The sequence below is a fragment of the Adlercreutzia sp. ZJ176 genome (assembly GCF_011038975.1).
Lineage (GTDB): Bacteria > Actinomycetota > Coriobacteriia > Coriobacteriales > Eggerthellaceae > CAAEEV01.
In genome coordinates, this window is sequence record NZ_JAAKEC010000006.1 from 57,672 (window position 1) to 113,394 (window position 55,723).

The following is a 55,723-nucleotide window of genomic DNA, read 5'->3' on the forward strand; positions in this document are numbered from 1 at the left end:
GTTGAACTGTGGGTATCAAACAGTACAAGCCGACAAGCCCCGGCCGACGCTTCCAGACGGTCTCCGACTTCGCGGAGATCACCACGTCGAAGCCGGAGAAGTCGCTGCTTGCGCCGAAGCCTAAGAAGGCCGGGCGCAACAACTACGGCCGCATCACCACCCGTCATCAGGGTGGCGGCAACAAGCAGCGCTACCGCATCATCGACTTCAAGCGCAACAAGGACGGCGTGCCTGCCAAGGTCGCCACGATCGAGTACGATCCGAACCGCTCGGCTCGCATCGCCCTTCTGCACTACGTCGACGGCGAGAAGCGCTACATCATCCACCCCAAGGGCCTCAAGGTAGGCGACATGGTGGTAAGCGGCCCTGAGGCCGACATCAAGCCCGGCAACGCCCTGCCGCTCGCCAACATCCCCGTCGGCACGCTCGTCCACAACGTCGAGCTGCAGCCGGGTCGCGGCGCGGCGATCGCCCGCTCTGCTGGCACCAGCATTCAGCTCATGGGCAAGGAAGGCAAGTACGCCATCCTGCGCATGCCCTCCTCCGAGATGCGCCGCGTGCTCCTCACGTGCCGCGCCACCATCGGCGAGGTCGGCAACGCTGAGCACTCCAACATCAAGATCGGCAAGGCCGGCCGCAAGCGCTGGATGGGCGTTCGTCCCACCGTCCGCGGCACCGTCATGAACCCGGTCGACCATCCGCATGGCGGCGGCGAGGGCAAGAACAAGTCCGCTGGCCGTCATCCGGTCACGCCGTGGGGCGTTCCCACCAAGGGCCATCGCACCCGCAACCCCAAGAAGGCGTCGAGCCGCTTGATCATTCGCCGTCGCAAGAAGTAGCGCGTGACACTTTAAGGAGTAATAGTGAGCAGAAGTTTGAAAAAGGGTCCTTTCGTAGAACCGCGCCTTCTGGGTCGCATCGAGGCTATGAACGCGGCTGGCGAAAAGAACGTCATCAAGACCTGGTCCCGTGCCAGCACCATCTTCCCCGAGATGGTCGGCCACACCATCGCCGTTCACGATGGTCGCAAGCACGTGCCGGTATACATCACCGAGTCCATGGTTGGCCACAAGCTGGGCGAGTTCGCCCCGACCCGCACGTTCAAGGGTCATTCGGCCGACAAGGGCAAGAAGCGATAGGATAGGGGTGAACAATGGAAGTTAAGGCAGTATCCCGCTACGTTCGCGTCTCCCCTCGCAAGGCTCGCGTCGTTGTCGACCTGGTTCGCGGCAAGTCCGTCGAGCAGGCTCGTGAGATTCTGGCATTTACCAACCGCGCCATCGCGGAGACCGTCGAGAAGACGCTCAACTCCGCCGTGGCCAACGCTGAGCACAACAACCACCTGCGCGCCGACACGCTCGTCGTGAAGGCCGCCTACGTGGACGAGGGTCCGACGCTGAAGCGCATCCGCCCGCGTGCCAAAGGCTCTGCGTCGCGCATCAACAAGCGCACCAGCCACATCACCATCATCGTTGCACCGCGAGAGGAGGCATAAAGTCCATGGGTCAGAAAGTCAGCCCTACTGGGTTCCGCCTGGGCATCACCGAGGATTGGCGCAGCCGTTGGTACGCCGACAAGAACTACGCCGCTACCCTCGAGAACGACCTTGCCATTCGCAAGTTCCTGGACACCTACCTTGCCCGTGCCGCTGTCTCCAAGGTTGAGATCGAGCGCGCTGGCGACAAGATCAAGGTCATCATCACCACGGCCCGCCCGGGTGTGGTCATCGGCAAGAAGGGCGCCGAGATCGACGCCCTGCGCAAGAAGCTCGAGAAGGTCGCCTCCGGCCCCGTCTCCGTCGAGGTCGTCGAGATCAAGCGTCCCGAGCTCGATGCCGTGCTGATCGCCCAGTCCGTGGCCGAGCAGCTCGAGGGCCGCGTCGCCTTCCGCCGCGCCATGCGCAAGGCCGTCCAGTCCGCCCGCAAGTCCGGCGCCAAGGGCATCCGCATCCAGTGCTCCGGCCGCCTCGGCGGCGCCGAGATGAGCCGCCGCGAGTGGTACCGCGAGGGTCGCGTGCCGCTGCACACCCTGCGCGCCAAGATCGACTACGGCTTCGCCACCGCCGCCACCACCATGGGCTCCATCGGCGTCCAGGTGTGGGTCTACCACGGCGACGTGCTCCCCGGCCAGAAGGCTCCGCAGCCGGCTCTCGAGGGAAGCTCCCGCCCGAGCCGCCGTCGCAACGATCGTAACGAGAGGGGGCACAAGTAATGCTCGTACCTAAGCGCGTCAAGCACCGCAAGGTGCAGCGTGGTTCCATGAAGGGCAAGGCCAAGGGCGGCACGCGCCTGAACCACGGTTCTTACGGTATCCAGGCTCTTGAGGCCCACTGGATCACCAACCGCCAGATCGAGGCAGCTCGTATCGCCATGACCCGCTACATGAAGCGTGGCGGCAAGGTGTGGATCACGATCTTCCCCGACAAGCCGATCACCTCGAAGCCCGCTGAGACCCGCATGGGTTCCGGCAAGGGCAACCCCGAGGGCTGGGTAGCTGTCGTCAAGCCGGGTCGCATCATGTTCGAGATCGACGGCGTTGACGAGGAGACGGCCAAGGAGGCTTTGCGCCTCGCCATCAACAAGCTGCCCATCAAGTGCAAGATTGTCACTCGCGAGACGGAAGGGCAGGAATAAATGAAAGCAGCAGAGATTCGTGAACTTTCTGCCGAAGACCTGCAGGCGAAGTTGAAGGAGGCGCGTGCTGAGCTGTTCAACCTGCGCTTCCAGATGGCCACGAGCCAGCTTGACAACACCGCCCGCGTTAAGCAGGTTAAGAAGGACATCGCGCGCATCCAGACCGAGATGCGTGCTCGTGAGCTGAGCGCGTAGCTTAAGGGAAGGTGTGAGAAATGACTGAAGAGCGCAATTTGCGTAAGGTCCGTCAGGGCGTCGTGGTCAGCGACACCAATGACAAGACCATCGTGGTAGCCGTCGAGCAGCGCAAACCGCATCCGGTGTACGGCAAGATGATGACCACCACGAAGAAGTTCCATGCCCATGACGAGAACAACGAAGCCGGCGTTGGCGACATCGTTCAGATCATGGAGACGCGCCCGCTGTCCAAGATGAAGCGCTGGCGCCTCGTGAAGATCGTCGAGAAGGCCAAATAGCGCGTGTGCGTTGCATGCAGCTATCTTTTTAGGAAAGTTAGGTAAAGCATATGATTCAGATGCAATCCATGCTCGCGGTGGCCGACAACTCCGGCGCTCGCAAGGTGCAGTGCATCAAGGTCCTCGGCGGCTCGAAGCGCCGCTATGCGGGCCTCGGTGATGTGATCATCTGCAGCGTGAAAGAGGCTATGCCCAACGGTAACGTGAAGAAGGGCGAGGTCGTCCGCTGCGTGATCGTGCGCGTGAAGAAGGAAGTCCGTCGCGCTGACGGCTCCTACATCCGCTTCGACCAGAACGCCGCCGTTCTGATCAACAACGACGGCTCTCCGCGCGGCACCCGTATCTTCGGGCCCGTCGCCCGCGAGCTCCGCGACAAGAAGTACATGAAGATCGTGTCTCTGGCACCGGAAACGCTCTAAGGGAGGTGTCAGTCATGAAAATGCATGTGAAGAAGGGCGATACCGTCAAGATCCTGTGCGGCAAGGACAAGGGCAAGCAGGGCAAGATCCTGCGCTCGATCCCGCAGAAGCAGCGCGTGGTCGTCGAGGGCGCCAACATGATGAAGAAGGCCATGCGCCCGACTCAGGCGAACCCGCAGGGCGGCATCTCCACCATGGAGGCCCCCATCCACGTCTCCAACGTGATGCTGGTGTGCCCGCACTGCAACCAGGCGTCCCGCGTCTCGAAGCGCGTGAACGAGGCCGGCAAGAAGGTCCGCGTCTGCAAGAAGTGCAACAAGGACATCGACTAGCTTTGTTCCGCCGTTGCTGACGCAACGGCGGAACAGCTCGACGCTGCGGCTTTCCCCAGCACCCCACCTTGTCGCGCTGACGAAAGCTCGTGTACGAAGTACACTTCGCCTTCGCCATCACGCCAATCTGGGGCACTGGGAAAACCCTCGCTGACGTTACGAACGTTCAGCGAGGGTTTCGCTGTAGTAACGAGGTTGATTTGAGCGCATGGGTTGACCGGGGAGGGGCTTTCGGGTAAAGTCTCTTCTTCGGGCGCCCATGCGCTCTATGGCCCTGGGATACCAGGGACGCGGGGTCGGAAATCCCGCGTTTAATTCATCGACGGAAAGGTTTCACCTATGGCTCCTCGTTTGAAGGAAAAGTATCAGAATGAGATCGTCGCCAAGCTCGAGAGCGAGCTCGGCATCGCCAACGTCAACCAGGTTCCGCGTCTCGAGAAGATCGTCGTGAACATGGGCGTGGGCGCTGCCGCCGGCGACTCCAAGCTGCTCGACGCCGCCATGAACGACATGCGCATCATCACCGGCCAGCAGCCCTGCGTCACCCGCGCCAAGAAGTCCATCGCCGGCTTCCATGTGCGCGAGGGCCAGGCCATCGGCTGCAAGGTCACCCTGCGCGGCGACCGCATGTGGGAGTTCCTCGACCGCCTGCTGGCGACCGCCCTTCCCCGCGTGCGCGACTTCCGCGGCATCTCGCCGAAGAGCTTCGACGGCCGCGGCAACTACACGCTCGGCATCACCGAGCAGCTGATCTTCCCCGAGATCGACTACGACAAGATTGATCGCACCCGCGGCATGGACATCACGTTCGTGACCACGGCTGACGACAACGAGAGCGCCTTCGCGCTGCTTTCCGCGCTGGGCTTCCCGTTCAAGAGCAAGTAAACCGAACAGCCGCCTCGCAAGGGGCGGCTTGTTTGCGTAACCTCAGGCAACAAGACCTGAAGCATGGGGTTTCGGGTCTTTAAGCAAGAAAGAAGGAATGCATGGCTAAGAAATCGATGATCGCCAAAGCCAAGCGCGAGCCGAAGTTCTCCACGCGTCAGCACAACCGCTGCACGCGTTGCGGGCGTCCCCGTGCTTACTATCGCAAGTTCGGCCTGTGCCGCATCTGCTTGCGTGAATTGGCCAACAAAGGCGAGCTGCCCGGCGTGACCAAGTCTTCCTGGTAAGAGCTGGCACACGTTTAGGGTGTGTCGACGTGAAAGGCGGAGGCGCTAAGGGCGCCGACGAACCGAACGCTCGGCTCATCACGAATCAAAGGAGAAAACAAACATGACAATGACCGATCCCATCGCAGATATGCTTACGCGCGTGCGTAATGCCCAGTCTGCCGGCAAGGAAACGGTGTCCATGCCCTCGAGCAAGAAGCTCATCGAGATTGCTCGCATCATGGACCAGGAGGGCTACATCCGCGGTTACGAGGTGATCGACGGCGAGCCCCGCGCGACGCTTGAGATCACGCTGAAGTACGGCCCGAAGAAGGCCAAGACCATCCGCGGCATCAAGCGCATCTCCAAGCCCGGCCTGCGCATCTACGCCGGCAAGGACGAGCTGCCCCGCGTGCTCGGCGGCCTCGGCACGGCTATCATCTCGACGAGTCACGGCGTCATGACCGACCGCGATGCCCGCAAGAAGGGCGTCGGCGGCGAGGTCATCGCTTACATCTGGTAGGAAAGGGAGGTATTGCATTATGTCTCGTATCGGCAAGATGCCCGTCACCGTTCCTGCTGGCGTTGACGTGACCATCGACGGCACCACGGTGACCGTCAAGGGCCCCAAGGGTGAGCTCACGCGCACCTTTCAGCCCTGCATGACCATCACGCAGGAAGGCAGCGAGATCATCGTCTCCCGTCCTGACGACACCCGTGAGTCCAAGAGCTTCCACGGCCTGACCCGCACCCTCATCCACAACATGGTCGAGGGCGTGTCCGCCGGCTTCACCAAGAAGCTGCAGCTCGTGGGCGTCGGCTACCGCGCCGCGCTCAAGGGCAAGGACCTCGAGATGCAGCTCGGCTTCTCGCACCCCGTCCTGGTGGAGGCCCCCGAGGGCATCACCTTCGAGGTTCCCAGCCAGACCGAGATCGTCGTCTCCGGCCCCTCCAAGGAGCAGGTCGGCCAGGTCGCCGCGAACATCCGCAAATGGCGCAAGCCGGAGCCCTACAAGGGCAAGGGCATCCGCTACGAGGGCGAGCATGTTCGTCGCAAGGTTGGCAAGGCTGGCAAGGACTAAGCGTCCGCTCGGTATCTGATTGAAGGGATTATCAATGAATAAGCTTCAGAAAAAGCAGGCCGGGTTGGCACGTCGCCATCGTCGCGTTCGCGCGAAGATCTCTGGCACGGCGGCTCGTCCTCGTCTGTGCGTTACGCGCAGCAACAACAACATCTACGTGCAGTTCGTCGATGACGTTGCCCACACGACCATCTGCGGCGTCTCCACGCTCGGCCCTGAGTTCAAGGCCACGGGCAAGCGGGGCAGCAACGTCGAGGGCGCTTCCGCTCTCGGCGAGATCGCCGGCAAGCTGGCACTGGAAAACGGCGTGACGGAAGTTGTGTTCGACCGTGGCGGCCACCTGTATCACGGACGCGTCAAGGCTCTGGCCGAGGCTGCCCGTGAAGCTGGTTTGAAATTCTAGAAGGGGTTTTAGCTTATGGCTCGTAAACAACAGCAGGAGAACGCCGTTCCTGAGCTCCAGGAGCGCGTCGTCAGCATCAACCGCGTTTCCAAGACCGTCAAGGGCGGCCGCCGCATGCAGCTCACGGCCCTCGTGGTCGTCGGCGACGGCAAGGGCCGCGTCGGCGTGGGCATGGGCAAGTCCGCCGAGGTTCCCACCGCCATCAAGAAGGGCGTCGAGGACGCGAAGAAGAACATGTTCTCGGTCCCGCTGACCGAGGGCGGCACCATTCCCCATGAGGTGCTCGGCGAGTACGGCGCCGGCCGCGTGCTGCTGAAGCCGGCCGTTCCCGGTACCGGCGTCATCACCGGCGGCTCCGTCCGCGCGCTGCTCGAGCTTGCCGGCGTGAAGAACGTCATCGGCAAGTCCCTCGGCACCGACAACGCCATGAACATCGTGAAGGCTGCCGCCGAGGGCCTCAAGTCCCTCGAGAGCCCGGCTGAGGTTGCCGCTCGTCGCGACAAGTCCGTCGGCGAGATCTTTGGCTGGAAGGAGCAGAAGTAATGTCTGACGCGAAGAAGACCCTGCGCATCACGCAGGTGAAGAGCGCCATCGGTCGCAAGGCCGACCAGGGCAAGACGCTCAAGGCTCTCGGCCTCGGCAAGATCGGCCGCACGGTGGAGCAGGTGGACAACGAGTCCGTCCGCGGCATGATCTTCAAAGTTAAGCACCTCATCGAGGTCGAGGAGATCTAAGCAGAGCTTATTCTGCATGAGGTATAATGCTTTTCGGCGCGCCTTTTCGCGAGGTGCGCCGTTGGCATAGTATTTGGAAGTTTGCTGGCGGCGAGCTGCCAGCATCGGGGGAGGGAAGTAACGTGCTCCCCCGAAGCGTAATAAGGAGATTGACTCAATGGAACTCAAGGATCTGAAGCCTGCTGAGGGCTCTAAGAAGAACCGCAAGCGCGTGGGCCGCGGCCCCGCGTCCGGCCATGGCAAGACGGCCGGCCGCGGCATGAACGGCCAGAAGTCCCGTGCCGGCGGCGGCAAGGGCCCGGGCTTCGAGGGCGGCCAGACGCCGCTCGCGCGTCGTCTGCCGAAGCTCCCCGGTTTCCGCAACTTCAACCGCGTGGAGTACCTGCCGGTGAACGTGAGCCGCCTCGAGGCGAAGTACGAGGCCGGCGAGGTCGTCGACGGCGAGTCCCTGTGCGCCAAGGGCATCATCAAGCATGCCGACGCGCTCGTGAAGGTGCTCGGCGACGGCGAGATCACCAAGGCCCTCACGGTCAAGGTCGATAAGGTTTCTGCTTCCGCCAAGGCGAAGATCGAAGCAGCCGGAGGAAAGGTCGAAGAGCCTTGCTAAGCTCGATCATAGACGCATTCAAGGTACCGGAGCTGCGCAAGAAGATCCTCTTCACGCTGGCGATCCTCGCGCTCTACCGCTTCGGCGCCTACGTGCCGGTCCCGGGCATCCCGTTCCATGACTTCGCCACGGCCTTCGCCGACACCGGCGTCGCCATGACGATGCTCGACCTGTTCACCGGCGGTGCGTTGTCGAACTTCTCGGTGTTCTCGCTGGGCATCATGCCCTACATCACCGCATCGATCATCATGCAGCTGATGCAGGGCGTCATCCCCGCCGTGGGTCGCTGGGCGCGTGAGGGTGACTCCGGTCGCCGCAAGATCACGCAGGTCACGCGCTACCTCACGCTGGGCCTGGGCCTCATCAACGCCATCGGCTACTTGCTGCTGTTCAAGTCGCCGGCCTACGGCGTGGTGTTCTCGACCGAGGTCCCCGAGATCGTCACCGACGTCGTCATCGTGTTCACGCTGGTCGCCGGCACCGCCTTCATCATGTGGATGGGCGAGCTCATCACCCAGCGCGGCATCGGCAACGGCATGTCGCTCATCATCTTCGTGAGCATCGTGTCCCGCGTGCCCTCCGCCATCTTCTCGTCCGTGAACCTCACGAGCGATCTGGGCATGGGCATCGCGCTCACCATCCTGATCCTGGCCGTGGTGCTCGTGTGCATCCCGCTGATCATCTACGTGGAGCGCGCGCAGCGCCGCATCCCGGTGAACTACGCCAAGCGCGTCCAGGGCCGCAAGATGATGGGTGGCCAGTCCACCTACATCCCGCTCAAGGTGAACGCTGCGGGCGTCATCCCGATCATCTTCGCGAGCTGCATCATCTACTTCCCGGCGCAGCTGGCGGCCATCTTCAACGTGGATTGGCTGACGACGTTCGCGAACTGGTGCTCCACCGGCGTGGTGAACTGGATCCTCACGCTCGTGCTCATCGTCTTCTTCGCGTACTTCTACACCTCCATGGTGTTCAACCCCGAGGAGACGGCTGACAACATCCGCAAGCAGGGCGGCTTCATCCCGGGCGTGCGCCCGGGCTCGGCCACCGTCACCTACATCAAGAACGTGATCCACCGCATCACGCTGCCGGGCGGCCTGTTCATCGCCTTCATCGCCGTGGTGCCCACGATCATCTTCTACTTCACGGGCAACCAGCTCATCCAGTCGTTCGGCGGCACCTCGATCCTCATCATGATCGGCGTCGCGCTCGACACCATGAGCAAGGTTGAGAGCCAGCTGAAGCAGCACAACTACGAGGGCTTCTTCAAGTAGGGAAATCACGTACGTTGGCTGGAGAGAGGACCCGTCTCGCAAGGGGCGGGTCCTCTCTTTTGCTAGAATAGAGCTACCAATCTGTCCACCATCGAAAGGATCGACTGAAATGAACATTGTGTTGCTGGGTGCACCGGGTGCCGGCAAGGGCACGCAGGCGGCGAAGCTCGTCGAAGAGGAGGGCCTGTGCCACATCTCCACGGGTGACATTCTGCGCGCGGCGGTGAAGAACCAGACGCCTTTGGGCGTGAAGGCCAAGGGCTACATGGACGCCGGCGATCTGGTGCCGGACGACCTGATCATCGACCTCATGAAGGAGCGCATTCAGCAGCCTGACACCGAGAAGGGCGTCATCCTCGACGGTTTCCCGCGCACGACCACCCAGGCCGTGGCGCTCGACACCATGCTCGCCGAGCTCGGCCGCCCGCTCGACGCGGCGCTGCTGATCGACGTGGAGGCCGAGGTCATTGTGAGCCGCCTCTGCTCGCGCCGCATGTGCAAGGAGTGCGGGCACATCGGCACCGCCTCCGACGCGGCGTGCCCGAAGTGCGGCGGCGAGATGTACCAGCGCGATGACGACAACGAGGTCACGGTGCGCAACCGCCTCGACGTGTACGAGAAGTCCACGAGCCCGCTCATCGACTACTACCGCGGCTGCGAGCTGCTCGTCACCATCGACGGCGACCGCGACCCGCAGGTGGTCTACGCCGACGTCAAGGAGGCCTTGGGGCTCTAGGCTCCGCCTGCCCTGACGGGCTGGGCTATGCCGAAGACGCGATCCCGCGCCAGCGTGCCTGGCGCGGGATTTTTTCGTATAATGGTGAGCTGACATGCCTACCATTCGCCAGAACATCTCGTATGCCTACAAGCGCTCGGTCAAGCCCTACCGCGCGTCGATCACCCACATCGTGCGCTCGGTGGCGGCGCTCTTCCTCGTGGCGCTGCTGCTCGAGGTGTTCGTCTTCAACTACAACTACTTCGCCACCCTGTCGAACAAGCCGATCAACCTGAAGGACCAGATCGAGCTTGCGAAGGGCGACGACGGGCTGTTCCGCCTGACGGCGGTCGACCACGTGATGGAGTTCAAGAACCTCAACACCGAGGTGCGCAACATCCGCATCGACTTCGACGAGCACCAGCCGGCTCAGAACCTGCGCGTGAAGGTCCAGTTCACCGATGACGCGCACCACACCTACTTCGACTCCACCGAGTACACCGTCGGCGTGCCCGAGGTGGACGTCTCCACGTGCGTCACCGAGAGCGAGTACATCAACCTCAACACCTCAGGCTACGTGAACAACCTGCGCATCGAGGTCGTCGGCGACGAGGTGAGCTACCCCATCAAGCTCTGGACGGTCTCGCTCAACGCGCACCATCCCTTCACCTTCAGCGGCGCGCGCTTCACTGCGGCGTTCGGCCTGCTTCTGCTGTGCTTCATGTTCCGCCCGCGCTCGTCGATCTACCGCATCAACATCGTGGAGAACCCGCGTCGCTCGAAGGCGGGCGTCATCGGGATGGTCGTCGTCGAGATGGCGCTCGTGAGCTCGCTTCTGTTCTTCGGGTCGAACCTCGTGGGCGTGGCCACGTCGAGCTACAACTTCGGCTCGTGGGACGGCACCTCGGTGGTGAACACCTTCGAGGTGGGGGGCGACAACGCCCAGCAGTACGCCGAGCTCGCGCGCGCCATGGCCAAGGGCCAGCTCTACCTCGACGAGGAGCCGCCCCAGTGGCTGCAGGACATGCCCGACCCCTATGACAAGGGCGCTCGCGACGAGGCGCAGAAGGAGACGGGCGAGGCGTACCTGTTCGACGTGGCCTACTACGACGGGCATTACTACGTGTACTTCGGCGTGGTGCCGGTGCTTCTGTTCTACCTGCCGTTCTACCTGGTCACGGGTGCGAACTTCCCCACGGCCATCGGCGTGCTCATAGCGGCCCTCGCCTTCATCCTCGGCTGCTCGGCGCTGCTCGATCGCTTCGCGCGCTACCACTTCAAGCGCGTGAGCCTGGGGCTCTACCTGCTGCTGCAGATCCCGCTCGTGTTCTGCTGCGGCATCCTCTACCTGGTGAAGTTCCCCACGTTCTACTCGCTGCCCATCATGTGCGGGCTGGCGTTCTCGGTGTGGGGGCTGTACTGCTGGATGCGCGGGCGCCTCTCGAAGCACGCGTGCGCGTGGTATCTGGCCGGGTCGCTCTGCATGGCGCTCGTGGCGGGGTGCCGCCCGCAGCTGCTCGTGCTCTCGCTTCTGGCGTTCCCGCTGTTCTGGCGCACCTACATCACGAAGCGCCGCCTGCTCACCCCGGCGGGCGCGCGCGAGTTCGCCTGCCTCGTCGCGCCGTATTTGGTGGTGGCCGCGGGCATCATGGGCTACAACTACGCGCGCTTCGGGTCCTTCACGGACTTCGGCGCCAACTACAACCTCACGGTGAACGACATGACGAAGCGCGGCATGAACGTCGGCCGCCTCGCGCCCGCGTTCTTCACCTACTTCCTGCAGCCGCCCAACCTGACCGGCACGTTCCCGTTCATCCAGGCGGTCGACTTCAACACCACCTACATGGGGCAGACCATCAAGGAGGTCACCTTCGGCGGCATCTTCGCGTGCCTGCCCGTGCTGTGGATCCTGCCGTTCGCGCGCCGCATCCTCGATCTGCGCCGCCGCGCGCGCTCCACGCGCACCATCATGGGCGTCATCATGGTGCTGCTCGCCTCGGGCGTGCTCGTGGCCCTGCTCGACGCGGAGATGGCGGGCATCCTGCAGCGCTACTACGCCGACTTCAGCTTCATGTTCCTGGCGGCGGTGGTGCTTCTGGCGTTCATCGTGAACGAGAACATGGAGGCGGGCTCGACCGCGCACGTGATCGCCATGAAGGTGCTGCTCGTGCTGGTCACGCTCAGCGTGCTCTACAGCGCCCTCCTGTGCTTCGTCCCCGAGACGGGTTGGTACTCGGACATCTACCCGTGGGCCTATCAGGGTATAATCGAAACAGCTCAGTTTTGGACCTAAGGAAGGAATCACGACATGAAACTGATCATCGCGAAATCGTATGAGGACATGAGCCGCCGCGCCGCCGACGTGCTGGCTGCGCGCGTGAAGGAGCAGCCGAGCTGCGTGCTGGGCCTGGCCACGGGCTCAACCCCCATCGGGCTGTACGCCGAGCTGGTGCGCGACTGCAAGGCGGGCGAGATCAGCTTCGCCGACGTGGAGACGTACAACCTCGACGAGTACCGCGGCCTTTCCGGCGACCATGACCAGAGCTACCGCTACTTCATGAACGACAACCTGTTCGACCACGTGGACATCGACAAGGCGCGCACGCACGTGCCCGACGGCGCCTGCGCGGACGCCGAGGAGGCGTGCGCCGCGTACGAGGCGGCCATCGACGCGGCCGGCGGCGTGGACATCCAGCTTCTGGGCCTCGGGCACAACGGGCACATCGGCTTCAACGAGCCGTGCGACGAGTTCCCGAAGGCCACGCACTGCGTGCAGCTCACCGAGAGCACCATCAACGCGAACAGCCGTCTGTTCAACTCCGTTGACGAGGTGCCGCGCGAAGCGTATACCATGGGCATCGGCACCATCATGAAGGCCCGTGAGATCCTCGTGGTGGCCAACGGCGAGGGCAAGGCCGACATCGTGCGCCGCGCGTTCTTCGGCCCCGTGACGCCTGAGGTCCCCGCGTCCATCCTGCAGTTCCACCCCAACGTGACGGTGATCGTCGACGAGGAGGCGGGAGCGCTCTGCAAGTAGGTCCCGAGAAAGGACGTACCATGATAATCAAGAACGGCTTGGCGTTTGACGGCGAGGGGTTCGTCGCGCGTGACGTGCATGTCTCAGGCGGCGTGTTCGTCGCCGCGGACGCGGCCGCGGGCGCTGGCGCCGGGGTTGCGGCTGTCGCGGGCGACGTCATCGACGCGGCCGGCTGCTACGTGATCCCCGGCTTGGTGGACCTGCACTTCCACGGCGCCGCGGGCGGCGACGTGTCAGACGGCGACGAGGCCGGGCTGCACGCGATGGGCGCCTACGAGGCGTCGCGCGGCATCGGCGCCATGTGCCCGGCCACCATGACGCTCTCTGAGGAGATCCTCACGCACGCGCTGGGCGTCGCGGCGGCCTTCGAGCCGGCGGACGACGAGGCCGAGCTCGCGGGCGTCAACATGGAAGGCCCCTTCATCTCGCCCTCGAAGGTGGGGGCGCAGAACCCCGAGTACGTGCACGTCCCCGACGCGGCGATGTTCCGCCGCCTCCAGGAGGTCTCCGGCGGCCTCATCAAGCTGGTCGACATCGCGCCCGAGGAGCCGGGTGCGATGGAGTTCGTCGAGGAGCTCGGGGATGAGGTGCGCGTCTCGCTCGCGCACACCTGCACCGACTACGATACGGCCGCGCTCGCCTTCGAGAAGGGCGCGCGGCACCTCACGCACCTGTACAACGCCATGAACTCCATGCACCACCGCAAGCCCGGCCCCATCCCCGCGGCGGCCGAGCGCGACGACGTGACGGCTGAGATCATCGCCGACGGCGTGCACATCCACCCGGCCATGGTGCGCCTGGCGTTCAACCTGTTCGGCGACGATCGCATGATCCTGATCTCGGACACGCTGCGCGCCGCGGGCATGCCCGACGGGGTGTACGACCTCGGCGGCCAGGACGTCACGGTGGAGGGCTTTGAGGCGCGCATCGACAACGGCGCGCTCGCCGGCTCGGTGAGCGACCTTATGCGCTGCCTCTACGTCGCGGTGCACGACATGGAGATACCGCTCGTGAGCGCTGTGAAGGCCGCTGCGGCCAACCCGGCGCGCGCCTTGGGGCTGGAGGGCCGCTATGGCACCCTGGCCGCAGGGGCGGTCGCCAACGCCGTCCTGCTCGACCAGGAGACGCTCGAGGTGAAGCAGGTCATCCTCCGCGGCAAGGCGCTGTAGGACGACCGCGGGAACAGCAGAAAGACTCCTTGAACAAAGAGAGGACCCTCTGGAAGGAGGGTCCTCTCTTTTCCTGCGGGTGCTTTCAGCCCCGTGCGGGTGTTTCGGTCCTTACAGCTCCGGGAGGGAGGCGGCGGCCACGGACTGGCCGACGCGGCGCATCATCTCGTCGGGCAGCGTCACGTTCACCTTCGCCGCCAGCTCGGGGTGCTCCTCGCCCAGCACGCGGTTGCACTCGCTGATGATGAGGTCGCCGCCGACCCCCGAGGTCACGCGGCCCAGGATCAGCAGCGTGTCGATCTCGTAGAAGGCGCTGTACAGCACGAGGGTGTGCGCCAGGTACACGCCGATGGAGCGGAAGATGTCGAGCGCGCCGGCATGCCCCTCGTTGGCCAGGCCCTGGACCACCTTGAGCTTCTCGGCGGGGGAGAGCGCGGGGTCGAGCTCGATGCCCGCGGCCGGCGCCAGCTTGATCACGCAGTCTTGGCTGAAGTACTTGCAGCCCACGCCGAAGTCGCCTGACCACTCGTCCTGCATCGCGGTGGGCGCCAGGTCGACCGGCGCGAAGGCCAGCTCGTTGATCCAGCCGAGCACGTTGCCCTCGGCGTTCACGTAGCCCACGGCCTCGGACGTGCCCATGGCGATGCCGAGGATGTTGCCCTTGCCGGTGGACATGTAGCCCGCCAGCGCCGTCACGTCGCCGTCGTTGGCCACCACGAGCGGCACGTCGCCGATCTCGGCGGCAGCGCGCGTGTAGATGCTCTTGACCTCCTCGCGACGCTCGCGCGGCACCTTGATGAACAGCGACGCCACCATGGGCTGGTTGTTCACGTAGTCGCCCGCGGAGGACACGCCGATGGCGTCGACGCGCGGCATCTTGGAGGCGGCCGTCTTGAAGGCGGTCACGATCTCGTTGAAGTGGTAGGTGGGGTCCTCGGTGACCTTGGGGAACCACACGACCTCCTCGGAGTACACCGACTCGCCGTCGATGACGGCAGACACCTTGCGGTCTGAGCCGCCCGCGTCGAAGCCGATGCGGCAGCCCTCGGTGTGCCCGCCGATGGCCTTGGGGGCCTCGTTGGCGGCGGGGAAGTCAGCCTCGGACACCGCCACGACCTCGAGGTCCTTCTCGTAGAGGTCGTCCACGAAGCCGTGGTCGAAGGCGCGCTCACCCTGCGGGCTGTACATGGCGGCGATCTTCTTGGCGATGTCGTCGCAGCCGCAGACGTAGACCTTGAAGCCGCCGATGCTCCACAGCGAGAACTTGATGAGGCGCTCGACGTAGCGCAGGTCGGCCTCGGCGAACGCGCCGCCGCGGATCGCGCTCTCGCGCACGGAGATCAGGCCGTCCTCGCGCTCGACGGCCACCTTGATGGGGTGCGTGGCGCCCTTGAGGTACTCGCGCATCCACACGCCGAAGGGAACGTAGTCGCCATCCAAGACGGGCACGTTCTCGATGGAGTACTCGATGCCCAGGTAGTTGCTCATGTTCTTCCTTTCTCGAAGAATCGTCTGCGGGGTGGGGTGGGGAAGGCCGGCCCTCGCGAGGGAGGCTAGCCTTCCAAGATCTCGGTCAGGATGCGCTCGGTCATGGCCAGGGCGCGCGGCACGTGGAAGGGGCCCTTGAACGTGGAGCCCTTCGTGGAGGGCATGGTGGGCTTGCCGTCGCGGCGCAGGTAGCCGTACCACTCGCCGTACTCCGGGTCGGCGAAGTGCTCGCGCGCGTAGTCGAGCGTCTTGAGGAACCACGCGAGGAAGTACGGGTCGCGCGTGTCGCGGTAGGCCTTCGACGCGGCGATCATGATTTCGTTGTGGGGCCACCACAGCTTCATGTCGTGCTCGTACGCCTCGGGCGGCAGGCCCTTGGCGTCGATGAAGTACAGCAGCCCGCCGAACTCCTCGTCCCAGCCGGCCTCGATGGCCAGGCGGAAGATGTCCTCGGCCGTGGCGTGCAGCTCCTCGTCTCCGCGGTAGTTCGCCTCGTCCATCATGAACCAGCTGCACTCGATGTCGTGCCCGGGGTTCACCACGCGCCCCGCCGTGTACCACAGCTCGGGCTCGCCCTGGGTGTTCACGCTCTCGAGCGTGCAGCCGAGCTCGGGGCGGTAGTGGAAGTTCACGATGCGGTCGGTGCACTCGCGCGCGTGCCGGTCGTACTCGTCGGCGTGGGCCGGGTCGACCCGGCGCATGATGCCGATGATGTTGAGGAAGATCATCGGGTCGCCGAGCGCGTAGCCCGAGCGCGTGGCCGCGATGGTCTTGGGGCCGAGCCCCGCGGGATCCTCGATGAGGCCGTTGTTCAGCTCGTAGATCAGCCGGTAGGCGCGCCGCGCGCGCTCGAGGTGCGCACGCTCGCCCGTGACGCCGTAGTACTCGGCGTTGGCGATGCAGTAGAAGCCCTCGGAGAAGCAGTAGCGGCGCTGGCGCAGAGGCGCGCCCTCGGCCGTCACCGTGAAGTACAGACGTCCGCCGGCGTCATGGTTGATGCAGTGGTCCTCCAGAAAGTCGATGCTGCTCTTGGCGGCGGCGAGCCAGTCGGCCTGCGCGGTGTCGAGCCACGCGGGCGCTTCCTCGCCGTACAGGTGGGCGAGGTAGGAGAACGTCCAGCCGCAGCGCCCCTGCATCCACACGCTCTTGTCGGTGGAGTAGACCGCGCCCGTGCGGTCGAGGCAGGTGTACACGCCGCCGTTCTCGGCGTCCATGCCGTGCTCAAGCCAGAAGTTGACGCTGGCGTTCAGCTCCGCGCGAATCCACTCGCGAGCCTCCGCGAGCCTCTCGGTGTTCTCAGCAGTCAATGACCCTCCTCACGTCGAATGCGTTGCCTGGTCTGCGGCGCGCCGTGGCGCGCCGGCGGTTTCAGCTCGTGTCTCTAGTAGGCGGTGCGCACGGGCGCATCGGGGTCCATCATGCCCTCCCGCTTGAGGATGGCCACGATGCCCTCCACGTCGTCGCCCTTGAGCGGCTGGACGGGCTCACGCATCTGGTTGGTGTTGAACACGCCCATCTGCCACAGCGCCGTCTTGAAGGCGCCCACGCCCGCGCCGAAGCCCACGGTGGCCTTCACGTGACGCGTGACGAACATGAGGCGCGCCAGGTGGTCCTGGAGCTCCTTCACGCGCTCCCAGTCGCCCTCCTTCGCGGCGCGCCACTGCTCCACGTAGCTGTAGGGGTCGACGTTCGCGAGCCCCGGCACCGCGCCGTCGGCGCCGCCCAGATACGCGCCGTCGACGACGACCTCGTGCCCGGTGAGCAGCTGGAGGGGGTGTCCCGCGTCCTCGTTCTCGAGCATGAGCCAGCGGAAGCTGACGTCGTCGCCCGAGGAGTCCTTCACGCCCTGCAGCACGCCGTCGCACCCCAGGCGCACCAGCATGCTCGGGTCGAGCTTGGTGTGCACGCACACGGGCAGGTCGTAGGCGAACAGCGGCAGGTCGGTGTGCTCGCGGATGGCGCGGAAGTGGCGCTCCGTCTCCTTCGGGCCGCCGAGCGCGTAGAAGGGCGCCGTGGCCACGAGCCCGTCAACGCCGAAGCCGGCGGCGCGCTTGGCCTGGTCCACGACGCGCATGGTCTCCATGTCGACGATGCCGGCCAGCACGGGGACGCGCCCGTTGACGATGGCGACGGCCTCCTGCAGCACGTGGTAGCGCTGCGCGTCGGTCAGAAACGCCACCTCGCCGCTCGAGCCGAGGAAGAACAGGCCGTCGACGCCCGCGTCGATCATGCGGTTGACCGAGCGGTTGAAAGCATCCAGGTCGAGTGACTTCTTGTTGGTGAGCGGAATGATGACAGGGGGTATGACGCCCCGGATCTTTGAGGTTTCCATAGCATACCTTCTCTTCGAAGTTTAGGTCCCGGCGAGACAAACTATAGCGACAAACTATAGAGGGTTCAGGTGGTGGGGTCAAGGAAAAAAAGGAGGCCCCCAACGCAGTCGGAAGCCTCCTTTCTCGTCGTCATGGCGAAGGGTCTACTTCTTGCCCAGATCGGGGTGGAGCAGCGACGGGGCGGCGCCCAGAAGCAGGCGCGTGTAGTCGTCCTTCGGGTTGTTGAAGACCTGCTCGGACGTGCCCACCTCGACCGCGAGCCCGCCGTTCATCACGATGATGCGGTCGGAGATGTAGCGCACGGTCTGGATGTCATGGCTGATGAACACCATGGCCAGCCCCAGCTCCTTCTTGAGGTCCATGAGCAGGTTCAGGATCTGCGCGCGCACGGACACGTCGAGGGCGCTGGTGGGCTCGTCGGCGATGATGGCGTCGGGCTTGAGCGACAGGGCGCGGGCGATGGCCACGCGCTGGCGCTGGCCGCCGGACATCTGGCCGGGCAGCGCCTCGAGCACGCTCTCAGGCAGGCCGACCATGCCGATGAGCTCGTGGACGCGCGCCTCGCGCTCGGCGGGGGTGCCCACCTTGTGCAGGTTCATCGGGTCCATGAGCTGGTCATGGACGGTCATGCGGGCGTTCAGGGCCGTCGCCGGGTCCTGGAACACCACCGAGATCACGCGGCCGATGGTGCGGCGGTCGGCCGCGGTGCGGTGCGTGACGTCCTTGCCCTTGAAGAACACGCGGCCCTCGGTGGGCTTCTGCAGGCCGCACATCACGTTCGCCGTGGTGGACTTGCCGCAGCCGGACTCGCCGACGATGCCGATGGTCTCGCCGGGCATGAGCTTGAGCGTGAGGCCGCGCACGGCATGGACCTTGTTGGGGTGCAAGATGGAGCCCGTGCGGGTCTTGAAGGTCACCTTCACGTCGTCAAGGAAGATGATGGGAGTCTGCTCGTCGGAAGCCTTCGTCTCGACGGCCTCGGCTTTGATCTCCTCGGTCATTACTCGACACCTCCCTTCACGTAGGGCTCGATGCCGAGGCGCATGAGCTCGCTGTCAGGCAGCTCGGCATAGTAGTGGTCGGTCTGATGGTAGCGCTTGAGCATCGGGCGGATCTGGGAGACCTTGTCGGGATGGCTCGAGCGCGGGGTGAAGCGATCGCCCTCGGGGAAGTCCTTCGGAGAGGGGACCGAGCCCGGGACCTGGTGCAGGCGATCGCCGCCGGCCTCGATGGAGAGCACCGAGCCCAGAAGGCCGCGGGTGTACTCGTGGATGGGGTTGGTGAGGATGTCCTTCACCGGGCCCTGCTCCACGACCTGGCCGGCGTACATGACGGTGATGGAGTTCGCCACCTCGGCGACGAGCGCGAGGTCATGGCTCACGAACACCATGGCGAAGCCGAGCTCGTGCTGCAGGCGGTTGAGCAGGTCGACGACCTGCTTCTGCACCGTCACGTCGAGGGCGGTGGTGGGCTCGTCGGCGATGACGAGCTTCGGGTCGCGCGTGAGCGCCATGGCGATGAGCACGCGCTGGCGCTGGCCGCCGGAGAGCTCATGCGGGTAGGAGCCGAGCGTGCGCTTCGGGTCGAGGCCCACGAGCTCGAGCAGGTCCTCGGCCGTGCGGGTGCCGCCGCGGGAGGTGAGCTGCTTCATCTGCGTCCTGATGAGCATGGACGGGTTGAGCGAGGACAGCGCGTCCTGGTAGACCATGGAGATCTCCTTGCCGCGCAGCTCGTTGATCTCCTTCTGCGTCATGCTGAGCAGGTTCTTGCCGTCGTAGAGGATCTCGCCGGAGATCTCGGCCTTGGGGTCGAGCAGGCCCATGATGGCCAGCGAGGTGATGGACTTGCCGCAGCCGGACTCGCCCACGAGTCCCATCGACTGGCGCGGGCGCACCACGAAGCTCACGTGGTCCACCACGTTCACGTCGCCGTGGCGCGGGAACTTGATGCAGAGGTCCTTGACCTCGAGGATGGGCGGCACGTCGGTGCGCGCCTCGAAGCGGTCGTTGCGGATGCCCTCCATCTCCTTCAGGCGGGCGAGGCGCTTCCCGAGCATGTCAGCCTGAGCGGCGTAGGCGAGCTTCGGGTCGGCGACCAGGCGGTCGGCCTCGCGGTCGGTCTTGAGGTCGGCCTCGGTGAGCTTCACGGCGCTCTTGGGGGCGGCCATGGCGTCGGTGATGCCCTCGGACACGATGTTCAGGCAGAGCACCGTGACCATGATGGCGATGCCGGGGAACAGCGCCTGCCACCAGCGGCCGGCCAGCACGCCGTTGCGCGCGTCAGCGAGGATGTTGCCCCAGGTGGGCGTCGGCTCGGGGATGCCCGCCGAGATGAACGACAGGGACGCCTCGAACACGATGGCGTCAGCCACGAGCACGATGGTGAACACGAGCACGGGCGCGATGCAGTTGCGCACCACGTGCTTGACGAGGATCCAGGGCGCGTGCGCGCCGGACACGATGGCCGCGCGGACGTAGTCCTGGTTGTACTCGCTCATGACGTTCGCCCTCACGATGCGCGCGATCTGCGGGATGTACAGAAAGCCGATCGCGAAGATGAGCGAGGGCACGCTGTTGCCGAACACCACGATGAAGGTGGCGGCCAGGGCGATGCCCGGGAACGACATGATGATGTCGAGGATGCGCATGATGACGTTGGAGATGTGCGGGCGCACCACGGCGGCGATGGCGCCGATGACGGAGCCCACCACGAGCGCGAACGTCGTGGCGCCCAAGCCGATGGCCAGCGAGTACTTCGCGCCGCACATGATGCGCGACAGGACGTCGCGGCCCTTGTCGTCGGTGCCGAAGAGGAAGTCGGCGTTGGGTGGCGTGCGGGCCGTGTAGATGGCCAGCGGGTCGTAGGGCGCGATGAAGTCGGCCAGCAGCGCCATGAGGATGATGAGGATGAGGATCACGAGCGAGATGCGCGCGCCGATGGTCATGGCCTTCCAGCGGCGGAAGCGGACCTTGCCAGCGTTGGCCTCGAGTTTCTTGGTGAGGTTTCCACGAAGTTGTACCATAGCGCTACACCGTCCTGATTCGCGGATCGATCAGGATGTAGAGCATGTCGACGATCACGTTCACGACGATGAACGTGATGGCGACCACGAGGACGACACCCTGTACCAACATGACGTAGTTCGATGTGACGCCCGAGAGGATGGCCATGCCCATGCCGGGCAGGGCGAAGATGACCTCGAGGACCACGGCGCCGCCGATCATGTAGCCGAACTTGAGGCCGAGCACGGTGACGGGCGTGATGAGGGCGTTGCGCAGCACGTTGCGGGCGACGACGGTGCCGTAGGGGATGCCGAAGCCGCGCGCGGTGCGCACGTAGTCCTTGTCAAGCTCCTCGACCATCGAGGTGCGGATGATGCGCGTCATCTGGCCGGTCAGGGGAACCGCGAGCGCGACGCCGGGCATGGCCATGCGGGCGAGCCATCCGGCGGGGTCCTCGAAGAGCGGGGGAAGCGGACCCGATGCGGGCAGCAGGTGCAAGGTGGATGAGAACAGAAGGATGAACAGCACCGAAAGCCAGAACGACGGCGTCGCGATGCACGCGATCGAGAACACGCGGATTACCTGGTCAGGCCAGCGGTCGCGGTACAGGGCCGAGACGACGCCCAGGATGGCCGAGAGGATGATCGCGATGATGAAGCCGAAGAAGCCCAGCTGCAGCGTGACGGGCAGGGCCTGCGCGATGCGGTCTGCCACCGACTGGCTCGCCGCGCCGTAGGTGCCCAGGTCGCCCTGGAAGAAGCCGGCCATGTAGCGGCCGTATTGCACGATGGTCGGGTCGTTGAGGCCGTGTGACTCGCGGTAGGCCTCAAGCTGCTCCGGCGCCGCGTTCTCGCCGAGCGCCGAGTAGGCCTGGTCGATGGGCGAGAGCGACATGAGGAAGAACACGAGGACGGTGACACCAAATATCATGATCGGTAGCCAGATGAGGCGGTTGCCGATCAATCGTAAGAGATTGTTCACTGAATCCCCCTTTCGTTTCGGCTCTGACGAGCCCTCTTTCCTGTAGACGGCCTTTCTGAAAGAGCTCCCCTGATCCGACGTCTCAATAGAAATAGCCATCTTCCATTATAAGGGGACAAACCGTGTTTTTTTCGGGAAAGTAAAGGGCAAGTCAACCGGAGCGCAGGTTGCATCTCCGCCGACGCCGAGCGGTTATCAGGCCGTCACGCAGGCGGTGCGTTCCCGGGTCATCCCGAGTGGAGCATGCCAGCTCATCTTAGGCGAACATCCCTCTTTATGTCATCCTGAGCGAGCGAAGCGAGTCGAAGGATCTGGTCCCGAGTGCAATGCGTCGCATGTGCAATCCACGTGCAGCCAGATCCTTCGACTCCGCGCCCTGCGGGCGCTCCGCTCAGGATGACACGGGGGAGGGCGCCCCCTCCCTACCGCACCGCTGCGCTGCGGCGCCTCGCCGGGTGCCCCCTCCTTGCCGTCCGCTGCGGCGCGTGGCGGCTAGTCGTCGGCGAGCTGCTTCTCACACACGTGCCACCAGCTGTTGCCCGCGCCGCGCGCGTGCTCGCAGCCGACGCAGGGCCGCGTGCAGAACTCCGCGCTGCGCATGTCCTCGGTGAGGAGGTCGGCGCCCGCGTACGGCGTGCGCGGGGTGTCGGCGCACGCCTGCTCCATGCCGCGGATGAACAGGGCGGCCATCTGCCTCATGCCCTTGGCGGTGGGGTGCGTGCCGTCAATGGCGTCGTAGTCGAAGCCGAACGCGGCCATGTCGACCAGGTAGCAGCCCGCGCGCGCCGCCGCGGCGGCGCGGATGGCGTCGTTGTACTCGTCGACGCACATGCCGCGGAAGTAGCGCGGCGAGGTGGGGCGGCGCGCCCCGGCCACGCGCCCCGGCAAAAGCGTGGACACCCAGATGCGGGCCTCGGGCCACTTCTCCCGCATCTGGTCGATCATGCGGCCGTACGACGCGGCGAAGTTCGCGACGGTGCCCTCGGGCGCCATGCCGGCCACGCGGCCGTGGTAGGGGCAGGCGGCGGCGAGCTGCGGCGGCGCGGACGGCGTGGCTGCGGCGATCTGCGCGTCGCCCGACCCCCAGCCGTAGTCGTTGATGCCGATGTGCACGATGATGTCGTCGGGGACCCGCCCGTCGCGCGCAAGCGCCGCGATGCGCTCCGCGCTCGCGCCGACGGGGAACTCCGTGCCCTCGACCACGCAGCCCGACCAGGCCGCGTTGGCCAAAAGCTCCCCTTCGAAATGGTCTATGACCTGGCCCCACCAGGTGTCGGCGACGGAGTCGACACCGGTCGCCGCGCGCCGTTCGCCCTCGTAGAACACGAGCCAGCCCTCAGGCAGCGCGCCTTCGAACGAGCTGATGGAGTCGCCGTAAACGGAGAAAAGACGCGTCATGGTGAATCAGTCTCCTGTCCTTTGAGTGCCTTGCCCTGCCTGCACCTTGCCGTACCCGGTGAGAAGCCGCCCGCGGCCAGCGCCTCGCGCCCGATGCGCCGCCCGACCGCCGCCTCGCGTCCGATGCGCCGCCCGACCGCCGCCGCCCGACCGCCGCTCCGCGCGGGGCTTGCGCGGCGTGCGGGAACCGCATACCTGCCATCTTACTGGAAGCACGCGCGCTTGTGTTGCCGCAACGTAAAAAGAAGCCCGCCTCGGGTGAGGCGGGCTTCCGATGCGCTTGCAGGCGCTGCGTCAAGCGAGGGCGTGCCTACTTGAGCGAAGCGTTCTGGAAGTACAGACCGGTGGTCGGGCTGGGCTCGAAGCCGTCGATCTTCTCGTCCCACCAGCCGGTGGTAACCTGCTTGTGGAACAGCGGGTACAGCGGCACTTCCTCGGAGATGAGGTCGAAGCACTTGTTCCACGCGTCCTGGCGGGCAGCCTCGTCGGTGGCCTTGCGGGCGTCCATGAGGTAGCCGTTGAACTCCTCGCACTTGCCGTCGCCGCACTTGGCCCAGCAGGAACGACCCTGGGCCCAGTCGGTGTTCTGGCCGTAGAACCAGGACAGGTGCACGTCAGCGTTGGTGCCGAAGCAGCTCACGTCGCCGGGGGCCAGGAACACGTCGAAGGGCAGGACCTCGTTGGTCGGCGAGGGGGCCATCGTCGGGTAGGGGGCAGCCTGGACGTCGAGCGTGCAGTCGATGCCCACGGCGAGCAGGTCCTGCTGGATCTGGTTGGAGATGCTCTTGATCCAGTTGTCGATGACGAGCAGGGTGACCTTCATGCTCTCCTGGCCGGCTTCCTTGAGCAGGGCCTTGGCCTTCTCCGGGTCATAGGTGTAGACCGTGGAGGCCTTGTGGTAGGCCGGGTTGGACTCGGGCAGGTAGGACGTGATCTTGTCAGCGGTGCCGCCGAGCTGGTTGGAGATGATCTTGTCGTAGTCGATGGCATAGAAGAACGCCTGGCGCACGCGCTTGTCGTTGAAAGGCGCCTTCTGCGTGTTGAACATGAGGAAGCCGATGCCGTAGCTGGGAACGCTCTCGACGGTGACGCCGGCGTTGACGAGCTGGTCGACGTTGTCGAACGGGATGTTCTCGCCGGCAACCGCGGTGCCCTCCTGCAGGGCGGTGACGCGGGCGGTGTTGTCAACGCGGACGAGCCACTCCATGGCATCGGCCTTGGCCGGGGCGGCGCCGTTGTAGTTCGGGTTCGGGGTGAAGTTCAGCGCGCCGCCGTCCTCGCCGTCGCACTTGCCCCACATCCACGCGCCGGAGCCGGTGGCCGGGGTCTTCATGGGCTCGGTGGTGATCTCGGAGGCCGGGAACACGCGGACCAGCGACAGGCGCTCCTTGAGCAGGTTGGCGCTGTCGATGAACTCGTAGCCGAGCTTGAAGGTGACGGTGGCGTCGTCCTTGGCCTCGGCGGACTCGATGAAGGACAGCATGTCGGCGTAGGTGGCGTTGGCCTTGTTGGCCTCGACGCAGGCGACGACGTCAGCAGCGGTCACGGCGTTGCCGTCGCTGTACTTGGCGCCCTCGCGCAGCTTCACCTCGTACTCGGTCTTGGAGACCTCGGTGGGCTCGCCGGCGGCCAGGGCGGCGTTCACCTTGCCAGTGAAGTAGTCGAGCTCGTAGAGGCCCTCGAGGCAGTGCTGGATGGCGGGGAGCATCAGAGCGGAGCTCGCGCCGACGGGGTTGTAGTTCGAGTTCTTGTAGCTGCAGGCAGCCGTGATGGTACCACCACCCTGGGCTTCGGCCGCGCTGCTCTCAGCGGGCTTCTTCTCCTCGCCGCCGCCGCCGCAGCCGCTCAGGGTGAGCGCCGCGAGGGCACCGGTCGCCGCCGTGCCTGCCAAGAAACCACGGCGAGTCAGATTAACCTGTTCCATAATTCCCTCCAACTTGTGAGTCGGCGGGGCGCCAGCCCCGCATCGCATGCACGGGCTAATGGGTTCGCGCGCGCGATAACTATATTATGGGCGAAAACCGCTGCAAAATAAAGCAGAGCGGCGAAATAATGTTCGCCGCCGCCCACTTGTCGCCCCGCGGGGTGGCGCAAGCGCGGCGGAAAGGCGGTAGACGGGGCGTCGTTCCCGCTGCTGGCGCGCGGGTTTTCGGCGGGGCCCGGCCCTTCGCGCCCCGCTCCGCCCGCCCCGCCTTCGCCGCCGCTCGCCCCGCGCGGGCCGTGCGGGGCGTCCCACTTACCGAATACGCGCCTTCTGCGGGTCCCTTTTGCCCGTCCGCGCCGCGCACGCCTCGCGCGTGACTGGTATCATGGAGCGCGTATTTCTGTTCGTCGAGGAAGCCCAAGCCGCATCCGGCCCTCTCGGCCTCGCCGACCCGGTCGCCCGGCTTTTCCCGATAGGCACAGGTCCCCCTTCGAAGGAGAGGTAAATGACGAGAGAACTCAAGTCGATGGACGGCAACAACGCGGCGGCGTACGTCTCCTACGCGTTCACCGAGGTTGCTGGCATCTATCCCATCACGCCTTCCAGCCCCATGGCCGACTACGTCGACCAGTGGGCGGCGCAGGGCAAGAAGAACATCTTCGGCACCACCGTCAAGGTGTGCGAGATGCAGTCCGAGGGGGGCGCCGCGGGCGCGGTGCACGGGTCGTTGGCGGCGGGTGCCTTCACCACCACCTACACGGCTTCCCAGGGCCTGCTCCTCATGATCCCCAACATGTACAAGATCGCGGCCGAGCAGCTGCCGAGCGTGTTCCACGTGAGCGCGCGCACGGTGGCCACGCACGCGCTCAACATCTTCGGCGACCACTCCGACGTCATGGCGTGCCGCCAGACGGGCTTCGCGATGCTCGCCGAGACCAACGTCCAGGAGGTCATGGACCTGTCCGCCGTGGCGCACCTTGCCGCCATCAAGGGCAAGGTCCCCTTCATCAACTTCTTCGACGGCTTCCGCACCTCCCACGAGATCCAGAAGATCGCCGTGTGGGACTACGATGACCTGGCCGAGATGTGCGACATGGACGCGGTGCGCGCCTTCCGCGAGCACGCGCTGAACCCCGAGCGCCCGGCCATGCGCGGCTCCCACGAGAACGGCGACATCTTCTTCCAGCACCGCGAGGCGTGCAACTCAACGTACGACGCGCTGCCCGCCGTGGTGGAGGACTACATGCACCAGGTGAACGCCAAGCTCGGCACCGACTACGAGCTGTTCAACTACTACGGCGCGCCCGACGCCGAGCGCGTGATCGTGGCCATGGGCTCCATCTGCGACGTGGCCGAGGAGGTCATCGACTACCTCACCGCCCAGGGCGAGAAGGTGGGCCTCGTGAAGGTGCGCCTGTACCGCCCGTTCGTGACCGACAAGTTCGTGGCCGCGCTGCCTTCCACGGTGAAGAAGATCGCCGTTCTGGACCGCACCAAGGAGCCCGGCAGCGTGGGCGAGCCGCTCTACATGGACGTGGTGAACGCGCTGGCCGTGGAGGGCGTCAGCGGCCTTGCCGTGGTGGGCGGCCGCTACGGCCTCGGCAGCAAGGACACCCCGCCGGCGAGCGTGTTCGCCGTGTACGCCGAGCTCGCCCAGGACGCGCCGCGCCGCGAGTTCACCATCGGCATCGTCGACGACGTGACCAACCTGTCGCTCCCGGAGGTTCCCTCGCCGAACACCGCGGCTCCCGGCACCATCGAGTGCAAGTTCTGGGGCCTCGGCGGCGACGGCACGGTGGGCGCCAACAAGAACTCCATCAAGATCATCGGCGACCACACCGACAAGTACGTGCAGGCGTACTTCCAGTACGACTCGAAGAAGACCGGCGGCGTGACCATCTCGCACCTGCGCTTCGGCGACGCCCCCATCAAGAGCCCCTACTACGTGAACAAGGCCGACTTCGTGGCGTGCCACAACCCGTCCTACATCACGAAGAACTTCCCCATCGTGAAGGACGTGAAGCCGGGCGGCATCTTCCTCATCAACTGCCAGTGGACGCCTGAGGAGCTCGAGCATCACCTGAGCGCCGAGGCGAAGCGCTACATCGCCGCCAACGACGTCAAGCTCTACACCATCAACGCCATCGACCTGGCCATCGAGATCGGCATGGGCAAGCGCACCAACACCATCCTGCAGTCCGCGTTCTTCACGCTCGCGGGCGTCATGCCGCAGGAGGACGCCATCCGCTACATGAAGGACGCGGCCACGAAGTCCTACCTGAAGAAGGGCCAGGACGTGGTCGACATGAACCACCGCGCGATCGACGCCGGCGCCACCGCCGCCGTGCGCGTCGAGGTGCCGGCCGCCTGGGCTGACGCCGCTGACGCGGGCGAGGCCCCCGCGCTGTCGGGCCGCCCGGAGCTCGTGCGCATGGTCACCGAGATCATGGAGCCGGTGGGCCGCATGAACGGCGACGCGCTGCCGGTGTCGGCGTTCATGGACCACGTGGACGGCCAGTTCGAGCAGGGCGCGGCCGCCTACGAGAAGCGCGGCGTGGCCGTGACGGTGCCCACGTGGGACGCCTCCACCTGCATCCAGTGCAACCAGTGCTCCTTCGTCTGCCCGCACGCCACCATCCGCCCGTTCGCGCTGACCGACGACGAGGCCGCCAGCGCTCCCGAGGCCGCCAAGCTCGTGGCCGCCAAGGGCAAGGCGGCGAAGGGCCTCACGTACACGCTCGCCATCTCGCCGCTCGACTGCATGGGCTGCGGCGTGTGCATCGGCGTGTGCCCCACCGACTCGCTCGTCATGGTGCCCGTCGAGGGCGAGCTGCCCCAGCAGGAGGCCTTCGACTACTGTGTGGCGAACGTCTCCGACAAGCCGGAGCTCGCGGACGCGAGCCTCAAGGGCAGCCAGTTCAAGCAGCCGCTGCTCGAGTTCTCCGGCTCCTGCGCGGGCTGCGCCGAGACGTCGTACGCGCGCCTGGTCACGCAGCTGTTCGGCGACCGCATGTTCGTGGCCAACGCCACTGGCTGCTCGTCGATCTGGGGCGGCCCGGCGGCCACCTCGCCCTACACGGTGAACAAGGACGGGCACGGCCCGGCGTGGAGCAACTCGCTGTTCGAGGACAATGCCGAGCACGGGCTGGGCATGCTGCTCGGGCACGAGGCCGTGCGCACGCGCCTTACGGCGAAGCTGCGCGACATGGCCGCTGCCGAGGCGACGCCCGAAGCCACGCGCGAGCTCATCGTGGCGTACCTGGACACGCTCGAGGACGGCGCGGCCAACGCCGCAGCTGCCCGTGCGCTCATCCCGGCGCTTGAGGCCGCGGCTGAGGCGGGCTGCCCCACGGCGCCTGAGATCCTCGCGGACAAGGAGTACCTGGCGAAGAAGAGCGTCTGGATCTTCGGCGGCGACGGCTGGGCGTACGACATCGGCTACGGCGGACTCGACCACGTGCTGGCGTCGGGCGAGGACGTGAACGTGTTCGTGTTCGACACCGAGGTGTACTCCAACACCGGCGGCCAGGCGTCCAAGGCGTCCAACATCGGCCAGGTGGCGCAGTTCGCCGCCTCCGGCAAGGACATCAAGAAGAAGAGCCTCGCCGAGATCGCCATGGCCTACGGGTACGTGTACGTGGCGCAGGTCGCCATGGGCGCGAAGCCGGCCCAGACGCTCAAGGCCATCCAGGAGGCCGAGGCTTACCCGGGCCCGTCGCTCATCATCGGCTACTCGCCGTGCGAGATGCACTCCATCAAGGGCGGCATGAAGAACTGCCAGGAGGAGATGAAGCGCGCGGTTGAGTGCGGCTACTGGAACCTGTACCGCTTCAACCCGGCGGCGCCCGCGGGCAAGAAGTTCACGCTCGACTCCAAGGAGCCGGCCGGCGGCTACCGCGAGTTCCTCATGAACGAGGCGCGCTACAGCCGCCTGACGCGCGAGTTCCCCGAGCGCGCGCAGGAGCTCTTCGAGCGCAACGAGAAGGCCGCCGTGGAGCGCTACGAGCACCTGGTGAAGCTCAAGGACCTCTACGCCGACGCGTAAGAGGCTGCTATAATGAGGGCGTTCCGGCGTTCGCGCTTTTAGCCGCGTAAGTGCTTGAAGAAGGAGGCGATGCCGCATGGCATCGCCTCCTTTTGGTTGGGCGCTTGAAGGCGATGACGATTGCTGAATGATGGAGCGCTCGCATGTCGAAGACTGTTCCTAGCGCGCAGGGCGAAAGCAGAGCCGTGCGAGAAAGCGGCTGCTCTGCAGACGTGCGTCCCTACGGCTTCTCGGGCAAGGAGCAACTTGCGGTCGACCTTTTGCTCAAGGGGCTGACCTCTGCCCAGTCTGCCCAGCAAATGGGGGTGAAGCCTTCCACGGTGCGCGCCTATCTGCAACGTGCTTACAAGAAGGCGGGCGTGGCCAACGCGGATGAGATGGTGGCGCTGATTGAACGTGACGGGCGTGCTTGTGGCGTTGCCTCGCCGGACGCTGGCTGTGCTGGCGAGGCGAGCTTTGCGCGCGGCCTTTCGGGTGAAACGCCTCGGCGCGCGGTGCTCCTCGCGCCTGCCGTCTTGCAGTCAACGCTTCTGATCTCGACGCTTCTCCTCCTTCTGCCGGGTGATGTCCTGTGGCGAACATGGAACAGGGGGTGGGAGCTGGTATGCGGCGCGACGGGTGCGATGGGCGTGTTTGGCGCTGCGCTCTTGCTGTTGATTCGTTTTCGCGATGGCGGCGTCCCTCTTCTTCGCCGCAATGTGAAGGCTGTTCGTTCCGAGGGTTTTGCTCGACATGGCGTGATGATGCTGGGCTTTGCGACGGCTCTGCTCATGCTCGGCGTGGGGGCGTGCGTCGACCGCTTCGTCACGCATGGTATCGACGGCGGTCCTGCAGGCTCGCTCGCATTCTTCGCGGCGTCGTTTTTGTACGTGCTGTGCCTTTGCGCGTGGGTTGCGCTGTTCTGGCTTGCGGGTTGTGAGAAGCCGAACCGCGCAGGCTCTCAAGATGCGAACTCCATCCGCCTTAGCGCCGAACGCCGCGGGGGAGAGGCACTGTGGAAGGTTTTCCCCTTGACGGGCGTGACAACGCTGGCATACCTGCTGACTCGTCCCTACCTGGGGTCTGTCGTGTGGTCGGCTTCGGTGGTGCTGGTCGCTTGTGCGGTTGTGGCCCTGTCGTTTTGCAGCGCTCCATACCTTGCTTGGCGGTACGGTGGGGAAGAGGGAGGCGCGGTCTTGCGTGCATGTAAGGCTACGTGGAAAGGCATGCCCTCATCTGCGCCCTCGCGCCCTTCTTCGTCCTCGGCTTTTCTCTCGCACGCCCCAGGTGTCTCTATTCCACGCCTGATGCTTGTCGGATGTGCGTGGGGCCTTGCGTGGGAGGAGCTGTGGCGCAGCTTGAGCGCGTTTTCCGTCGTGGGTATGATAATTCCGTTTGTTGTTGGCTCTCTTTTCATGCTGGGAGTGCTCTTCGCCTTGTCTTGGGGGCGTCGGGGGTGGGGCTATTCTGCTGTTGCGGTTTGCGCCTGCTTGGCCTCGCTCATCCAAGGGTCGGCGTTTTCCCTGTTTGCGGCTGCTTTCGTGGGATTGTTCGTTCTGCTTGAAAGCGAACTAGGGCCCGGCTTGCTCGTCTTGCGCGAGCTGTGCTGGTGTTGCGTTTCCTTTTCCCTCGGCGGCCTGGCGGGTCTCGTTTGCATCGGGGTGGTGAGCGACGTGCTCTTCGTCGTGGGCTTCGTGCAGGCAGGGCCGTTGAATCCGCTGTGGTCGCTGGTGTCGTTTTCGCTCGGGACGTTCTGTCTCTCTGCCCTTGCCGCATTCGGGTTGCTGCTCGCATCTGCCCGAAACGGAAGGCGCATGCGCGCGCTGCTCGAGGAGGACTGGGAGCGGTCTGCGGGTCGGCGCGTGCGGGACTTCCTCGAGCGGCGGGGTCTGAATGACACGCAGGTTGAGGTGGCGCTGCTCGTTGCGTGCGGCGCCACGACAGCGCAAATATCAGAGGCCCTGAGCTATTCGCGCGGCACGATTAATTCGTCGCGTGCCGCGGCGTATCGCTTGCTGAGGATCAACAGCCGCTCTCAGCTCGTTGCGCTTCTCGAGCGCGAGCTGGCCTTGTGAGGGCCGTCTGGGATCTCGGGCTGCAAAGTCCCAGATCAAGCCGTGTAGTCAGGTTTCTTCTCGATTTGCATATCGCCTGACTACAGACGCTTTCGCGTAGCTTGGCTAACCTTTCCGCCAGAGAGCCGCGCGTCAAGCGACGAGCGCTCTGCCATAGACACCCGAGGGAGAGGAGGCGCTGGTGGCTTTGACCAGAAGCGAGAAAAGGACAGCCGTCCTCGCCGTTGTCGTGGTTCTTGCCGTCGGCGTCTTCTGGATGGGCTTTTCCGTTGTGGAGGGGATCAACCTGAGGCGGCAGATTGCGTCGTTTGACGATTTCAAGCGTCAGCATGCGATGGTCTTTCGGCAGGGGGATGTCGTTCGGTGCGATTCTGGGGAAGACGAGTCGCTCGTCGACGATGCCGGGTGGGCGTACCAAGCGGGCTTCGATTGGGACGGAACCATGAACTTCACGGTTGAGGAATCATGGCTGTTCGACGAGATGGCAGATGCCTGCTCGATGATCGGGGTCGAGCCCGACGGGGTGGGGCGAGAAGAGCGGGCCGGCGTCTTGCTCGTCAAGGTGAGAGTGGAGAACATCGACGCCAGGCCCAGCAGCGATCGTGGCTTCAATATCTCGGTGCTACGGGGGCCGAGCGAAATCAGCTTCTTCAGCGGCGCCGTGGAGGAAAACGGCGAGAAAGGCTATTACTATTTTGACCTTGCCCCCGGCGAGTCAGGGGTCTACTACGTCGGATACGAGGCTTTCCCGGAGGCAGCCTCCGAGGAGCCCTGCCTCCATGTGGGGACTCATGCTGACGAGGTAGAGAAGATGACCGTCGTCTGCGATCCCCATGACGAGAGGTCGGGTGAGCGCTCGTGATCACGCTGCTACGCGTCGAGCTTTGCAAGGCGCTGCGAAGCAAGTGGTTCGCGCTCGCGTTGGGCGCAGGCTCTGCCATAGCCTTGGCGGCCGCGCTCTGGATTTGCGGGGACTACCTGGTTGGGCGGGATGGGATCGCGGCTATGGACTACTACTTCAATCCTTCGGTGCGCAGCAGCTTCCGGTTCTGGATGAGCGTCGAGTACGACTACCCGCTGCCGCCGTTGTTCTACCAGCTTGCGCCGCTTTTAGCGGTTGCGCCTTTCGCCTGGTCGATGCGGACCGAGATGCTGTCCGGCTACGTGGGCCACATGTTCACGCGCGTCCCCCGGTTTCGCTACGTACTCGCCAAGGGCGTCGCGACGTTCGTCTCAGGAGGCCTCGTCGCCGCTGTTCCCCAGGTGCTGAACTTCGCTGTCGTTTCCGCTTTCGTGCCCGCCATCACACCTGACATCCGCGATGAGATGTACCTGGGCATTTCGGCGGAGAGCCTCTGGTCGTATCAGTTCTACAACGAGCCGTTTTTGTACGTGGCGCTGTTCTGCCTGCTGGGGTTCGTCCTATGCGGCCTGTGGGCGCTGCTCGTGATGTCTTTGTCTCATGTGGTGGAGAATCGCATTGTTCTGCTGACGCTTCCCTACCTCGCGCTCGTAGTGGTCCAGTTCGTCAACGAGAACATCTTCACAGCGGTGTTCGGCGGCGTTCATGCGTTCCAATTCGGCTTGTTGGGGAATCTTCGGGCGGTGTCACGGCCCTACGGTCAAGACGGATGGGTCATTCTGGCGCTTGCGCTCTGCCTGCTCGTGTCATCGCTCGTGCTTATGCGTGCTTGCGCGAAGAGGGATCTCCTATGAGGTACCTCTGCTACTTGGCTTGCGACGTGCGTGAGGGCTGCCTGTGCTTATGGCGCTGGTACGTGGCAGCGGCGCTGCTGTTCTTGCTGCTGATAGGGGCGCTTCGGCTCATGACGGGAGTTCCCTTCTCTGAGCTGGCGCTTGGCGACTATCTGGTGAGCTTTGCTTCGGGGGTGAGGGAGCAGGTCTACTCTGCCGAGGAGCCGTTTCGCTTTCCTGCCAGGTGGGCGGCGGTTTTCATGCTCGTCTCCTGCATGACCCTGTGGTTTCCCTGTCGCAGCAGGGCGAAGATGGGCGCCCACCTCATGGTCGTGGGCGGCAGCAGGCGTGCATGGTGGCTTGCCCAGTGCACGTGGGTGGTGATCGCGGTGCTGCTGTTTTGGCTGACGGCTTTCGCTGTCGCTTTGGCTTGGACGCTGGTTTCGAGCGGGGACCTGTCTCTCGGCATCCATGAGCGCTTGCCGGAGGTGCTGCAGATGCGCATTACGGGCGAGCCTTTCGACGAGGCGGCCTTGAGCGCGTTTCTGTTCGCGGGCGTTCCTTGCGCCACGTGCTCGCTGTGCCTTCTGCAGCTGGCCGTCTCTTTTGCGGCGGGGCCGCTTGCCGGCTACGCGACCACGGTCTCGGTGCTCCTGCTCTCGGCGTTTTGCATGCGCCCTTGGCTTATCGGAAACGCGATGATGGCAGCTCGATGCTCCGACTTGGTCTTTGCGGGCGTCTCTGTTGCGGATGGCCTTGTCATGAGCTTGGTCGTCTTGCTGCTCGCGGTGGTCGTGGGAGGCGCGTTGTTCTGTCGTGGCGATCTGCTGGATAGGGGAGATCTTCATGATTGACGTGCATGACGCAACGAAGCGAATCAAGGGGGCGACGGTTCTCGACTGCGTGAACATGACGGTGCCTGCAGGTGCGATTGTCGGCCTTGCGGGCGTGAACGGCTCGGGGAAGACGATGCTTTTGCGCGCCTTGGCGGGGCTCATCAAGCTTGACGAGGGGTTTGTCGAGATAGAGGGAAAGCGATTGCGCGAAGACGTCGATTTTCCGCCGAGCATCGGGCTTCTCATAGAGAATCCGGCGTTTTTGGATTCTCGCACGGGACGCGAGAACCTGCGTATCATCGCGCTGGTGGGGTCAAGCTCGCAGGCGTGGTCTTCGCGCGCGAAGGAGCAGGCTGACGATGCGGCGGTTCAGGCGCTCGAGCTCGTGGGCCTTGATCCTGATGATAAGCGCAAGTTTCGCAAGTACTCGCTTGGCATGAAACAGCGCCTTGGACTGGCGGCTGCCGTCATGGGATGGCCGCGCCTCGTGCTGCTCGATGAGCCGACTAACGCCCTCGACAGGGCGGGCGTGGCGCGGTTCGAGGACATCATGGGCATGCTGCGCGAGCGCGGCTCGACGGTTGTGCTCGCGAGCCACGACGCGTCGCTGCTTGAGCGCCACGCTGACGTGGTGTACCTCATTGAGAGCGGAAGAATCGCCGATGCTGACATCATGCCGAGGAAAGGGGCGAGCCATGCGTGAAAGGAGCCTTGCGGCGAAGGTGGCGTGCGCTGTCGTCATGGCGATTCTCACAGCGGCGTATGGCGTGCGCGTATGGTACGTGAACGCCTATCCGTTCGAACAGCCTGCCCCCGTTGAGCATTATGGCATGGGGGAGTGGGTTGACCTTGACGGCACGTACCTCATCGCGCCCTATCAGAGCCCCGAGGACTATGAGGTGAAGGTCGACAAAGCAGAGCTCATGTCTCCTCGCGAATACGTCGAGCGGTACGGCGCAAAGGGCGCCGAGCTTCCACCGGAGGGTGAGGAGGGGACGGTGGTGAGCCTTGAGGTGGAGATAAGCCATAAGGGCGATGGCGAGGTGGGCATCGTCCTCTTCGAGCAGCGCCTCATCCCCGAGCGTCGCAACATCGCCTATCGCTATGATCCTGAGCTCTGGTGGGAAGCGGAGCCTGCCTTGAGGGACACCCCGGGCATGTTTGCCCTGCGGCCTGGCAGCACGTACGTGGCTCACGTCCCCTTCTCTTTTCCAGGGTATCCTGACTACTTCGTGGCCTATGACGACGCAAAGCGCCCCGAGATAACGGACACGTCCTTTGAGCTGCTCTTGTCGAACCTGCCCGTGCAGACTGTTGTCGACATCGAGCTTTGAACCGGCAGGTGCTCAGCGGGCGGGGGTGAAGGCTTCAATGAGGTCGACGAGCTCCTGCTTCTTGTGGATGTCGAGCTTGACGTAGATGCGCTTGGAGTGGGTGCGCACCGTGTTCTCGGACACCACGAGCATCTCGGCGATGCGCGCCACGGTGTTGCCGCGGGCGATGAGCTCCATGATCTCGGCCTCGCGCGCGGTGAGGCGGTAGTGCTCGCGCAGCGCCTGAGCCTGGGCGGCGATGCGGTCGGGGCCGGGTGCTGCGGGCGGCGCGGTCTTGCGCGCAGCATGCCCGGCGCCCGCGGCCTGCCTGCGCTCCGCGAGCGGGGCGGGGGATGCCGCTGCGGGCGGCTTCTGCCCCGGAGCCTGCCGCTTCGCCGCCGTACCCGCCTTCGTCACGCGTCTCTTCGCTGGCGCTTCGCCTGCCTTCGCCCAAGCCCCCTTCGCCGCGCCCGCCTTCGCCTCCGCGGCCTTGCGGGCGGGCTCGGGCGCGCCCAGGGCCACGAACTCGACGTCGGCCGCCTCGCGGGCGGCGGCGTGCGCGAACCCGCCCGATCCCACGAAGTGCATGACCCCGAGCAGGTAGAGCGCCACGAGCGCCACCAGGGCGTCGGGCGACACGCCGATGAACGAGGCGGCCTCGGCGAACGTGCCGCTGACAAACCCGATGTCGTGCAACGCGTAGACCACGGCGCCGAAGAAGCCGTAGACGAACACGGGGTTCACGCCGCGGTCGCGCGACACCTGTGCGCACTGGGCCATCATGATCATGAGGGCCGCGCTGTAGGCGGCGTAGAGGATAGCCGCGAGCCAGCGCTGGTACGCGGCCGGCAGAAGCGGCAGCAGCAGAAACGACGTGACGATGAAGGGGAACGCCATGCGGTACATGCCGATGACGTTCAGGCGCACGTTGCGGAAGCGCCACGCGAACAAAAGCGCCAGCGCGGCCACGAGCATGCCCTCCATCGACATGATGTTCACGAGCGACCCCACCTGGGGGTCGGCCACGGCAAGCGAGCGCATGACGCCTGAGCAGAACCCGAGCGTGCCCACCGACAGCGCGCTGCGCCAGAAGTCGCGCAGGATGCGGCGGTACACCTGCGGGTGCTCGCGCGGCACGTCCTCGAACATGGGCTGGTCAAGCGATATCTCGCGGCTCTTCAGCGCGATGCACAGGCCGAACAGCGGCAGGAACACGAGCGGGATGAGGAAGGCCGTCACCGCCTGGGGGATGAGGTAGAGTGAGAAGTACAGAAGCGCCGCGTAGGCGCTGCCCGCCACGAGGTCGCGCGTGCCGCCTTCGGGGTCTTGGCTGGCGAACAGGCGCTGCCACAGCATGTAGAACCCGGCCGACCCCAGCCCGAGCAGGGCGCCGCCCAAGGTGACGAGCGCCAGCGCGAAGTCGTCCAGGTAGATGGCGGCGATGAGCGCCGCCCATCCGGCTGCGTAGGGCGCGCTCGCGAGCTTCACGAGGAACGTGCGCGTGGGGCCGGGCAGGAAGTACACGCCTACGGCGCTCGCCAGGAAGCTCGCCGCGAACACGAGCGACTGCGCGAGGAAGAACCGGAGCACGATCTCGTGGGTCTGAAAGTCCAGCGGGAGGAACGGGAACACGCCGCCCCACACGCCGGCGGCGTTGACGGCCAAGAAGAGCGCGTAGCCGAGCGAGGTGACGCTCGGCTTGAGCACGCTGAATACGCTCGCTGCGTTCACGGATCGCCCCTCCCGGCTCGTCTCAGGCATGACGGTACAGCAGTCAGTATACCGAACGCGCGGTGCGCCAAAGGGCGCCGCCGTTTATTCGCGCCCTATTCACAACTGGGGATAAAAAGCAAATGACCTGCGGTTTTGCAAATATCACACATAGTATGTGACAGGCGATGGGGCTTTAGCGCGTATGGTATCGCCGTTGGTCTGGGCGCGTGGGCCGCGCTCGAGGACCAGTGACGAGAACAAGGAGGAGGGAACGCTATGGAGAATGGCTTTTCTAACCTAAGCCGCCGCACGTTTCTGAAGACGGGCGGAGCGCTCGGGGCGCTTGCGGTGGCCGGAGGCGGCCTGTCCGCAACCGACGCGCTCTTCGGCGAAGGCGTGGCCGAGGCGCACGCCGAGATGCAGGAGAAGGTGACCTGGGGCCACTGCGCCATCAACTGCCCGGGTCGTTGCGCGCTGCGCGTCCACACGAAGGGCGACGAGATCATGTGGGTTGACACCTGCACGAGCTCCGACGCCGACTTCGACGACCTGCAGCCGCGCGCATGCCTGCGCGGGCGCACCTACCGCCAGTGGGCGAACCACCCCGACCGCATCAGCTATCCCCTCAAGCGCGTCGAGGGCACCAAGCGCGGCGAGGGCAAGTACGAGCAGATCAGCTGGGATGAGGCCACGCAGATCATCGCCGACAAGCTGAAGGAGGTCATCGGCAAGTACGGCAACGAGGCTGTCTACCTGGCGTACGCCACGGGCGTGTCCGCCACCACCTCGCGCCCGTTCCACCGCCTGATGAACCTCATGGGCGACTTCTTGGGCTACTACAACAGCTACTCGACGGCGCAGATCTCCTGCATCACGCCGTATATGTACGGGTCCAAGGGCAGCAACGGCAGCTCGCTTTCCGCAGGCGAGGACTCCAAGCTCATCCTGGTGTTCGGCTCGAGCCCCACGGAGACGCGCCAGGGCGGCCTGACCACGCACTACGACTGGGTGCACCTGCGCGAGCGCACGAAGGCCAAGATCTACATGATCGACTACCGCATGAACGACTCCATCATGGGTCACTCTGACGGGTGGCTGCCCATCAACCCGGGCACCGACGCGGCGCTCGTGGCGGGCATCGCCCACTACCTGATCAAGCACGACATGGTTGACCTCGACTTCCTGCACACCTACTGCGTGGGCTACGACGAGGAGACCATGCCCGAGGCTTACCAGGGCAAGAACCTGTCGTACAAGTCCTACATCATGGGCGAGGGCTATGACATGGTGGAGAAGACCCCTGCGTGGGCTGCCAAGATCACGGGCATCCCGGCGGCGCGCATCGAGGAGCTCGCCCAGGAGATCGGCACCACCTCGCCGCTCTACGTGACGCAGGGCTGGGGCCCGCAGCGTCGCTCCAACGGCGAGTGGACGGCGTGGGCGATCATGGCGCTGCCGTGCCTGGTGGGCCAGATCGGCCTCCCTGGCACCAGCAACGGCGTGCGCGAGAACCGCAACAGCCCGTCGCTGAGCTCCTTCCCGGCAGGCACCAACCCCGTGAAGACGTCCATCCCGTGCTTCCTGTTCACCGACGCCATCGACCACGGCCCGGAGATGACCTCCAAGAACGCCGGCATCAAGGGCGCTGACAAGCTCTCCGTGGGCATCAAGTTTCTGGTCAACTACGCGGGCAACTGCCTGACCAACCAGCACTCCGACATCAACAAGGCCCACGAGATCCTCGCCGACGACACCAAGTGTGAGTTTATCCTGGGCGTCGACACGGTGATGTGCGACTCCATCATGTACTCCGACATCATTCTGCCCGACCTGTTCCGCTTCGAGCAGACCTCGCAGATCGCCACGGGCTCTGACCACGGCTATGTGATCACCGGCACGGCCTGCACGTCTCCGAAGTTCGAGCGCAAGACCGCCTATGAGATGGCGTCGCTCGTGGCCGAGAAGCTGGGCGTGAAGGAAGCCTACACCGAGGGCAAGACGGAGGACGACTGGATCAAGGAGCTCTACGAGACGTCGCGCAAGAAAGACGGCGAGCTGCCCACCTGGGACGAGGCCGTCGAGATGGGCGTGTACACGCGTCGCGGCAAGCCGGTTGTCTCCCTGAAGAAGTTCCGCGACGACCCCGAGGCCAACGCGCTCGCCACGCCGTCGGGCAAGATCGAGATCTTCTCTGAGAAGCTGCTGCAGTTCACGAAGGGCTGGGAGCTCACGGAGGGCGACACGCTTCCCGGCATGGACACGCTGCCTGCCGTCCCGGCGTACATTCCCGAGTGGTACGGCGTCGAGACCACGACCAGCGAGTTCCCGCTGGCGCTGTCCGGCTTCCACTACCGCGGCCGCATCCACTCCTCGTGGGGCAACATCGAGCAGCTCAAAGACGTCAACCCGCAGGAGGTCTGGATCAACCCGGCCGACGCGGACCCGCGCGGCATCGAGCAGGGCGACAAGGTGCGCGTGACCAACCAGTTCGGCGTCATCGAGCTTCTGGCCAAGGTGACCCCGCGCGTGGTTCCCGGCACGGTCGCCGTCTCGCAGGGCGCTTGGTTCGAGGCTGATGCCAACGGCGTTGACGTGGGAGGCTCCATCAACACCATGACCACTCAGCGTCCCTCGCCCCTTTCCAAGGGCAACCCCCAGCACACTAACATCTGCGAAGTGGCCAAGGCATAGGGCAGCGAGTAGGAGAAGGAGGTAACAAACATGACTCAGCATGCGTTTTACTTTGACGGCACTCGCTGCACGGGCTGCAAGACCTGCGAGATGTCCTGCAAGGACTACAAGGACCTCGACCGGGGCATCGCGTTCCGCAAGGTGTACGAGGTGACGCTCGGCGAGACGAGCGCGGACGCGGACGGCTGCTTCACCACCTCGTGCGTGAGCTACCCGCTGTCCATGTCGTGCAACCACTGCGACAAGCCGGCGTGCGTGGAGGTGTGCCCCACGGGCGCCATGAGCAAGGACGCCGAGCAGGGGCTCGTGAGCGTCGACGCCGACAAGTGCATCGGCTGCGGCTACTGCCACATGGCCTGCCCCTACAACGCTCCGAAGGTGGACCGTGCCAAGGGGCACTCGGTGAAGTGCGACGGCTGCCCCGAGTTTCTGGCCGTCGGCGAGAAGCCGGTGTGCGTGAAGGCGTGCCCGGCGCGCGCCCTCGACTTCGGCACCGTCGAGGAGATGTCCAAGAAGGGCGAGCGCGGCAACATCGCGCCTCTGCCCGAGCCCACCTACACCGAGCCCAACCTGTATATCAAGCCCTCTGCGGACGCGAAGCCTGCGGGCGACATGGACGCGAAGGTCGCGAACCCCCTGGAGGTGATGTAGCATGGAGGCCGTACTCGCCGAAATGCCGCTGGCGCTGTTCACCACGCTGTCCGCCATCGGCGCGGGCGCGTTCGTCACGCTGGCCGTGGCGCTTGCCACCACGAAGCCGAGCGCTGAGCAGCTGGGCAAGATCGACAAGATGACGGCGATTCCGCTGGCCATCATCCTGGTGAGCTTCATCGCGGCGTTCTTCCACCTGGCCAACGTCATGAACGCCCCGCAGGTGTTCGCGGGCGTGGGCCGCTCGCCGCTGTCCAACGAGATCGCCGTGGGCTGCGTGTTCACGGTGACGGCTGTCGTCTACTGGGCGCTGGCAGTTGCCGGCAAGCTCCCCGCGGGCGCTCGGCGCGGGCTCAGCGCTGCCGTGGCCGTGCTGGCCGTGCTGTATGCCCTGTTCATGGGCTTGGCGTACATGATGAACACCATCCCCTCGTGGAACACGGTGTTCTCGCCTCTCCAGATGATCGGCTTCGCCCTGGTGGGCGGCGCTGCGGTGGGCGTGTTGGTGCTCGCCCTCGGCGGTCTTGACGCCGAGGCGCTCAAGCCGGCCAAGACGGCGATCCTGGTCGTGTCGGTCGCAGGCGCGGTGCTCGGCATCGCGGGCGTGGCCGGGCAGGCCGTGACCGCCTCGGGGTTGCAGAACGCCCTCACCCTCGGCTCCGACCTGGTGTCCGCGGCCGCGCCCCTCATCGGCGCGGGCGTCGCGGGAATCGTCGCGACCTGCGCGTGCACGGTGCTGGCGCTGCGCGCGGCGCGCCCGCTCACCCTGGGCGCCGCGGCCTGCGCGCTGGCGGTCGTCGGCATCTTGTGCGCACGCCTGGCGTTCTACGCCATGTCCCTGTCGATCGGCCTGTACGTGTTCTAGGGCCTGTAGGGCTTGCCGGGGCGGCAGGTGGCGGGAGCGCCTCCTGCCGCCTTCGGCCTCGACTGAGCGGGCAGCGGGCTTGAGTCCTGCTACTTGAGGGCGGGGCGCGCCGACGTCGGCGCGCCCCGCCTCGCTCGCTGTCGGAGAGTTTGCGAAGGAAGGGGCGAGAAAGTCGCGATCTGATACCATCGGGGCTTCCCGGGCCGCATCCGCGGCCGCTTGGCGCAAAGCTGACCTGCGGCTTTGCTTTGAGCTTGTCGGGCTGTGCCTGCGTCGGCAGGCTGCTTGCGCGACGGCGGGTATCAGATCGCGTGTTTCTCGCACGAAGGGAGAGGAAACCATGAACGACCTCAGCGATGCGGCGCGCGAAGCCGCCTTGGATCACGTCTTGGAGCAGGTGGCGTTTGTCGGGGAGACGCTCGGGCCGCTGTTCTTGAACGACCCCGGCCGGGGCGGAGAGGCGACGCGGGCAGCCCTGGCGTCCTTCGCAGCGCTCGACGCGCGGGCGGCTGCTGCCGAGTGGCCCTTCGTCGACGAGGAGGAGGCGCGCGCATCGCTTGAGCTCATGCGCGCCGGCGCCGCCGCCGGCGTCGACGACGCCCTCGTGTGGGAGTACCGGCGGCTGTTCGTAGGACCGGCGAAGAAGGCTGCGCCCCCGTGGGGCTCGGTGTACACCGACCGCGAGTGCGTGGTGTTCGGCGCGAGCACGCTCGAGCTGCGCGCGTGGATGCGCGCGCACGGCATCGAGCGGCTGGGCGACAAGGCGGAGCCGGAGGACCACATCGGGCTCATGCTGCTGCTCATGACGTGGATCGCCGACAACCGCCCCGAGCTGCTCGACGAGTACCTGCGCGAGCATCTGCTCACCTGGGCGGGGCACTTCCTCTCCCTCGTCGAGCGCGAGGCAGGGCACCCGTTCTACGAGGGGCTGGCGCGCCTTGCGCGCGCGAGCCTGGAGGGCGTGCGCGTCTCGCGCGGCCTCGAGGTCATCTACCCGCGCTTCTACCGCTAGGCGGGCGTCAGCAAGACGGCGGTGGCGTGCGGGCCGGCGACGCCAGGTGGTGCGGGAGGCGGGCTGCGTCGGGATGCGCCAGGCGACGCGTGCGGCAGCGGGCTGCGTTGGGAGACGCCGGGCATCGCGTGCGGCGGGCTGCGCCTCCCGCGGCATCGGATGGCGCGTGCGGCGGGCTGCGCCAGGTGGTGGAGCGTGCGGTGGCGGGCTGCGTCCTCGCGACCCGCCGTCTTCGAGAAAGGGGAGGGCTATGTACAGCATGGACGGCTTGAGCACGGCGTTCGGCGAGATCACGCTTGTGCTCTTCACCACGCTCGCGCCCTCCGGCGTGGCGGCGCTCATCCTCATGGGTTTGCCCTTCCTTCTGGGGCGCGCTGACGAGCGCGAGCGCGTGGCGATCGACCGCTTCATGTGCATCCCCATCGCCGTCACCCTGACGGGGCTCGTGGTGTCGACCACGCACCTGGGCAACCCCGCCAACGCGCTCTACGTGCTGGCGGGCGTGGGGCGCTCGCCGCTGTCGAACGAGGTGTTCGCGGGCGTGGTGTTTCTGGGGCTCGCCGGCATGTATTGGCTCACGGCGTTCTCGGAGCGCCAGCGCGCAGGGCTGCGCCGTGCGGGGCTGGCGGTGGTGTGCGCGTCGGGCGCGGCGTTCGTCGGCGCCATCGCGTTCGCCTACGACGCCGCCACCATCCTCACGTGGAGCACGCCCTACGTGCCGCTGGCGCTCTGCCTGAACGCGCTTGCGGGCGGGCCCTTGCTCGCGCTGCTCAGCCTGCACGTCGCGGGGCATCGCGCGGTGCGCGGACGGCTCGGCTGGGCGCTCCTGGGCGCGGCAGCGCTGTTCGCGGCAGCCAACGCGTGCGTCTACGCGCTGCAGGGGCTTGACCTCGCGCGCCTCGAGAACCACGTGACCACGGCGGCGTCCCAGGTGCCGGGCTACTTCGTGATGCTCGGCGCGTTCGCGGCCCTCGTGGGGGCGGGCATCGGCGTTGCGGCGAGCGCGCTGCGGGCAGACGTGGGCGCGCGGCATGCGACCACGGTGCGCCTCACGGCGGCCTGCGTGCTCGCGCTCGGCGGCATCTTCGTGATGCGGTTCGCCTTCTACATGATGCACCTGACGGTGGGCCTGGGCGTGTAACCCCCCCATCGCAGGCAGGGGACAGCGGGTTCGCTCAAGGGCGCGGGGGCGGAGGGGGTGCCCCGCGCGCAGGTTCTGCAGCGACTGAAGCAGCCCAGTGGGCTGTTTCACCAAGCGAAGCCTGTTTGAGCACGGGGTTCCCCCTCCGCCCCCGCGGCCCCAGGCGAACTCCGAGCGTCGCATGCCCCGCGGCCCCAGGCGAACTCCGAGCGCCGCATGTCCCCAAGCGCCCGGAGGTGGAGACCCTGCTTCCAGCGGCCCTACTCTGCGGCCTGCGCGATCAGCTGCTCGAGCGCGGCGATCTTCACGCAGCACACGAACACGTCCATGGCCACCTCGAGCTCCTCGACGGGCGGCAGGGTGGGGGCGATGCGGATGTTGGAGTCGTGCGGGTCGCGCCCGTAGGGCCAGGTGGCGCCCGCGCCCGTCATCACCACGCCCACCTCGCGCGCAAGCGCCACGATGCGCGCGGCCGTGTGCTCGGGGCCGTCGAAGCTCACGAAGTAGCCGCCGCGCGGGTTCGTCCAGCGCGCGATGCCCGCCTCGCCGAGTCCCTCCTCCAGCTTGCGCGCCACGAGCGCGAACTTCGGGCGCAGGATGGCGGCATGGAGCGCCATGTGCGCCGCAACGCCGTCCCCGTCGCGCAGAAACCGCGCGTGGCGCAGCTGGTTGAGCTTGTCGTGCCCGATCATCTGCACGGTGAGGTGGGACTTCGCTTCCGCGATGTTCTCCGGCGACGCTGCCATGGCCGCTACGCCGGCGCCAGGGATGGTCACCTTCGAGGTGGACGCGAACTTGAGGTAGCGGTGGGGGTTGCCCGCCTCCGCGCATGCGCGGGCGATGTCGAGCAGCTGGTCCTGCTCGCCGGCCTCGTCGTGGAGGTGGTGCACGGCGTAGGCGTTGTCCCAGAAGATGCGGAAGTCGTCCGCCGCGCACTCCATGGAGGCCAGGCGGCGCACCACCTCGTCGGAGTACGTGACGCCGCCGGGGTTGGAGTACTTCGGCACGCACCAGATGCCCTTCACACGCGCGTCCGAGGCCGCGAGGCGCTCGACCTCGTCCATGTCGGGGCCGTCCTCGTTCATCTCGACGGGGATCATCTCGATGCCGAACGCCTGCGTGATCGCGAAGTGGCGGTCGTAGCCCGGCACGGGGCAGATCCACTTGACGGCGTCGCAGGTGCTCCACGGCGCGCTGCCCAGGCAGCCGAAGTCGAGGCAGCGGGCCAGCGCGTCGTACATCGCCGTGAGGCTCGAGTTGCCGAACACGATGACGTTTGCGGGCTCGTCGTCGAGCAGGCGGGCCATGAGGCGCTTCGCCTCGGGCAGGCCGTCGAGCACGCCGTAGTTGCGGCAGTCGGTGCCGTCCTCGGAGAAGCAGTCGGCCGCTGAGGTGATGAGCCCGAGCAGGGGCATGGACAAGTCGAGCTGGTCGGACGCCGGCTTGCCGCGCGCCATGTTGAGTGCAAGCCCGCGCGCCTTGAACTCAGCGTACGTTTCCTGCTGGGCTGCCAGCTCGTCGCGCAGCTGGTCGATGGGCATTTCGTCAAAGCGCGTCATGGCATGCGTCCTTTCACCGTTAATCCTTCGTAACTTGGGCGAGAAAGAGCGAAACACTCCACTCGGATAAAGTATAATCCCCACGTTCAGTCATATCATAGGAGAAGACCCCGCCTGCGAGGGCATCTTCAGATTTAACGCGCAGATAATCACGCGCGCGGGGCGCATAAGGGGAGAGAGTTCAAGGGAAATGATTGAGAGCGATGTTTGGGTAGTATTCGCGATGCTCATCTACTTCGCGGTAGTGGTGTGCATCGGCTTCGTGTACGCGAAGCGCTCCAACTCCTCGAGCGAGGAGTACTTCTTGGGCGGCCGCGGCCTGGGGCCGTGGCTCACGGCGCTGTCGGCCGAGGCGTCGGACATGTCGGGCTGGCTGCTCATGGGCTTGCCGGGCGTGGCGTACTTCACGGGCGCGTCGGACGCCATGTGGACGGCCATCGGCCTGGCCATCGGCACGTACCTCAACTGGAAGTTCGTGGCGCGCCGCCTGCGCAAGTACTCGGAGAAGGCGAACAACTCCATCACGGTGCCCGACTTCTTCTCCAACCGCTTCCATGACGGCAAGCACGTCCTCATGACCATCGCCGCGCTGATCATCATCTTGTTCTTCACCATCTACACGGCCTCGTGCTTCGTGACGGTGGGCAAGCTGTTCGCCACGCTGTTCGGCTGGGACTACGCCATCATGATGGTCATCGGCGCCATCATCGTGTTCCTTTACACCTTCCTGGGCGGCTACCTCTCGGTGTGCACCACCGACCTCATCCAGGGCTCGCTCATGTTCTTCGCGCTGGCCACCATCTTCGTCGGCAGCGTAACGGCGGCGGGCGGCGTGGACAACACGGTGGCCTTCCTGCAGTCGATCCCGGGTTTTCTGTCGGGGACGGAGATCGCGGTGCCGATCGTCGACGAGGCCGGCAAGCAGGTGGTCGAGAACGGCCAGCCGCTCTTCGCCGAGGCGGGCGCGTACGGCCTGGTCACCATCGTGAGCGGCCTGGCGTGGGGCCTCGGCTACTTCGGCATGCCCCAGGTGCTCATCCGCTTCATGTCCATCCGCCACTCGAGCGAGATCAAGAAGTCGCGCATCATCGCCATGATCTGGCTCGTGGTCTCCTTGAGCTCCGCGGTGTGCATCGGGCTCATCGGCCGCGCGGTCATCCCCACCGAGTTCTTGACCCAGGCCTCCGCCGAGAGCGTGTTCATCGTGCTCTCGCGCATGCTTCTGCCCTCGTTCTTCTGCGGGCTGGTGGTCTCGGGCATCTTCGCGGCGGCCATGAGCTCGTCGTCGTCCTACCTGCTCATCTCGGGCTCGGCCGTGGCGAACAACATCTTCAAGGGCCTGCTCAAGCGCGACGCCACCGACTCCCAGGTCATGATCGCCGCGCGCGTCACGCTGACGGCCATCCTGATCCTCGGCTGCTTCCTCGCGCTTGACCAGGACTCCTCGATCTTCAACATCGTGTCGTACGCGTGGGCGGGCTTCGGCGCGTCGTTCGGCCCGCTCATGCTGCTGTCGCTGTACTGGCGCCGCACCACCATGCAGGGCGCGGTGGCCGGCATGCTCACGGGCGCGTGCACCGTGGTGATCTGGAACATGCTCATCAAGCCGCTCGGCGGCTGGTTCGGCGTGTACGAGCTCCTGCCCGGCTTCGTGCTCGCGTTCGTGGTGATCGTGGTGGTGTCGCTGCTCACGCCCGAGCCCAAGCAGGAGGTGCTCGACGACTTCGACACCTACATGGAGCTCGACGTCTAGCAGGCATTCGGCTTCGGTCGCCGGCGCGATCGGCGCATCGGGCGGCGCGTCGCATGAGCAGCGGGCGGCGCGCCGCGTAATGCGCCTCGCAGGCTGGGGCCTCGCGCCTGTGCGTCTTGCGAAGGTGCCGCATAACGTCTCATGAAAAAGGGAACCCCGCGTTGGCGGGGTTCCCTTTTGTCTCAGGATGAGCTTGGCTTTTGCGGCGTGTCGCGCGGGCGCGCCGCTTGCCAGATCGTCGAACGCTCTAGTAGCGGACGAACACCATGCCGGCCTGCACGGGGCCGTAGATGACGCCGACGCCCTCGGTGGCGGCGTGGATCATCTGGTTGTTGCCCACGTAGATGCCGCAGTGGTCGGCGTTCACGGCCACGTCGCCCGGCTGCGGGTCGCTCACGCGCGGCCAGCCGAGGAAGGTGTAGGTGGTGCCCAGGCGGCTGTAGGCGCCGGTGAGGCAGTAGGACACGAAGCCCGAGCAGTCGAACTGGCCCGGTGCGCAGGCGCCCCACACGTACTGAGCGTTGCCCACGTAGCTCTGCGCGCGCCCGACGACCGAGCCTGCGTCGGCGGGGACGTAGGTGGGGGCGCTGCTGACGTTGCCGCCACCACCGGAGTTCCCGTTGTTCGAGGGTCGGCTCGCCTGCTCGATGGCCTGCTGGACGACGGATGCCGCCGCAGCCTCCTCGGCGCGGCGCTGCGCCTCGCGCTCCTGCTCGAGCAGCTCCGCGGCCTCGGCGCTCAGGTTGTCGTAGACGGCCTGCATCTCGGCGACGGTGGCCTCGGCCTGCTCCTTCACCTGGCGGGCCGTCTCGGCCTGCTCAGCGGCGATGCGCTCCTGCTCGGCGTAGGTGGCCTTCTGGGCCTCCACCTCGGCGCGCAGGTCCTTGGTCTGCTGGACCATGTTCGCGTCGTTCTCGTTCATGCTGTTGAGCAGGTCCCAGTTGTTGGTGAACGCCTGGAACGTGGTGGAGCCCAAGAGCAGGTCGATGAAGGACAGCGAGCCGGTGCGGTACATGCTACGCGCGCGTGTGCCGAGCTTGTCCTGGAGGTCGGCGATCTGCCCGTTGGCTTCGTCGATGCGCGCCTGCGCCTCGTCCATCTTCTCCTGCGCGGCCTCCTGCTCGGCCAGCGCGGTGAAGTAGTCGTTAGACGCGACGTCGAGCTGCGTCTGCATGGCGTTGAGCTTGTCGAGCGTGGCGGCGGCCTCAGCCTGCTTCTCGGCGGCCGTGGGCGCGGCGAGGGCGGTGAGGGGGTTGAGGGCCAAGGTGCAGGTCGCAGCTCCGAAGACCGCGGCGCTGCCGAGGAACGTGCGCCTGGTCACGGCGCTGAAATGCTCGCTCATCAGTTTGTAAACCTCCCTAGATTGAGCACGTGGGACATCGTTTGTTGCAAACATGCTGGCTATCATAACACGAGAAGCCCGCGTGCAAACTTCCTTGAGAAAGCCTTCATAACTCGCTGCCGCTCGCCGCCTCGCTCGTTGCTTCGTGCTAGGTGCTTGATTAGGCTCGAACTTTTTTCGGGAATTACGCGCGCCATACACTTATATGAGAGGGGAGCGCGCGGATGATTTTCGGTATAATGCCTGATGCGAAGGGTGTTTCTCCGTGCTCCTCGCGCGATTTGCGGAGGAGATGTGTGGATACGCCCGGAGGCGTGTAAGTGGTTGACAGGCGGTATCCGGTAGCGTATTATTCATTCGCTCGCTTGTTCGGAGCACGTTTGGACGGGCGGGCGGCAGCTTGATAAATACACATGAATTAAGTGCCGAAATGGGCGTGTGCCCGAGTGGTTAAAGGGGACGGGCTGTAAACCCGTTAGCTATGCTTACCTAGGTTCGAATCCTAGCGCGCCCACCATTTCGCCTGTGTAGCTCAGTCGGTAGAGCACTTCGTTGGTAACGAAGAGGTCACCGGTTCAAGTCCGGTCGCAGGCTCCATTAATGGCGGTGTAGCTCAGTTGGTCAGAGCACACGGTTCATACCCGTGGCGTCACTGGTTCAAATCCAGTCACCGCTACCATGAGGAACTGTCGCGTCCGCGCCTCGCGGACGCGTTTATTTTGTTTGTTTCGCGTATGCGAAGAAATCTCTTTTAATAAGGAGGATGAAACATGGCTAAGGAGAAGTTCGAGCGTTCCAAGCCGCATGTTAACATCGGCACGATCGGTCATGTCGACCACGGCAAGACCACGCTGACGGCCGCCATCTCCAAGACCCTGTCCGAGAACGACGGCTCGCACGGCACTGCTCGCGCTGACTTCACCGCCTTCGATCAGATCGACAAGGCTCCTGAGGAGCGTGAGCGCGGCATCACCATCTCCATCGCTCACATCGAGTACGAGACCGACAAGCGTCACTACGCTCATGTTGACTGCCCCGGCCATGCCGACTACGTCAAGAACATGATCACCGGCGCTGCTCAGATGGACGGCGCGATCCTCGTTATCGCCGCCACCGACGGCCCCATGGCCCAGACGCGTGAGCACATCCTGCTCGCCCGCCAGGTCGGCGTCCCCTACATCGTGGTCTTCCTGAACAAGTGCGACATGGTCGACGACGAGGAGCTCATCGAGCTCGTCGAGATGGAGGTCACCGAGCTGCTCGACTCCTACGGCTTCGAGGATTGCCCGATCGTTCGCGGCTCTGCTCTGAAGGCCCTCGAGGGCGAGGCCGAGTGGCAGGAGAAGATCTGGGAGCTCATGGAGCTCGTTGACGAGCACATCCCGACCCCCGAGCGCGACGTTGACAAGCCGTTCCTGATGGCTGTCGAGGACACCATGACCATCACCGGCCGCGGCACCGTTGCCACCGGTCGTGTGGAGCGCGGCGTCCTGCACGTGAACGACCCGCTGGAGATCATCGGCATCCGCGAGACCCAGAACACGGTCTGCACCGGCATCGAGATGTTCCGCAAGCTGCTCGACGAGGCCCAGGCCGGCGACAACATCGGCTGCCTGCTCCGCGGCATCAAGCGCGAGGAGATCGTCCGCGGCCAGGTTCTCTGCAAGCCCGGCAGCGTGACCCCGCACACCGAGTTCGAGGGCCAGGTCTACATCCTGACCAAGGAAGAGGGCGGCCGCCACACCCCGTTCTTCGACGGCTATCGTCCGCAGTTCTACTTCCGCACCACCGACATCACCGGCGTTGCGCATCTTCCCGAGGGCACCGAGATGGTCATGCCTGGTGACAACATCACCATCACCGGCGAGCTCATCCACCCGATCGCCATGGAAGAGGGCCTCAAGTTCGCTATCCGCGAGGGTGGCCGCACCGTTGGCTCCGGCCGCGTGACCAAGATCATCAAGTAACTTATTTCTGCTTGATATGCAGGGCTTGCGCTTGCTCGCAGGCGCAAGCCCTCTTCTTCGGTATTCATGTGTATGCGCCTAAGCTTGCTCGAGTTTAACGGCAAAAGGAGAATTCATGCGTACGTTGGTCACCCTGGCCTGCACCGAGTGCAAGCGCCGCAACTACACGACCAAGAAGAACAAGCAGAACAACCCTGACCGCATCGAGTTCAAGAAGTACTGCAAGTGGTGTGGGCATCACACCATGCACAAGGAAACTCGCTAGAGGTTTGGTGTTTTAGGAAACAGGCATAGGCCAGTAGCTCCAATTGGTAGAGCGGCGGTCTCCAAAACCGCATGTTGGGGGTTCGAGTCCCTCCTGGCCTGCCAGCTTGTTTGGTACGAGCAGCCCGACGGCTGCTTGTTTGGCGTTTAGACGATTATCATTTCACCACTTTTTTTCAGAAGGATTCTCATGGCGAAGAAGTCCAAGACACAGAGAGCGAAGGCATCCGCGGCTCGTCAGCAGCGCAAGGCTGCGCGTGAGCAGGAGGAGCTCAACCCGCGCGTCGAGGAAACTCCGGCGGTCGAGGAGGCTCCCAAGAAGTCGCTCTTCAAGAAGACGAGCGACGACGCGGCTGCGAAGAGCCCTGAGCCCAAGGCCTCTGCCAAGAAGGCTGAGGAGAAGAAGCCCAAGAAGAAGCGCTTCAAGTTCCTCCGCGAGGTCCGTTCCGAGATGAAGCGCGTCACCTGGCCGACCCGCACCGACGTCCTGCGTTGGTCGGGCGTTGTGGTCGTGGCCCTTCTGTTCTTCGGCGTGTTCGTCGCGTTGCTCGACAACGCCATCATCACGCCGCTTCTCGTCCTGATCTCTGGCATTGGAGCTTAACGTTATGGCTAAGAAGTGGTACGTCCTGCATACCTATTCCGGGTATGAGAACAAGGTTAAGACGAACCTCGAGACCCGCATTGAAACCATGGGCCTCGAAAACAACGTGTTCGGCATCGAGATCCCGACCGAAGTGGTCACGGAGATCAAGGAAGGCGGCCGCCGCGTCGAGAGCGAGAAGAAGGTGTTCCCGGGCTACGTCCTGGTGCGCATGGAGCTCGACGACCGCAGCTGGGCTGCCGTCCGCAACACGCCGGGCGTCACGGGATTCGTGGGGAGTCAAGGCAACCCCTCGCCGCTGACGCGCGACGAGTACAACAAGATCATGAAGCGCACGAGCCACGAGGCTCCGAAGAAGACCTCGTCGAGCCTCGAGGTGGGGCAGCCTGTCAAGGTGGTCTCCGGCCCGCTCGCCGAGTTCGACGGCGTGATCTCCGAGGTATCCCCCGAAGCCGGCAAGGTTAAGGTTATGGTTTCGATCTTCGGCCGCGAAACCCCGGTTGAGCTTTCGTTCGACCAGGTGGCCAAGATCTAAGTTTGAACACACTGAACGTCGCGTTCGTGCCCGCGTGGACCGGGGCTTCTCACGAGCGCGAGGTTTTTGTGATAGAGAGAGTATTCGACCACATCTGAAAGGTAGTGACAGATGGCTGAGAAGAAGCAGACGGGCTTCGTCAAGTTGCAGATTCCCGCGGGTGCCGCGAACCCCGCACCGCCGGTCGGCCCGGCGCTCGGCGCCCAGGGCGTCAACATCATGCAGTTCTGCCAGGCGTTCAACGCCCAGACGCAGGACCAGTCCGGCACCATCATCCCCGTTGAGATCACGATCTACGAGGACAAGACCTTCACTTTCGTGTGCAAGACGCCCCCGGCGGCCGTGCTCATCAAGGAGAAGCTCGGCATCAAGAGCGGCGCGGGCATCCCGCAGCTGCAGACCGTCGGCACGCTGACCGAGGAGCAGCTCCGCGAGATCGCCGAGATCAAGATGCCCGACCTGAACGCCAACACCATCGAGGCCGCCATGGAGATCGTCGCCGGCACGGCCCGCTCCATGGGCGTGCGCATCGAGGGCCGCGAGATGAAGAAGAAGTACGTCCCGTCTCGCAAGGTCGCCGCGATGCTCCAGGGCAAGACGATCGAGGAGTAGCAGCCGCAGGCTCGCAGGCGGCACGTCCCCTGCGAGGCTTCAAGCGGCGCGCGAGCACGCGCTCGCATGACGCATCAGTTGTAAGTGGAAGAGCTAGAAGCGCTCGCCATTACCACGAAAGGATCAGAGCATGACCAAGAAGTCCAAGAAGTACCTCGCTGCGATGGAGCAGATCCCCGAGCAGCCCGTTTCCCCGCTCGCTGCGATGAAGCTCGTCAAGGAGATCGCGACCGCGAACTTCGACGAGACCGTCGAGGGCCACTTCCGCCTCGGCATCGACACCCGCCAGGCTGACCAGCAGCTGCGCGGCACCGTGAGCCTCCCGAACGGCTCCGGCAAGACCGTGCGCGTCGCCGTGTTCGCCGAGGGCGAGGCTGCGCGCGTCGCCGAGGAGGCGGGCGCTGACATCGTCGGCACCGAGGAGCTCGTCGCCCAGGTGCAGGCCGGTGAGTTCAACTTCGACGCCGCCGTGGCCACGCCCGACCAGATGGGCAAGGTCGGCCGTCTCGGCAAGATCCTCGGCCCCCGCGGCCTCATGCCGAACCCCAAGCTCGGCACGGTGACCAACGACGTGGCCAAGGCCATCAAGGAGCTCAAGGGCGGCCGCGTGGAGTACCGCGCCGACCGCTACGGCATCGCGCACGTGACGCTCGGCAAGGTGAGCTTCACGGCCGAGCAGCTCGCCGAGAACTACGGCGCCGTGTTTGACGAGATCCTGCGCATGAAGCCGGCCGCCGCCAAGGGCCGCTACGTGAAGTCCGTCACGGTTGCCTCCACCATGAGCCCGGGCGTGCCCGTTGACTCCGCGGTGACCCGCAACTACCTCGAGGCTGCCGAGTAGCACCTACTCTCTCATCATCCGAAGGCCGCTCCCCCGTGGGGCGGCTTTTTTTGTTGCTTTCGGGCGGGGCGCGGGGGCGGGACGGAGTTGGAGTGGCGAAGAGGTGAGGGCGGCGCGTGGGGGCGGGGGCCGGGCAGAGCTCAGTCGCTCAGACAGTCCTGCTCGCGCGAAGCGCCCACAGGGCGCTTCGGCTCGTGCGGAACTCGCTTGATGAGCACCGCCCGGCCCCCGCCCCCACATGGCAGGCGAAGCTCAGTCGCTTTGACGGCCCTGTTCGCGCGAAGCGCTCGGGGCATCTCGGCTCGTGCGGAACTCGCTTGGTGAGCACCGCCTGGCTCCCGTCCCCGCGCGCATGAGGGGGTGTTTTACCAGATGATCAGCTATAATGGGTCGACGTGAGAGTCGACGGGAAGGGTGCGGCATGGGCGTTGTCATAAAGAGCGCGGCGGAGATCGAGGCGATGAAGGAGGCGGGCCGCGTGTCCGCTAAGGTGCTGCGCGAGGTGGGCAAGATGGTGCGCCCGGGCGTCACCACGCTCGAGCTCGACGAGTTCGCCGAGGCGCTCATCCGCCTCGAGGGCGGCATTCCCGCGTTCAAGGGCTACGGCGGCTTCCCCGGCTCCATCTGCGCGTCGGTGAACGAGCAGATCGTGCACGGCATCCCGTCGGCGAAGGTGGTGCTCAAGGAGGGCGACATCATCTCCATTGACACGGGCGCCGTGGTCGACGGCTGGGTGGGCGACAACGCCTGGACGTTCGCCGTGGGGAAGGTATCGCCCGAGAAGGCGCGTCTGCTCGAGGTGACGGAGAAGTGCATGTGGGCCGGCGTGGAGGCCGCGCGGCCGGGCAACCGTCTCGGCGACATCGGGCACGCGGTGCAGGCGGTGGCCGAGGCGGCGGGGTACGGCGTGGTGCGCGAGTACGTGGGGCACGGCGTCGGGCGCGTCATGCACGAGGAGCCCAACGTCCCCAACTACGGGTTCCGCCACACGGGCATGCGCCTTGCGCCCGGCATGGTGATCGCCATCGAGCCGATGATCAACATGGGAACGCACAAGACGCGCGCGATGTCCGACGGCTGGCTCGTGTGCACGCGCGACGGGAAGCCCTCGGCGCACTTCGAGAAGACGGTCGCCATCACCGAGGAGGGCCCCGTGGTGCTCACCGCCGAGGAAGGCCACCGCCGCCCCGTGTGACGTCCTGTGTCAGGAGCGCCGCAGCTTGCGCGCGACCTTGCCGGTGATGCTGGTGACGAACTGCGCCTCGGGGAGCTGTAGCTTCACGGCGGGCCCGAAGGTCACGACGAGGCTTATCAGGCCCGCGACCGCGATGTAGGCGAACGCCTGGGCGATTGACCCGTCGAGCGGCGCGACGAAGCCCTCGAGCAGCGCGAGCACGCCTGCGCCCGCCGCCGCGCCCATGAGCCCCAGGCCGAGCGCGCGCACGCACGAAAGCGCGATGGACCCGAGCCCCATGGCGCCGTAGAGGCGGCGCAGGTAGGCGAACAGCAGCACGTCGCCGACGAGGTAGGCGACGATGGTTCCCCCGGCGATGCACTCGATCGACAGCGGCAGCCCGCTCTCAACCCCCCACGCGGACGCCATCACGACGCCCACCTGCAGCGCGGAGGCGACGAACGTGACCACGGAGAACGCCGTCATCTTCCGGATGCTCGAGAACACCATCTGCAGGTAGGTGTTCACGCCGTAGAACGGCAGCGCCGCCGCCATGACGGCCAGGTACGCGGCGATCTGCGTGATGCTGTCGGAGGTGAACGCGCCCATGTGGTAGAGCGTCACGAGCGGCACCGAGAACACCACGAGGTAGAGCGCGAACGGGATCATGAGGAAGAATATCTGGCTTGAGCCGCTCGTGATGCCGCGGACCACGCCGCGCGTGTTGCCGTCGGCCTGCATGTCGGACAGCTCCGTGAACATGGTGGTCGCCACGGGGATGGCCAAAAACGAGTAGGGGAACGTGAACCACAGGCGCGAGTACGCGATCACCGACGGGCCGTTGTCGGCGAAGCAGTACGAGGCGGCGTTGGTGACTGACACCGTGACGAACGAGCATATCGTGACGAACAGCGCGGGCACGCCGAGGCTCACCGTCTCGCGCAGCGCCGGGTCGCGCAGGTTGATGCGCGGGCGCAGGCGGATGCCGTTCTTCTTGAGGGCGGGGATCTGGATGGCCATCTGCACGAACACGCCGAGCGGGTTCCCGATGGCGATCACGTAGAACGCGAGCTTGGGGTTCTCCGGCGCGACGAACGCGTACATGATGAACGTGGCGATCACGATGACGTTGTTGAACACCGGCGCGATGGCGCCCCACAGGTAGTCGCGGTTGGCGTTGAGCAGGCCCGACACGATGGACGACGCCCCGTAGAACACCACTTGGATGGCGAAGAACCTGAAGAGGAACACCGACAGGTCCATCTCGTCTTGGTTCGAGTAGAACGTCTGGGTGTAGATCACCTGCGCGGGGAAGAGCATGCACAGAAGCGAGACGGCGCCGAGCCCCACCACCACGATGGTGAGCAGGTTGGAGGCGTACTCCTCGCTGGGGCCCCGCCCGAGCTTCTTCTTGACCGAGAGGTACACGGGCAGAAACGCCGTGGCGAGCATGCCGCCCATCACGAGCTCGTAGAGCATGTTGGGCAGGTTGTTCGCCACCTGGTACGAGCTTGAGACGAACGTGGCGCCGAGCGCGAAGGCCATGGCCCACGTGCGGGCGAAGCCGGTGATGCGCGAGATGATGGTGCAGACGCTGATGAGCGCCGCCGACGTGCCGACCTCGGGCGCGGCAGGCTCGAGGTCGCGGTCGCTCGGCGGCTCGGCGGCGGCTTCGGCCTGAGCGGCGCGATGCCGCACGGGCTTTGGCCGAGGCTGAGCCGCGCGCGTGGGTTCGGGCTCGTCCTGCGCGCACAGCTCTTGCGTGCGGTCGACTCCGGCGTGGCTGCCGATGACGGGGATGAGGCCCGTCTGCCCGGCCGGGGTGCTTCGCATGGGATCGCGGTCAACGCCAGCGTGGCGGCCGCGCGTGCGCGGCGCCTCGGCGGGCGTGCGGTCGC

General features: G+C 65.5%; 54 protein-coding genes and 4 tRNA genes (1 of these 58 running past the window's edge). 46 read left to right on the forward strand and 12 right to left on the reverse strand.

All coding sequences use genetic code 11. The annotated features are described in order from the left end of the window. The first annotated feature begins 8 nt into the window (after positions 1-8). The 22 genes from rplB (at position 9) to nagA (ending at position 14,032) form a co-directional block, all read left to right on the forward strand. On the forward strand, positions 9-839 hold the full coding sequence (gene rplB, locus G7Y50_RS04400) for a 50S ribosomal protein L2 (protein WP_165049944.1): 831 nt from the start codon (positions 9-11) through the stop codon (positions 837-839). Between the two features lie 24 nt (positions 840-863). After that, a complete protein-coding gene (rpsS, locus tag G7Y50_RS04405) occupies positions 864-1,139 on the forward strand; it encodes a 30S ribosomal protein S19 (protein WP_165049968.1) in 276 nt (91 codons plus the stop codon). 14 nt (positions 1,140-1,153) lie between these two features. Continuing rightward, positions 1,154-1,495, forward strand: a complete 342-nt coding sequence (rplV, locus tag G7Y50_RS04410) for a 50S ribosomal protein L22 (protein WP_165049990.1) — start codon at positions 1,154-1,156, stop codon at positions 1,493-1,495. Positions 1,496-1,500: 5 nt separating this feature from the next. After that, entirely contained in the window at positions 1,501-2,211 is a 711-nt protein-coding gene (gene rpsC, locus G7Y50_RS04415; protein WP_165049999.1) for a 30S ribosomal protein S3, read from the forward strand. Continuing rightward, positions 2,211-2,633, forward strand: coding sequence for a 50S ribosomal protein L16 (gene rplP, locus G7Y50_RS04420; RefSeq protein ID WP_165050028.1), 423 nt, complete (start codon positions 2,211-2,213; stop codon positions 2,631-2,633). Before rpsC ends, rplP begins: the two co-directional genes overlap by 1 nt. Next, complete coding sequence (rpmC, locus tag G7Y50_RS04425) at positions 2,634-2,828, forward strand: 50S ribosomal protein L29 (RefSeq protein ID WP_160710048.1); 195 nt, start codon at positions 2,634-2,636, stop codon at positions 2,826-2,828. A 20-nt stretch (positions 2,829-2,848) separates the two neighbouring features. Continuing rightward, complete coding sequence (gene rpsQ / locus G7Y50_RS04430; RefSeq protein ID WP_165050056.1) at positions 2,849-3,109, forward strand: 30S ribosomal protein S17; 261 nt, start codon at positions 2,849-2,851, stop codon at positions 3,107-3,109. A 50-nt stretch (positions 3,110-3,159) separates the two neighbouring features. Then, a complete protein-coding gene (rplN, locus tag G7Y50_RS04435) occupies positions 3,160-3,528 on the forward strand; it encodes a 50S ribosomal protein L14 (protein WP_022740329.1) in 369 nt (122 codons plus the stop codon). 20 nt (positions 3,529-3,548) lie between these two features. Then, positions 3,549-3,860, forward strand: a complete 312-nt coding sequence (rplX, locus tag G7Y50_RS04440) for a 50S ribosomal protein L24 (RefSeq protein ID WP_165050688.1) — start codon at positions 3,549-3,551, stop codon at positions 3,858-3,860. A 339-nt stretch (positions 3,861-4,199) separates the two neighbouring features. Next, positions 4,200-4,745, forward strand: a complete 546-nt coding sequence (gene rplE / locus G7Y50_RS04445; RefSeq protein ID WP_165050066.1) for a 50S ribosomal protein L5 — start codon at positions 4,200-4,202, stop codon at positions 4,743-4,745. A 101-nt stretch (positions 4,746-4,846) separates the two neighbouring features. Beyond that, positions 4,847-5,032, forward strand: a complete 186-nt coding sequence (locus tag G7Y50_RS04450; protein WP_103265579.1) for a type Z 30S ribosomal protein S14 — start codon at positions 4,847-4,849, stop codon at positions 5,030-5,032. 103 nt (positions 5,033-5,135) lie between these two features. Then, positions 5,136-5,534: a 30S ribosomal protein S8 gene (gene rpsH / locus G7Y50_RS04455; RefSeq protein WP_165050075.1), complete on the forward strand. Its 399-nt coding sequence runs from the start codon at positions 5,136-5,138 to the stop codon at positions 5,532-5,534. Positions 5,535-5,553: 19 nt separating this feature from the next. Next, a complete protein-coding gene (rplF, locus tag G7Y50_RS04460) occupies positions 5,554-6,093 on the forward strand; it encodes a 50S ribosomal protein L6 (RefSeq protein ID WP_165050084.1) in 540 nt (179 codons plus the stop codon). A 34-nt stretch (positions 6,094-6,127) separates the two neighbouring features. Continuing rightward, the gene (rplR, locus tag G7Y50_RS04465) at positions 6,128-6,496 is read left to right on the forward strand and encodes a 50S ribosomal protein L18 (protein ID WP_165050089.1); all 369 of its coding nucleotides are present in this window, start codon (positions 6,128-6,130) and stop codon (positions 6,494-6,496) included. A gap of 15 nt (positions 6,497-6,511) precedes the next feature. Beyond that, a complete protein-coding gene (rpsE, locus tag G7Y50_RS04470; RefSeq protein ID WP_165050119.1) occupies positions 6,512-7,039 on the forward strand; it encodes a 30S ribosomal protein S5 in 528 nt (175 codons plus the stop codon). Continuing rightward, a complete protein-coding gene (rpmD, locus tag G7Y50_RS04475) occupies positions 7,039-7,230 on the forward strand; it encodes a 50S ribosomal protein L30 (RefSeq protein ID WP_165050151.1) in 192 nt (63 codons plus the stop codon). The genes rpsE and rpmD overlap by 1 nt, the downstream gene beginning before the upstream one ends. 157 nt (positions 7,231-7,387) lie before the next feature. Further along, entirely contained in the window at positions 7,388-7,837 is a 450-nt protein-coding gene (gene rplO / locus G7Y50_RS04480) for a 50S ribosomal protein L15 (protein ID WP_165050157.1), read from the forward strand. Further along, positions 7,831-9,111, forward strand: a complete 1,281-nt coding sequence (gene secY, locus G7Y50_RS04485; protein WP_165050164.1) for a preprotein translocase subunit SecY — start codon at positions 7,831-7,833, stop codon at positions 9,109-9,111. Before rplO ends, secY begins: the two co-directional genes overlap by 7 nt. A gap of 109 nt (positions 9,112-9,220) precedes the next feature. Beyond that, entirely contained in the window at positions 9,221-9,847 is a 627-nt protein-coding gene (locus G7Y50_RS04490) for an adenylate kinase (RefSeq protein WP_165050175.1), read from the forward strand. A gap of 94 nt (positions 9,848-9,941) precedes the next feature. Then, positions 9,942-12,119, forward strand: coding sequence for a cytochrome C oxidase Cbb3 (locus G7Y50_RS04495; RefSeq protein ID WP_165050184.1), 2,178 nt, complete (start codon positions 9,942-9,944; stop codon positions 12,117-12,119). Between the two features lie 15 nt (positions 12,120-12,134). Beyond that, the gene (gene nagB, locus G7Y50_RS04500) at positions 12,135-12,863 is read left to right on the forward strand and encodes a glucosamine-6-phosphate deaminase (protein WP_165050202.1); all 729 of its coding nucleotides are present in this window, start codon (positions 12,135-12,137) and stop codon (positions 12,861-12,863) included. A gap of 20 nt (positions 12,864-12,883) precedes the next feature. Next, on the forward strand, positions 12,884-14,032 hold the full coding sequence (gene nagA, locus G7Y50_RS04505) for an N-acetylglucosamine-6-phosphate deacetylase (RefSeq protein ID WP_165050227.1): 1,149 nt from the start codon (positions 12,884-12,886) through the stop codon (positions 14,030-14,032). 111 nt (positions 14,033-14,143) lie between these two features. Here nagA and G7Y50_RS04510 read toward each other — a convergent pair whose 3' ends face one another. From G7Y50_RS04510 to G7Y50_RS04545, 8 genes are all read right to left on the reverse strand, one after another. Further along, on the reverse strand, positions 14,144-15,520 hold the full coding sequence (locus tag G7Y50_RS04510; RefSeq protein WP_165050238.1) for an ROK family protein: 1,377 nt from the start codon (positions 15,518-15,520) through the stop codon (positions 14,144-14,146). Positions 15,521-15,585: 65 nt separating this feature from the next. Continuing rightward, a complete protein-coding gene (locus G7Y50_RS04515; RefSeq protein ID WP_206214766.1) occupies positions 15,586-16,827 on the reverse strand; it encodes an AGE family epimerase/isomerase in 1,242 nt (413 codons plus the stop codon). Positions 16,828-16,901: 74 nt separating this feature from the next. Then, complete coding sequence (locus G7Y50_RS04520; protein WP_165050243.1) at positions 16,902-17,852, reverse strand: dihydrodipicolinate synthase family protein; 951 nt, start codon at positions 17,850-17,852, stop codon at positions 16,902-16,904. Positions 17,853-17,996: 144 nt separating this feature from the next. Continuing rightward, entirely contained in the window at positions 17,997-18,854 is an 858-nt protein-coding gene (locus G7Y50_RS04525) for an ABC transporter ATP-binding protein (RefSeq protein ID WP_165050254.1), read from the reverse strand. Further along, positions 18,854-20,875 (reverse strand): dipeptide/oligopeptide/nickel ABC transporter permease/ATP-binding protein, encoded by a 2,022-nt coding sequence (locus tag G7Y50_RS04530; RefSeq protein ID WP_165050261.1) that lies wholly within the window; start codon positions 20,873-20,875, stop codon positions 18,854-18,856. The genes G7Y50_RS04525 and G7Y50_RS04530 overlap by 1 nt, the downstream gene beginning before the upstream one ends. Positions 20,876-20,879: 4 nt before the next feature. Next, entirely contained in the window at positions 20,880-21,836 is a 957-nt protein-coding gene (locus tag G7Y50_RS04535) for an ABC transporter permease (protein ID WP_165050268.1), read from the reverse strand. 492 nt (positions 21,837-22,328) lie between these two features. Further along, a complete protein-coding gene (locus G7Y50_RS04540; RefSeq protein WP_165050275.1) occupies positions 22,329-23,234 on the reverse strand; it encodes an SGNH/GDSL hydrolase family protein in 906 nt (301 codons plus the stop codon). Positions 23,235-23,544: 310 nt separating this feature from the next. Beyond that, positions 23,545-25,158, reverse strand: coding sequence for an ABC transporter substrate-binding protein (locus tag G7Y50_RS04545; RefSeq protein ID WP_165050279.1), 1,614 nt, complete (start codon positions 25,156-25,158; stop codon positions 23,545-23,547). A 505-nt stretch (positions 25,159-25,663) separates the two neighbouring features. On the opposite strand from G7Y50_RS04545, the gene nifJ reads away from it, so the two are divergent. From nifJ to G7Y50_RS04580, 7 genes are all read left to right on the forward strand, one after another. Continuing rightward, a complete protein-coding gene (nifJ, locus tag G7Y50_RS04550) occupies positions 25,664-29,203 on the forward strand; it encodes a pyruvate:ferredoxin (flavodoxin) oxidoreductase (RefSeq protein ID WP_165050285.1) in 3,540 nt (1,179 codons plus the stop codon). 143 nt (positions 29,204-29,346) lie between these two features. Then, on the forward strand, positions 29,347-31,257 hold the full coding sequence (locus G7Y50_RS04555) for a helix-turn-helix transcriptional regulator (protein ID WP_165050298.1): 1,911 nt from the start codon (positions 29,347-29,349) through the stop codon (positions 31,255-31,257). Positions 31,258-31,438: 181 nt separating this feature from the next. Beyond that, the gene (locus tag G7Y50_RS04560; RefSeq protein WP_165050309.1) at positions 31,439-32,119 is read left to right on the forward strand and encodes a hypothetical protein; all 681 of its coding nucleotides are present in this window, start codon (positions 31,439-31,441) and stop codon (positions 32,117-32,119) included. Next, a complete protein-coding gene (locus tag G7Y50_RS04565; RefSeq protein WP_165050320.1) occupies positions 32,116-32,973 on the forward strand; it encodes a hypothetical protein in 858 nt (285 codons plus the stop codon). The genes G7Y50_RS04560 and G7Y50_RS04565 overlap by 4 nt, the downstream gene beginning before the upstream one ends. Continuing rightward, a complete protein-coding gene (locus G7Y50_RS04570) occupies positions 32,970-33,806 on the forward strand; it encodes a hypothetical protein (RefSeq protein WP_165050327.1) in 837 nt (278 codons plus the stop codon). Before G7Y50_RS04565 ends, G7Y50_RS04570 begins: the two co-directional genes overlap by 4 nt. After that, a complete protein-coding gene (locus tag G7Y50_RS04575) occupies positions 33,799-34,491 on the forward strand; it encodes an ATP-binding cassette domain-containing protein (protein WP_165050352.1) in 693 nt (230 codons plus the stop codon). Before G7Y50_RS04570 ends, G7Y50_RS04575 begins: the two co-directional genes overlap by 8 nt. Then, positions 34,484-35,122, forward strand: a complete 639-nt coding sequence (locus G7Y50_RS04580) for a hypothetical protein (protein WP_165050359.1) — start codon at positions 34,484-34,486, stop codon at positions 35,120-35,122. Before G7Y50_RS04575 ends, G7Y50_RS04580 begins: the two co-directional genes overlap by 8 nt. Before the next feature lie 12 nt (positions 35,123-35,134). Here G7Y50_RS04580 and G7Y50_RS04585 read toward each other — a convergent pair whose 3' ends face one another. Further along, the gene (locus G7Y50_RS04585; RefSeq protein ID WP_241156422.1) at positions 35,135-36,832 is read right to left on the reverse strand and encodes a helix-turn-helix transcriptional regulator; all 1,698 of its coding nucleotides are present in this window, start codon (positions 36,830-36,832) and stop codon (positions 35,135-35,137) included. A gap of 258 nt (positions 36,833-37,090) precedes the next feature. Here G7Y50_RS04585 and G7Y50_RS04590 point away from each other — a divergent pair, with 258 nt between their 5' ends. From G7Y50_RS04590 to G7Y50_RS04610, 5 genes are all read left to right on the forward strand, one after another. Then, positions 37,091-39,505 (forward strand): DMSO/selenate family reductase complex A subunit, encoded by a 2,415-nt coding sequence (locus tag G7Y50_RS04590; protein WP_165056951.1) that lies wholly within the window; start codon positions 37,091-37,093, stop codon positions 39,503-39,505. A gap of 30 nt (positions 39,506-39,535) precedes the next feature. After that, positions 39,536-40,156 (forward strand): 4Fe-4S dicluster domain-containing protein, encoded by a 621-nt coding sequence (locus G7Y50_RS04595; RefSeq protein WP_165050381.1) that lies wholly within the window; start codon positions 39,536-39,538, stop codon positions 40,154-40,156. Position 40,157: 1 nt separating this feature from the next. After that, on the forward strand, positions 40,158-41,021 hold the full coding sequence (locus G7Y50_RS04600; protein ID WP_165050407.1) for a DmsC/YnfH family molybdoenzyme membrane anchor subunit: 864 nt from the start codon (positions 40,158-40,160) through the stop codon (positions 41,019-41,021). A 340-nt stretch (positions 41,022-41,361) separates the two neighbouring features. Next, positions 41,362-42,033, forward strand: coding sequence for a Tat proofreading chaperone DmsD (gene dmsD / locus G7Y50_RS04605; protein ID WP_165050415.1), 672 nt, complete (start codon positions 41,362-41,364; stop codon positions 42,031-42,033). A gap of 250 nt (positions 42,034-42,283) precedes the next feature. Next, positions 42,284-43,174: a DmsC/YnfH family molybdoenzyme membrane anchor subunit gene (locus G7Y50_RS04610; protein ID WP_241156423.1), complete on the forward strand. Its 891-nt coding sequence runs from the start codon at positions 42,284-42,286 to the stop codon at positions 43,172-43,174. 260 nt (positions 43,175-43,434) lie between these two features. Here G7Y50_RS04610 and G7Y50_RS04615 read toward each other — a convergent pair whose 3' ends face one another. Then, complete coding sequence (locus G7Y50_RS04615) at positions 43,435-44,733, reverse strand: aminotransferase class I/II-fold pyridoxal phosphate-dependent enzyme (protein ID WP_165050445.1); 1,299 nt, start codon at positions 44,731-44,733, stop codon at positions 43,435-43,437. 190 nt (positions 44,734-44,923) lie between these two features. On the opposite strand from G7Y50_RS04615, the gene putP reads away from it, so the two are divergent. Then, positions 44,924-46,486: a sodium/proline symporter PutP gene (gene putP / locus G7Y50_RS04620; RefSeq protein WP_165050473.1), complete on the forward strand. Its 1,563-nt coding sequence runs from the start codon at positions 44,924-44,926 to the stop codon at positions 46,484-46,486. A gap of 247 nt (positions 46,487-46,733) precedes the next feature. Here putP and G7Y50_RS04625 read toward each other — a convergent pair whose 3' ends face one another. Further along, positions 46,734-47,828 (reverse strand): NlpC/P60 family protein, encoded by a 1,095-nt coding sequence (locus G7Y50_RS04625; protein ID WP_165050483.1) that lies wholly within the window; start codon positions 47,826-47,828, stop codon positions 46,734-46,736. Between the two features lie 432 nt (positions 47,829-48,260). Here G7Y50_RS04625 and G7Y50_RS04630 point away from each other — a divergent pair. The 11 genes from G7Y50_RS04630 to map all read left to right on the forward strand — a co-directional run bounded on the left by G7Y50_RS04630 (position 48,261) and on the right by map (position 53,846). After that, positions 48,261-48,345 (forward strand) — tRNA-Tyr (locus G7Y50_RS04630). A 4-nt stretch (positions 48,346-48,349) separates the two neighbouring features. After that, a tRNA-Thr gene (locus tag G7Y50_RS04635) sits at positions 48,350-48,425 on the forward strand. A gap of 5 nt (positions 48,426-48,430) precedes the next feature. Next, a tRNA-Met gene (locus G7Y50_RS04640) sits at positions 48,431-48,507 on the forward strand. A gap of 91 nt (positions 48,508-48,598) precedes the next feature. Continuing rightward, positions 48,599-49,795: an elongation factor Tu gene (gene tuf, locus G7Y50_RS04645; protein ID WP_165050503.1), complete on the forward strand. Its 1,197-nt coding sequence runs from the start codon at positions 48,599-48,601 to the stop codon at positions 49,793-49,795. Between the two features lie 115 nt (positions 49,796-49,910). After that, positions 49,911-50,060 carry a 50S ribosomal protein L33 gene (gene rpmG, locus G7Y50_RS04650; protein ID WP_022363057.1) on the forward strand — a complete coding sequence of 50 codons (150 nt, stop codon included), beginning with the start codon at positions 49,911-49,913 and terminating at the stop codon, positions 50,058-50,060. A 27-nt stretch (positions 50,061-50,087) separates the two neighbouring features. Then, positions 50,088-50,164, forward strand: a tRNA-Trp gene (locus G7Y50_RS04655). 85 nt (positions 50,165-50,249) lie between these two features. Beyond that, the gene (secE, locus tag G7Y50_RS04660) at positions 50,250-50,663 is read left to right on the forward strand and encodes a preprotein translocase subunit SecE (RefSeq protein WP_165050512.1); all 414 of its coding nucleotides are present in this window, start codon (positions 50,250-50,252) and stop codon (positions 50,661-50,663) included. A gap of 4 nt (positions 50,664-50,667) precedes the next feature. Then, positions 50,668-51,198: a transcription termination/antitermination protein NusG gene (gene nusG, locus G7Y50_RS04665; RefSeq protein ID WP_165050517.1), complete on the forward strand. Its 531-nt coding sequence runs from the start codon at positions 50,668-50,670 to the stop codon at positions 51,196-51,198. Between the two features lie 111 nt (positions 51,199-51,309). Beyond that, entirely contained in the window at positions 51,310-51,810 is a 501-nt protein-coding gene (gene rplK / locus G7Y50_RS04670; RefSeq protein WP_165050521.1) for a 50S ribosomal protein L11, read from the forward strand. Between the two features lie 130 nt (positions 51,811-51,940). Continuing rightward, positions 51,941-52,651, forward strand: a complete 711-nt coding sequence (gene rplA / locus G7Y50_RS04675; RefSeq protein WP_165050527.1) for a 50S ribosomal protein L1 — start codon at positions 51,941-51,943, stop codon at positions 52,649-52,651. A gap of 421 nt (positions 52,652-53,072) precedes the next feature. Then, complete coding sequence (gene map / locus G7Y50_RS04685; protein ID WP_165050534.1) at positions 53,073-53,846, forward strand: type I methionyl aminopeptidase; 774 nt, start codon at positions 53,073-53,075, stop codon at positions 53,844-53,846. 9 nt (positions 53,847-53,855) lie between these two features. On the opposite strand, the gene murJ is transcribed toward map, so the two are convergent. Further along, positions 53,856-55,723, reverse strand: partial view of a murein biosynthesis integral membrane protein MurJ gene (gene murJ / locus G7Y50_RS04690; RefSeq protein ID WP_165050541.1) — the 3' portion only. It continues 82 nt past the right edge of the window; only the last 1,868 of its 1,950 coding nucleotides appear in the window; the start codon falls outside the window, past its right edge; its stop codon occupies positions 53,856-53,858.

Excerpts from the sequence above, each read along its gene's own strand:
- putP (WP_165050473.1), top strand. The coding sequence starts at position 44,924 with ATGATTGAGAGCGATGTTTGGGTAGTATTCGCGATGCTCATCTACTTC.
- rplK (WP_165050521.1), top strand. The coding sequence starts at position 51,310 with ATGGCTGAGAAGAAGCAGACGGGCTTCGTCAAGTTGCAGATTCCCGCG.
- tuf (WP_165050503.1), top strand. The coding sequence starts at position 48,599 with ATGGCTAAGGAGAAGTTCGAGCGTTCCAAGCCGCATGTTAACATCGGC.
- G7Y50_RS04520 (WP_165050243.1), bottom strand. The coding sequence starts at position 17,852 with ATGGAAACCTCAAAGATCCGGGGCGTCATACCCCCTGTCATCATTCCG.
- map (WP_165050534.1), top strand. The coding sequence starts at position 53,073 with ATGGGCGTTGTCATAAAGAGCGCGGCGGAGATCGAGGCGATGAAGGAG.
- G7Y50_RS04610 (WP_241156423.1), top strand. The coding sequence starts at position 42,284 with ATGTACAGCATGGACGGCTTGAGCACGGCGTTCGGCGAGATCACGCTT.
- G7Y50_RS04570 (WP_165050327.1), top strand. The coding sequence starts at position 32,970 with ATGAGGTACCTCTGCTACTTGGCTTGCGACGTGCGTGAGGGCTGCCTG.
- rpsH (WP_165050075.1), top strand. The coding sequence starts at position 5,136 with ATGACAATGACCGATCCCATCGCAGATATGCTTACGCGCGTGCGTAAT.
- rpsQ (WP_165050056.1), top strand. The coding sequence starts at position 2,849 with ATGACTGAAGAGCGCAATTTGCGTAAGGTCCGTCAGGGCGTCGTGGTC.
- rplO (WP_165050157.1), top strand. The coding sequence starts at position 7,388 with ATGGAACTCAAGGATCTGAAGCCTGCTGAGGGCTCTAAGAAGAACCGC.
- rplF (WP_165050084.1), top strand. The coding sequence starts at position 5,554 with ATGTCTCGTATCGGCAAGATGCCCGTCACCGTTCCTGCTGGCGTTGAC.
- rpsE (WP_165050119.1), top strand. The coding sequence starts at position 6,512 with ATGGCTCGTAAACAACAGCAGGAGAACGCCGTTCCTGAGCTCCAGGAG.
- G7Y50_RS04450 (WP_103265579.1), top strand. The coding sequence starts at position 4,847 with ATGGCTAAGAAATCGATGATCGCCAAAGCCAAGCGCGAGCCGAAGTTC.
- rplR (WP_165050089.1), top strand. The coding sequence starts at position 6,128 with ATGAATAAGCTTCAGAAAAAGCAGGCCGGGTTGGCACGTCGCCATCGT.
- rplP (WP_165050028.1), top strand. The coding sequence starts at position 2,211 with ATGCTCGTACCTAAGCGCGTCAAGCACCGCAAGGTGCAGCGTGGTTCC.
- rplA (WP_165050527.1), top strand. The coding sequence starts at position 51,941 with ATGACCAAGAAGTCCAAGAAGTACCTCGCTGCGATGGAGCAGATCCCC.
- G7Y50_RS04600 (WP_165050407.1), top strand. The coding sequence starts at position 40,158 with ATGGAGGCCGTACTCGCCGAAATGCCGCTGGCGCTGTTCACCACGCTG.
- G7Y50_RS04525 (WP_165050254.1), bottom strand. The coding sequence starts at position 18,854 with ATGACCGAGGAGATCAAAGCCGAGGCCGTCGAGACGAAGGCTTCCGAC.
- rpmG (WP_022363057.1), top strand. The coding sequence starts at position 49,911 with ATGCGTACGTTGGTCACCCTGGCCTGCACCGAGTGCAAGCGCCGCAAC.
- nifJ (WP_165050285.1), top strand. The coding sequence starts at position 25,664 with ATGACGAGAGAACTCAAGTCGATGGACGGCAACAACGCGGCGGCGTAC.
- nagB (WP_165050202.1), top strand. The coding sequence starts at position 12,135 with ATGAAACTGATCATCGCGAAATCGTATGAGGACATGAGCCGCCGCGCC.
- G7Y50_RS04615 (WP_165050445.1), bottom strand. The coding sequence starts at position 44,733 with ATGACGCGCTTTGACGAAATGCCCATCGACCAGCTGCGCGACGAGCTG.
- G7Y50_RS04545 (WP_165050279.1), bottom strand. The coding sequence starts at position 25,158 with ATGGAACAGGTTAATCTGACTCGCCGTGGTTTCTTGGCAGGCACGGCG.
- G7Y50_RS04555 (WP_165050298.1), top strand. The coding sequence starts at position 29,347 with ATGTCGAAGACTGTTCCTAGCGCGCAGGGCGAAAGCAGAGCCGTGCGA.
- dmsD (WP_165050415.1), top strand. The coding sequence starts at position 41,362 with ATGAACGACCTCAGCGATGCGGCGCGCGAAGCCGCCTTGGATCACGTC.
- rpmD (WP_165050151.1), top strand. The coding sequence starts at position 7,039 with ATGTCTGACGCGAAGAAGACCCTGCGCATCACGCAGGTGAAGAGCGCC.
- G7Y50_RS04580 (WP_165050359.1), top strand. The coding sequence starts at position 34,484 with ATGCGTGAAAGGAGCCTTGCGGCGAAGGTGGCGTGCGCTGTCGTCATG.
- G7Y50_RS04490 (WP_165050175.1), top strand. The coding sequence starts at position 9,221 with ATGAACATTGTGTTGCTGGGTGCACCGGGTGCCGGCAAGGGCACGCAG.
- G7Y50_RS04590 (WP_165056951.1), top strand. The coding sequence starts at position 37,091 with ATGGAGAATGGCTTTTCTAACCTAAGCCGCCGCACGTTTCTGAAGACG.
- G7Y50_RS04575 (WP_165050352.1), top strand. The coding sequence starts at position 33,799 with ATGATTGACGTGCATGACGCAACGAAGCGAATCAAGGGGGCGACGGTT.
- rpmC (WP_160710048.1), top strand. The coding sequence starts at position 2,634 with ATGAAAGCAGCAGAGATTCGTGAACTTTCTGCCGAAGACCTGCAGGCG.
- G7Y50_RS04495 (WP_165050184.1), top strand. The coding sequence starts at position 9,942 with ATGCCTACCATTCGCCAGAACATCTCGTATGCCTACAAGCGCTCGGTC.
- G7Y50_RS04540 (WP_165050275.1), bottom strand. The coding sequence starts at position 23,234 with ATGACGCGTCTTTTCTCCGTTTACGGCGACTCCATCAGCTCGTTCGAA.
- nusG (WP_165050517.1), top strand. The coding sequence starts at position 50,668 with ATGGCTAAGAAGTGGTACGTCCTGCATACCTATTCCGGGTATGAGAAC.
- G7Y50_RS04595 (WP_165050381.1), top strand. The coding sequence starts at position 39,536 with ATGACTCAGCATGCGTTTTACTTTGACGGCACTCGCTGCACGGGCTGC.
- rplE (WP_165050066.1), top strand. The coding sequence starts at position 4,200 with ATGGCTCCTCGTTTGAAGGAAAAGTATCAGAATGAGATCGTCGCCAAG.
- secE (WP_165050512.1), top strand. The coding sequence starts at position 50,250 with ATGGCGAAGAAGTCCAAGACACAGAGAGCGAAGGCATCCGCGGCTCGT.
- rplN (WP_022740329.1), top strand. The coding sequence starts at position 3,160 with ATGATTCAGATGCAATCCATGCTCGCGGTGGCCGACAACTCCGGCGCT.
- G7Y50_RS04510 (WP_165050238.1), bottom strand. The coding sequence starts at position 15,520 with ATGAGCAACTACCTGGGCATCGAGTACTCCATCGAGAACGTGCCCGTC.
- G7Y50_RS04530 (WP_165050261.1), bottom strand. The coding sequence starts at position 20,875 with ATGGTACAACTTCGTGGAAACCTCACCAAGAAACTCGAGGCCAACGCT.
- G7Y50_RS04625 (WP_165050483.1), bottom strand. The coding sequence starts at position 47,828 with ATGAGCGAGCATTTCAGCGCCGTGACCAGGCGCACGTTCCTCGGCAGC.
- rpsC (WP_165049999.1), top strand. The coding sequence starts at position 1,501 with ATGGGTCAGAAAGTCAGCCCTACTGGGTTCCGCCTGGGCATCACCGAG.
- nagA (WP_165050227.1), top strand. The coding sequence starts at position 12,884 with ATGATAATCAAGAACGGCTTGGCGTTTGACGGCGAGGGGTTCGTCGCG.
- rplX (WP_165050688.1), top strand. The coding sequence starts at position 3,549 with ATGCATGTGAAGAAGGGCGATACCGTCAAGATCCTGTGCGGCAAGGAC.
- rplV (WP_165049990.1), top strand. The coding sequence starts at position 1,154 with ATGGAAGTTAAGGCAGTATCCCGCTACGTTCGCGTCTCCCCTCGCAAG.